Source organism: Pseudomonas sp. P135, from assembly GCF_020312125.1.
Lineage (GTDB): Bacteria > Pseudomonadota > Gammaproteobacteria > Pseudomonadales > Pseudomonadaceae > Aquipseudomonas > Aquipseudomonas fragariae.
Genome location: NZ_JAGPYR010000002.1, coordinates 170551 through 228221, shown reverse-complemented (window position 1 = coordinate 228221; position 57671 = coordinate 170551). Strand labels below are relative to the sequence as shown.

Genomic DNA, 57671 nt, shown 5'->3' with positions numbered 1-57671 from the left:
GAATTCGTCGCGGTCGGCGTCGGATTCTGCAGCGTATTCAAAAATGTCGATGAAACGCTGTTTGCTGCGGTGCTATCAACGGCCATAACGTTCGCCTTCTATCACTGACCGAGGGTCAGAACCTTCTGCATCATGGATTTAGCGGTGTTCATGATTTCTGCGTTGGTCTGGAAAGACCGGCTGGCAGAAATCATGTCGGCCATTTCTTCCACGACATTGACGTTGGGGTAGTAGACATACCCGTCCTTGTCAGCGGAAGGATGATTGGGCTCGTAACGTGCTTCCAGGTTCGAGCTGTCTTCGATGATGCCGTTGACCTGAACACCCTGCCCGGCTTCGCCCTGGTCCTGGAACAGCGAACCACCTGTGGACTGCTGACCCTGCATCACGGTGGCGAACACCGGGTGACGGGCGCGATAGGTCTGGTCCATGCTCGAAGACACGGTCTCGGCGTTGGCGATGTTACTGGCCGTGGTGTTCAGACGCGTGGTCTGGGCACTCATGGCGCTACCGGCAATGTTGAACACATTGGCTAGTGACATGAATTATTCTCCGCGAAGGGCTGCAACCAGCCCCTTGAACTTGCTGTTGAGCAATGTGAAGCTGGCCTGGAAGCCCATGGCGTTCTCGGTGTAGCTGGCCTGCTCGACCTGGGAATCAACGGTGTTCTGGTCCAGCGAAGGCTGCGACGGCGTGCGATACATCAGCGTCCCGTCGTCATTGCCCATGCCCTCGGCTTCGATATGGCGGCTGTTGGTCTTGTTCAGCGCGAAGTGACCGTTCTGGACCTTGTCGTTTTCGGCAGCCAGCACCGAAGAGAAGTCCAGATCGCGAGCCTTGAAATTCGGGGTGTCGGCGTTGGAGATGTTGTTGGCCAACACCTCTGCACGCTGAGCCCGGAAGTTCAGAGCCTTTTCATGTATGCCTAGCGCTTTATCGAAGCTGATGCTCATTTCGGGAAACCTTTGCCGGTTGACCTGATTCTGTTGTTACTGACAAAGCAATCGGCGTGCCATGTTGTAAAAGCCAATGTTTGCAGGGTCCGCAGGCAGCGGCGAGGCGGCAATGCCAGAAAAGCGGCAAGGCATTTCCGCTGCAGAGGGGTAAAGCGGCAAGGCGGGTGCCGTTTTTTTGCCAGTATCGACTTGCCGCGTGGCAATCGTGGCTCTTCATCATTGCCTCAACCGGACACCCAATAAAAAAGAGACCCGAAGGTCTCTTTGACGATTGATCAGAGGCCAAGCTGGCTCAACCCCGGGTGATCATCCGGTCTGCGTCCCAATGGCCAGTGGTATTTGCGCTCGGACTCGGCGATCGGCAAATCATTGATGCAGGCAAAGCGCCGTTGCATGAGGCCGTTTGCAGCGAATTCCCAGTTTTCGTTGCCATACGAACGGAACCAGTTGCCGGAGTCGTCATGCCATTCGTAGGCATAGCGCACGGCGATGCGGTTATCGGTGAATGCCCAGAGCTCCTTGATCAGCCGGTAGTCCAGTTCCTTACGCCACTTGCGTTCCAGAAAGGCCTGGGCCTCTGCGCGACCATTGACGAACTCGCTGCGGTTACGCCAGTAGGTGTCTTCGGTGTAGGCCAGTGCGACTTTCGCCGCATCGCGTGAATTCCAGCCATCCTCGGCGCCACGGACTTTCTGGACTGCAGTCTCCAGGGTGAAGGGTGGCAATGGCGGTCTTCCTTTATCACTCATCTCGGCGTCCTCAGAACGGTTTGTAGGGCAGGAATTTTCCATCGAGGGTGATCACAGCTCGCTCGCCCCCTTCCGGATCGTCGACTTTCTTGATGTCGAGCTTGAAATTGATTGCGCTGATGATGCCGTCGCCGAACTGCTCATGCACCAGTGCTTTCAGCGTTGTGCCGTAGACCTGAACCATTTCATGGAAGCGGTAGATGGTCGGGTCGCTGGAGACGTCTTCGACATTGCCGCGCAACGGGATGGTTTGCAGTTCGGCGACCGCGTCCCTGTCCAGTCCGAGACGCTCGGCGACCACCTCGGCCACCGCTTGCGGCAAAGGGTGCTGCCCGAGCAATGCAGCGGTGACATACACCACGCTCAACCCCGTACCTTCTGCAAGTCCCGCCCAGGTCAGGTTCTTCGCAGTCTTGGCCTGCAGCACACGTTCAGTCAGATGCTGGCGCGGCGCTCGGGAAATATTGCTGTGCGGCATAGGTAACCCTCCGGAATGAATTCACATCACTCACAGGATCGGCAACTATCACCATAAGATCCAAGACTGATTTATGATCATCGCCATAACCCTGACTTATGGTGATGCTGTGCTGTTACGCCATATACGTTATTTGCTGGCAGTCGCCGACCATGGCAATTTCACCCGGGCGGCCGAGGCCCTGCATGTCTCGCAACCGGCGTTGTCGCAACAGATCAGGCAGCTGGAAAGCAGTCTGGGTGTGCAACTGTTCGACCGCACCCGCCGCAGTGTCGTGCCGACCGATGCCGGCCGCGTGTATCTGGACCACGCGCGTCGCTGCCTGCTTGAGCTGGATGCCGGGAAGCGTGCGCTCAACGATGTCAGCGACCTGTCACGCGGACAATTGCGCCTCGGCGTCACGCCTACCTTCAGTGAATACCTGATAGCGCCGCTGATCGACCGCTTCAGCGCGCTGTATCCGGGAGTGGCAATCATCCTCACGGAGCTGCCTCTGGAGCAGATTACCGAGGCACTGATCAGTGACGCGCTCGATCTGGCCATCGGTTTTGCCGGCAGTCACGCTGTCGAGATAGACAGCCAGCCGCTGTTCGATGAACAACTGTGCCTGGTCATGGCCAAACCTGCCTCCGAGAAGCAGGCCGCGCTGACACTTGAGGACCTGCAAGCGCTTCGCTTCGCCTTGCTGGCCCCTGGATTTGCCACTCGCCAGCTGCTGGATGCCTGGTGCCAGATGCAGAACTTCAAGCCGATCATTGGCCTGGAAGCGAACTCGATTGCCATTTTGCTCAAGGTCGTCGCCCAGGGCCGCATGGCGACCATTCTTCCCGATGCCATCGTTCGCAAGCAGCCCGGGTTGTGCGAAGTCCAGACGATCCCTGCCCTGCCTGGGCGAACGGTTGCGCTGCTGCGGCGTAAAAACGGCTACCAGAGCGCCGCCGCCAAGGCTTTTGCAAAACTGGTGAGCGATATCAGAACGAAAATATGAACCCGATGGGCAGACAATCAGAGCTGTTTTCAGCCGCGCACAAAAAAAGAGACCCGAAAGTCTCTTTTTTCATGACAGGCCACTGACAGATCGTCACTTGGCCTTGTAGATGATCCCGGGGCTGCACTGAACCATCTGATAGTGATCCGGCAAACCATTGAGCGCTTCGGAAGCCCCGAGAAACAGGTAGCCGCCTGGCTTGAGCGTGCCGTGGATGCGCAGCAGGATGTCTTTCTTCACTTCGGCGGAGAAGTAGATCAATACGTTACGGCAGAAAACGATGTCGAACTTGCCCAGCGAGGCGTAGCTGTCGAGCAGGTTGAACGAGCGGAACTCCACACGACTCTTGATCGGCGCCTTGACCACCCAGCGGCCCGGACTTTTTACGTCAAAAAAGCGCTGCAGACGGTCCGGCGACAGGCCGCGACCGATGGCCAGGCTGTCGTACTCGCCGGTCTTGCAGTTATTGAGCATCAAGCCCGACAGATCGGTTGCGACGATCTGCACGCCCGATTTGAGCTGTCCCTGGTTGGCTCGCTCGAACTCATCGATGGACATCGACAGCGAATACGGTTCCTGACCCGACGAACAGGCGGCCGACCAGATGCGCAGACGCTGACCAGGACTGGCCTTGATCTGCTCGGGCAACACCTTGTTCTTCAACACTTCGAACGGATAGGTGTCGCGAAACCACAGGGTTTCGTTGGTGGTCATCGCATCGACCACCTGCTCGCGCAAACCACTGCGCGGCTGGGTCTGAATGCGCTGGACCAACTCGCCAAGCGACTTGATGCTTTGCTGCTCCATCAATTTGTTGAGGCGGCTGGACACCAGGTACTGCTTGTTTTCCCCAAGCAGAATGCCACAGGCTTTTTCCAGAAATACCCGGAACTGATCAAAATCCAAATTACCCGTAGACAAAGTGCCGCCTCTCAAATCATGTGAATCACCGGGGACGACGCCCCCGGCTGGTTATTCTGCTGCCTTGATCCGCGCAACGACCCTGGCCGCCAGATCATCAGGCCTGAATTTCGCGAGAAAATCATCCGCGCCGACTTTCTTGACCATCGCCTGGTTGAATACCCCTGACAGCGAGGTATGCAAAGTGATGTGCATCTTCTGCATGCGTGGATCATTGCGTATTGCTGCGGTAAGGGTATAGCCATCCATCTCCGGCATTTCAATGTCGGAGATCATCATCAGGAACTCTTCTTCAGGTTTTTTGCCTTCTGCAACCATCTTGAGCAGGTAATCCAGCGCCTGACGACCATCGTTGAGCGCTACGACTTCCACCCCGACGGTTTCCAGGCAGCGGCTCACCTGCTTACGGGCCACCGACGAGTCGTCGACCGTCAGCACACGCATGGAGACAGCCTTGTGCTGAACCTCGGCGTCAATGACACCGACCGAGATTTCTTCGGACACTGGCGCGACTTCGGCGAGAATTTTCTCGACGTCGATGATTTCCACCAGCTGGTTATCAACCCGGGTGACGGCGGTCAGGTAATGATCGCGCCCGGTGCCCTTGGGTGGTGGATGAATCTCTTCCCAGTTCATGTTGACGATGCGTTCGACAGAATGCACCAGAAAGCCCTGAACCTTGGTGTTGTACTCGGTAATGATGACGAAGGAATTAACCAGCGAAATCATCCCTGTGGAACCTGTCGCCATTGCCAGATCCATGATCGGGATCGTGCCGCCACGAATATTGGCCACGCCCCGAACGATCTTGCTCGATTTGGGCATGATGGTGAGTTTCGGGCATTGCAGTACTTCTTTTACCTTGAAGACGTTGATCCCATAGAGCTGCTTGCCGTCGAGACGGAACAAGAGCAGCTCCAGGCGATTCTGACCCACCAGCTGAGTTCGCTGGTTTACCGAATCCATTACACCTGCCATGCCGAACCCCCTTACAAAATGACCGCCGCCCAGACACCAGATCAACAAGCGGCACGGGCTTTGCTATTTATTACTTCATGAACGCAAAGACGACAATTTCTCGACACCTCGCATTAGAAACCCGCAGGCTTCTGTGCGCAATCGCCCTGCTGTGCCTTTCCAGCACGGTGACCCTCGCTCGTGCCGAGAATTTCACACTGCCTGAGCAGCTTATCGGCGTCACCCAAGGGTTTCTTGAGTTCACAGTAGAAGACTATTTGGCAACCAACCAGATTGACGGGCGTCATGAGATACAGGTCAAGCAGCTCGACCCGCGTTTAAGGATGGGTGCCTGCGACAAGGATTTGACAGCCACACTGGAAAGTCCGCGCCCGGTTGGCCGGGTTACCGTGCGGGTACGCTGCGAAGGTTCTTCGCCCTGGACAGTGTTTGTGCCCGCCCAGGTGTTGCTGTATCGCAACGTCGTGACCGTGATGCGCCCGCTCAAACGTGACGCGATCGTCACCGAAGAAGACGTTGCGATGCGCGAGCGGGATGTCAGCAGCCTGGGTCAGGGTTTCCTGGCATCGCTGGATCAGGCAGTCGGTCAGAAGGTTGTCCGACAGATGGTCATCGACCAGGTCATCACCCCGGTGGCGCTTGAGCAGCCACAAATGATTCACAAGGGCGATCAGGTGGTGATCATCGCCCGCAGCGGCTCGCTGGCGGTGCGCATGCCCGGCGAAGCAATGTCCGATGGAGGCTTCAACGAACAGATACGGGTGAAAAACCTCAATTCCCAGCGGGTGATCAAGGCAAGTGTCACCGGCCCAGGGCAGGTGGAAGTCGCTATGTAGTGCATTGATGGTGGCGCGAAGGGTGTGTTTTTTTTTAGACTGCGGGGAATGCCCGACGGCAAATGTCGTCTATTGGGAAGCTTTCTCACAATCAGCCTAAAGTTTGATGGGGGTTGGCCGAAAACAAGGCAAGCGTCCAAACACCCAGAGGTTTTTTCAATCATGGTCATAGATTTCAGTCGCCTTAACAACTCACAGTCTGTTGCCGGTGCTTCACGTACCAGCGCCAGTAAAGACACCGCCAAAACCGATGCTCCAGCCCCTGCCGTCACCGCAGGTGTCAAAAGCACCGGGGAAACTTTTTCCTTGAGCAGTGAGGCTCAACAGTTGCAGAAAATCACGGACAAGCTGACCGATCTGCCAACCGTCAACAGTGCTCGCGTTGCCGAGCTCAAACAGGCCATCGCCGACGGTAGTTACACAGTGGACAGCAACCGTGTCGCCAGCAAACTGTTGAATTTCGAAACCCAACGCTAAGCAAGGCTGGCGCTGGATATTCTGGACGCTTAAAAACCAGAGCATGCGATGCAAGACACTACTTTGCTGCAGATGATCACTGACGACATGGTTTCGGCCCGACAGCTTCTTGAGTTGTTGCAGGCCGAATCACTGATTCTTCACGGCCGCGACATGGGCGAGATGGAGCAGGTGCTGGCGCAGAAACAGGCGCTGGTCATTCTTCTCGACCAGCATGGTCGCAAACGTAGCCAGGTGCTTGCGGGCATGGGGCTGCCTGCCAATCGCAGTGGTCTCCAGCAACTGGCCAGCCAGTCGGATATCGGTGAGCAATTGCTGCTGGCCGCCGACGAACTGAATACGTTGATCAACGAATGCCAGACGCTCAACGAGCGCAATGGTAGTCTGATCCAGTTGCAACAGGTCAGTACCGCTCACCAGCTTCGCATCCTGAACGGTGGCGATACGCCTACACTCTATGACAGCCGCGGATCGACTGCGCTTAGAGCAAAACCACGCCCTCTGAGCCAGGCGTAACTTCCTGTATCAAGGTTTCGTGCATAGTGGCAGAATGCCTGCTGTTGCGTTGCCGTAGTATTTTGCCTGGAGATTCAAGAACGTGAATGGCTCAAGCGCGGACGATGCTCCGCAGCCCCCGAAGGTTCTCAATACACCTTTGGAAATTGCCGCTAACCTGCGGCTGCTACTCGAGAGTCATGATCCTCTGATCATTACCTTTCACGAGCGTCCCCAGCGCTTTCAGAGTTATCTGCTTGAAGTCGACCGTGACAACAACGTCATGGCCCTCGACGAAATGATCCCCCGCGATGGCGAACGCTTTCTGAGCAACGGCGAATCCTTCCGTGTCGAAGGCTTTCATGACGGCGTGCGGATTGCCTGGGAAAGTACTGCGCAGATGGACATCCTCAGCACCGACGGTCAACGCATGTACCGCGGCCCGATGCCTGAGGAAGTGGTTTATCACCAGCGCCGCAACGCCTTCCGGGCCGCGCTGAAGCTGGCGCAGCTGGTCGACGTCGAAATCGGCGGTGACCGTCTGAAATTCACGCTGGCCGGCAAGCTGCTGGATATTTCTGCCACCGGTTGCAAGTTGCGCTTCGAGGGCGACGTGTCCGATCGCATGCAATTGGGCCAGGTATACGAGCGTTTCGTTGCCAAGCTGCCTTTCGGCGCCATGACAGCACCTGTCGAGTTGCGCCACCTGCATTTCGAAGAACGATTCAACACCACCTTTGCCGGCGTGCGCTTCCACAACATGAGTGGGCTGGTGCAGCGTCAGGTCGAACGTTTCGTCTATCAGTTACAGCGCGAAGCACGGCGCTTCGACAAAGACGACGACTTCTGACGCTCACCTGAATCCCCCGGCGATTGCGGCATTGCTGCCGCAATCGTGCACTGCCCTACCCCTCAGGCCTTCCAGGTCTCGCTTTCACGCTCGCGTTCATGCTCATCGGCTTCGGTTGTTTCCGCACCTGCAGCCGGCTCGCTCTGCGCCAGAACCTCGCTTTCTGCCTCGGCCTCTGCTTCAGACACCACCTCGGGATCCGCCTCTGGCTCAGGCTCAACGGTTGCCTGCATCTGCTCCTGAACCACCTGCTCATCGACACGCGGGTCAAGTGCAACCACCAGTGGCGAACTGGACATACTGTCCGGCATCGCAACGTGGTGCAGCGGTGCGTTTTCGACCTGGTGCAGGTGAGTGACCGCCTTGGGCCTGATCAGCAGCACCAGAATCACACCCGCGCCACAGACGAACGCATAGAGCATGTGCCCGCCAAACAGCTTCATCACCACACCTGCGGCCAACGGACCGATACTGGCGCCAATGCCATAGGTCATGAGCAACATGGCCGTCAGCGACACCCGGCGCTCGGCCTCGACGTGGTCATTGGCGAAGGCCACTGCCAGTGGATAGAGGCAGAACTGCATCAGCGAAGCCAGAAACCCGACACCGAACAGCACCTCGACCGGCACGCTGGGAAACACCGCCAGCGGTAACGACGCCACCACCAGGGCGGCGGCAAAGATACGCATCAGTACGGAACGGTCATAGCGGTCGGACAGCAGGCCCAACGGCCACTGCACCAGAAACCCGGCCAGAATGCAGCAGCCCATGAACAGACCGACCTGCTCGGTGGACAGCCCCTGCTCGGCGGCGTAGACCGGCGCCAGGCCGTAGAACGAACCGATTATCAGACCGGCGCCCAGTACCGCCGTCAACGACTGCGGCACACGTTTCATGAAGAAGCGCGGCTCCAGTGGTGCCGGATGCAGAGGCGCCGGGTGAATCGCCCGGGTCATGGCGACGGGCACCAGGCACAGTGCGAAACACAGCGCTACCAGCATCAGCAGCTCAGGCCCCAGTTGCGGGTGCACCACCAGCACCAGCTGACCCAGTACCAGCCCCAGGTAGGATGCAATCATGTAGCCGCTGAAGACCATGCCGCGCTGTTTGGCGGCCGCCTGCTCGTTCAGCCAGCTCTCGATGACCATGTATTGGCACATCATGCCCAGACCGACGATCACCCTCAGCACCAGCCAGGCGGGCAACCAGCTGATCAGGCCATGCCCCAGCACCGCCGCACCGACAATGCCGGCACAGGTGGCGTAGGCGCGAATATGTCCGACACGGCCGATCAGGCGGTGACCGATCTTGCCGCCCAGCACCAGACCGAAATAGTTGGCGGCCATCAACGCACCGACCCACAGGCTGTCAACCTGATCGGCCGCCAGGCGCAGGGCCAGATAAGTGCTCAGCAGACCCGAGCCGATCAACATCATCAACGAGGCAAAATAAAGCGCTCGAAAGGACTTCCAGATTTGGCGCATCAACTTTCCAAAAATAGGGAGTCGCCCGACTGGGCGAGCCCGACACTGCGATTCTTAAACCTGAGCAGCCAGCACGCGCCGTTCCCAGGGGGTTATCTCGTCGAAAAAACTGGTCAGTTCCAGGGCCTTCGACGCAATGTAGCCTTCGATGAATTCATGACCAAACAGTTCCTTGGCCAACTGACTGCTTTTCAGACGCTCCAGAGCAGCGTGCAAGGTACACGGCAGTAACAATTCTTCCGGCACCTCCAGTTCGCCCTGCAGCGGCGGCGTCGGTTCCAGTCGCTGCTCGATGCCGTGCAACCCGGCCGCCAGACTTGCAGCGATGGCCAGATAGGGATTGGCGTCAGCGCCCGGCAGACGATTCTCCACCCTTCTGGCCGCCGCTGCACTCGACGGAATACGTAATCCGGCAGCGCGATTGTCGTAGGACCAGCAAGCGTTGTTGGGCGATGCATAAGGATGGCACAGGCGCTGGTAGGAATTCACATTGGGCGCGAACAGCGCGGTGAAGTCCGCCATGCAGGCTTGCTGGCCGGCAATGAAATGACCAAACGTGTCGCTCGGCTCACCCTGCGCATCACTGAATACATTCACTGCGCCCTCTGCTGCCACCACGCTCTGATGGATATGCATCGAACTGCCCGCCGTATGGGCGAGCGGTTTGGCCATGCACACCACGATGAGCCCGTGTTTGAGCGCAACCTCCTTGAGCAGGTGCTTGAACAGAAAAGTCTGATCGGCCAGCAGCAGCGGATCGCCATGCAGCAGGTTGATCTCGAACTGGCTGACACCCATCTCGTGCATCACCGTGTCACGCGGCAGCCCCAGCGCTGCCATGCAGGCATACACCTCGGCAAAAAAAGTCCGCAAGCCGTTGTTGGAGCTGACGCTGAATGCCGAGTGCCCCTGTTCGCGTCGCCCGTCCAGCCCGGTCGGCGGCTCGAATGGATAAAGCGGCTCGGGATTGGGCGCGAAGACAAAAAACTCGAGTTCGGTGGCCACCACTGGCACCAGGCCCCGCTCGGCATAACGGCCAATAACTGCCTTGAGCTGATTGCGGGTGGAGAGCATGCACGGCTGGCCATCGAGGTCCTGCGCATCACAGATGGCCAAGGCACGCGGCGAGGTGCTTCAGGGCAGCCGGTGGAGCTGCTGCGGATCACTGATCAGTGCCAGATCGCCGTCGTCACTGCCGTAAAAGCGCGCCGGCGGATACCCGCCCATGATGCATTGCAGCAACACGCCGCGCGCCAGCTGCAAACGGCGACCTTCGAGAAAACCTTCAGCCGTCATTACCTTGCCGCGCGGTACACCGTTCAAATCCGGGGTTACACACTCCACTTCATCAATGCCCATCAGCATTTCTTTCTGCGAATGGGGGTCATTGCCTGTCATGGGTCAGTCCTTTTAGTTGAGCAGCAGACGCCAAGCTTCAACCTTCAGACTGCAATCTTCAAGCACCGCGCTCCAGGCTGCCGGCCTGCCGCTAAGCGTGTCAGAGAACCGGGTTATGGAAAGGTGTCCCGGTCACTTCGATGAACTCCTTTCGGTAGTCTTCGTTTTCCGGGTCGACCACAAGGGCCTGGCGCAGGAATTCGACGCCTTCGGCCACATTGCCCAACTGACGACTCAGGGCGCCGGCGAGGTGCAGCCTGGTGGCATCGAAAAAATTGAATGACAGCATGATCTTGGTCAGCGTCAACGCGTTCTCGAGCTTGCCCGCCATCAACAACTGGTTGAACTGGGTATTGAAGTCGCCGAGATCCTGCCACTTTTCGGCAGACAACCCTTCGACTTTGCGGAGCACGACGGTGTGGCCGTTGCCCACTTTCGAATCGGTCTCTTCGACGCACTCGATGTACCAGCAACCCAGGCCTGACGAGTTAACGTAATTGACCGCGCGGAGCATGCTTTGCAGGGAAAAGACCTGATAGTGACCGCGCCATTCACCTTCCGTGACGGTGGTCATGTCGACCTTGTTTTCATAGTCCTCGATCATCTGCGTCAGCGTCGTCAAACGACGCGCCCGATCAGTCTTGGCTGCCGTGCGCTTGGGAAAGATGCAGAAGAATACCCCGCCGTTCTTCAGCACTCTGAAGGATTCGACGTAGGCAGAAAACAGATTGGGGACGTGCTCGATGACGTGCGAACTGATCAGATAGTCAACCGACGAGTCCGGCGTATGGATGCATTGAAAATCGCCCAGCATGTCGACCTTCGAAACGTCGCCCGACACTTTCATCTGCTCGACGAAGTACTGCTGATAGTCTTCCATGTCGCGGGGGTGCAGAAAATCGACACCGTTGCACGGCGCAACGTTGAGGCAATTGGCAAGGTTGAACGCGTTGTGAGCCGCTGCGCCCAACTCTATACCGTGCCCCTGGCAGTACTTTTTAGCTAACAGCATCACCCACCCACCGCTCATCGTGATATCGAATACAGCCTTTCAACGATTTCGGCGGTGTCCGCTAAAACTTTAACCAGCACCGCTCCAGGCCTTTGGCGTGCCAGCAATTGGCGCAAATATTGCAGTCCACCGCGTACATACATCGATTTACGTCAGCGCAGGCCTGAACCACCCGCCACGCTGCGACGCCAATCAACGAACAATCACGCTAACGCCCGAGAGAACAGAGGATCACCATGATCAATGGTCAAAAGGTTGGCTGCGGAATCGTCACCTACAACCGTCCTGCGCTGCTGAAAAAGCTTTACGATTCCCTGCCTGCCGAGATCATCGACTGCGTTGTCATCATCAATGACGGCGATGTATATCCGGAGTTTTCCGCGTATGACAGCGAGGTCTTCTTCAACAACGAAACCAACCTCGGCGTTGGAAAATCCAAGAACAGAGCCTTGTCGCGACTCATGAATGCCGGGTGCGAGCACCTGTTCCTGATCGAAGACGACATCTATATAAAAAGTCCGGAAGTATTCGAGCTTTATATTCTGACCTCGACGCTGACCGGCATTCAGCACCTCAACTACAGCCAGCATGGTCTGATGAACAAGACGCCGTCCGGCGAGGCCAACGCGGTGTACCGGATTGACTACGGCAATGGCATCAACCTGCCCTTGTACCGCCATTGCGTCGGTGCGTTTTCCTACTACTCCAGACGCAGTCTGGAAGCCGCCGGCCTGATGGACGAGACGTATCACAACGCCTTTGAACACGTCGATCACACACTGGCCATCATCAACCAGAACATGCACCCGCCTTTCTGGTTTTTTGCCGACATCGATAATTCGCAACTGTACCTGGGGGACGAGCCCTGGACGCTCGAAGGCTCAACGATTTCGTCCGACACCCTGCACCGCAAAAACGCCCTCGCGGCCATTGAACACTTCACGCTCAAGCACGGCTGCGAACCGGTCAGACATCCGTTGGCGTCTGATCAGGAACTGATGGACAGCCTGAACAGCATCAAACAGAACTTCGGATTGAATATCTAAACGCCGAACCAGCCCCGCAATCCTGACAAGGCGTTGCGGGGTACTCGTTGCAAGGCCGCTGCCTCAGGGCAGGGTCATACTGAACATCGCCCCGCCCAGCACCCCGCCGTTGGCGATTTCAATGCGTCCGCGCATGCCGTTGCGTACATGCAACTGGGCAATGTGTGCAGCGAAGTACAAGCCCAGGCCAGTACTGCCGCTGCCCTGGTTGATGCCCTGCACGTATTCGGTCTGGCGCTCGATCAGATACGCCGGGTAACCGGGGCCGTCGTCATTGATGGTGATCTTCAACTGCCCGCCTTCATCACCAACACTGACAACGATCTGCTCACGGGCGAAACCGATGGCGTTGACGATGATATTGCCCACCACCGAGCCGATCAGTTCGCGGTCGAAAAAGCCCAGGGGGCTTGCCACATCGATCGCATGACGGGCGGCAATGCCGCGGCTGCCCAGCACGTCCTGATGATGGGCCAGTTGCGCTTCGATGAAATCGTCCAGTTCGTGGTAATCCGGACGCAACGGCATCTGGTTGACACCCAGTTTATAGAGGCCGAGCAACTGCACGAGCATGCCATTGAGGTTGGCAAACTCATAGTCGATGACGCCGTGCTCCGGCGTGTCACGCTGCTGCACCGAAAGCTTCGCCTGCCATTGGCTGTGCGCCTGGGTCAGCGTCGCCAGCGAGTTCTTCATGTCGTGCACCGTGGAGGCGATCACCATGGAAAAGTCGAGGCCCTGCTCTGTCTCTTCATTCATGCGCTGAACGCCCTCTCCCTGAGTTTGTGGTAGCGCTCATAGCGTGGATCGCTTTCCGGGATCTTGCCCAGCATGGTCAGGCTGGCACGACACTCGTCAATTCCGGCCTGGCCTAGATCCTGTCCAGGGTGAAGCAGCGACTGCACCATGTTCAGCACGATACTGATGTTCTTCGGCTGCAAGCCAAGCGCACTGCGGAAAAATGCCTGTGCTTCGGTGAGGTTGCCGGCCTTGTAGCTGCGCACGCCTTGCAGGTTGAAATCGACAGCCGCCTTGCTGGCCCCCAGAATCGCCGGATCATCGGTCATGCTGGCAATGCTTTTCATCACCGCAGGATCGTCGCCATAGGCTCCCGCACAACTCTTCAAGACGCCGGCACCGGCCTCTTCCTGACCGAGCTGCTTCAGTTGCGCAGCCACCATCAGTGCGGCGTCGGCACTGAGCACCTGCTCCATGCCATCCAGTCTGGCCATTGCCTGCTCGGTGAGCTTGGCTGCGACTTCCGGGTCCGAATGCTGCAGGCTGGCCGCCTTCATCAGCCGGGTGCGCACTTGCAGACCTTGATCGTCGCCATGCTCCTTGGCAACGTCGACGAGGGCGTTGTTGATCTCGACGCGGGTGCGCGCATCAAGACCCTGATCGCCGCCCTTGCTGATCAACGCGTGAGCCAGCCCCAGATTGGTTTCCGGATCCTTGAAACGCGAATGCTGACCTTGGGAGACGGCCTGGCGATAGGCCTTGGAGGCACTTTCGAAGTCCTCGTTGCCCAGCGCTAGCTTGCCCAGCAGCTTCTGTCGACGCACCGCCAGCGGCGACAGGCGCACTGCGCTTTCCAGCACAGACTGCGCGCGTTTGCCATCGCCAAGCGCCACCAGCACATCAGCCAGGCCATCGAACAGCGCAGGCATGGTCGGAAACGCCTTGATCGCCTGCTCGTAGACAGCCTGTGCCTCGGCGGTCTTGCCGCGCTTGAGCAGCAGGCTGCCCAATGCACCGTAAGCCCACGGCGTGGCCCGATCAGCCAGAATGGTCTTGAGGAACGCTTCCAGGGGCTCGTTCTGCTTCAGATCACGCAAGGCATCGGCCTTGTAACGCAGGCACAACGGCGCATAACGCGGGTCCTGCTCGATCAGCTTGTCGCACGCGGCCAGCACCTCGGCCGGCTTGCGACGGTCGAGGGCCTGCAGAATCGGCTTGAGCAAGGTCTTGCGCTGCACCAGCTTTTCCAGCCGCTGGGCCAGCCCGGCGCGGTTGAACGGCTTGGTCAGGTAACCATCCGGCTCCCACTCAAGCGCACTCATGACCATCGCCTGACTGTTTTCGGCAGTGACCATGATGAATACGCTTTCGTAACTCAGCAGCCGCTCGATCATCAGGTCTTCCAGCACCTGCTGGCCGTTCTTGCGGCCATCACCCAGGTTGAAATCGTGCAGCACGAAGTCATAACGCTTTTGCGAGCACATGCGCAGAGCCTGCTCACCGGTATCGGCGGTGTCCACTTCCTTGACGCCCAGCTCACGCAGCATCGATCTCACTGAACTGCGAAAGTCAGAGAAATCATCAACGATAAGAAAGCTTTTTTGGTTGTACGCCAGCATCCGGATTCCTGCACAGGAGAGGGGTGAAAATATGAGACCCGTGGCCTGAAAACGATTCAGGCCCGACTCGGCAGCCCATTTTTCAGGACGCACATAATAACTGATGGCAAAGCGCCACAATACGACTTGCCGGTACCCTCCCCCTATGCGTCAAAGCGCGAGGGTGAGGGCAACACTCAGTTTTTCGACCATCCACGCAGAAACTGTAGAACGAACATCAACTTCGCACACGGACTCTGTGCCAGGCAGGCCTGAAGAGTGTGGGCCGGGTCGTGATTGCGGCAGGGGAAAGGCATTTTCGGAGAGGTTTGTCACACATCGGCTGTGCATTCGATACAACGCACAGCGTGGCGGAACGGCATGCCAGCGCGGCGCGCTGGCATGCGAGGTTGCACAGGTGGTTTACACCCAGCCGTCGTTCTTCTTGCGGCCCTTGGTCAGCGCCGGAAGGATCAGGCCGACCAGCAAGCCAGCACCGGCAATGCTGCCGCCGTAGACCATGTAACGCATCATCACCTGCTTGTTCTCGTCGCCAAGTCGCGCCTGAGTCGCACGCAACTCAGCCTGAGAGTCGGCCAGTTGATCGTTGAGGGTCTTGGTGCGCGCCTCCAGTTCGTCGACCAGCTTCTTGCGCGCGTCCAGCGTTTCCTGCATGCCTTGCACGCGGGTCTTCCAGGTGTTGTCGATGCCCGCCAGCTGCTCGGTCAGGTCGGCAACCTGCTGAGTCAGCTGCGGCACACGCTCGGCCTGGCCAGGGACTTCCTGCAAGTCGCTGCTGGGGATCCACACGGTGGAACCGCCTTCGCCACGCACCTGGCTGAACTTGCCCGAAGCGCTGAGCAGCTCGACCTTCTGCCCGGATTTCAGCGTCCCCACAATCCGATGATCATCGGTTGGTCCGCTGCGTACGTAGGTAGTGAGGCTGTCGCTGACCCAGCGATCGCTGCCGGCGGCCTGTGCGCTGCCAGGCATGACAACGGTCAATGCAGCGCCAACCAGGCCTGCGCCGAGCAAGCGACGCGAAACGGCGAACAGGCCAGGGGCTCGGGAAAGAAGTGCGGAAAAATGACGAGACATGGCGATAATTATCTTTATCTGAAATGAAAATAAAGCCTCGTTTAACGGGCCGGCTAAGGATGGGAGCGGCAAGTGATCAACGGTTTTGCAACTCCTGCCCGGACGGAATGTCTGCCTATCAGGCGCGTTGAAAAAGCACCTGATGATCCCTTTCATGCAGGCCGTCCAGAAAGTCCATCAGCTAACAGACTCCGTTAAAGGGGTCAGGTTCACTATTGCCCGTTGTCCGCGTCAAAATTCAGCCGCACGGTCATGCGAAGCAAGTGCCTGCTTTCAAAAGCATTCGCCTGCCGATTCAATCCTGCGATGACGCACAGGGGCTCAAATAAGGGACGTCGGCGGTCCGGCGTTTGCTTTCCCGGCCAAGTGCTGTAGAAAAGGCCCCACAGGGGTGAATCTTCTCGATATTCACCATCCTGATGCTCGACTGCATCGCTCTAATGGAAAATAGAATGATCCCAAGACAAGTGATTAACGCCACCGTAAGCCCGAAAGGCAGCCTTGAAACCCTGTCCCAACGTGAAGTGCAGCAGCTCAGCGCGGCCGGTTCAGGCAGCACCTATACCCTGTTTCGCCAGTGCGCCCTGGCCATTCTCAATACCGGCGCCCACGTCGATAACGCCAAGACCATTCTTGAAGCGTACGAGAGTTTTGAAGTCCGCATCCATCAACAGGACCGCGGGGTTCGCCTGGAGCTGCTCAACGCTCCGGCTGATGCATTCGTCGACGGCGAGATGATCGCCAGCACCCGCGAAATGCTGTTCAGCGCCTTGCGCGACATCGTCTATACCGAAAGCGAACTGGACAGCCAGCGCATCGACCTGAGTAATTCCCAGGGCATCACCGACTACGTGTTCCATCTGCTGCGCAATGCTCGTACCCTGCGTGCCGGTGTCGAGCCGAAGATGGTGGTGTGCTGGGGCGGCCATTCGATCAATACCGAAGAATACAAATACACCAAGAAAGTCGGCCATGAACTGGGCCTGCGCAGCCTGGATATCTGCACCGGCTGCGGCCCCGGCGTGATGAAAGGCCCGATGAAAGGCGCGACCATCGCGCACGCCAAGCAGCGCATCGTCGGCGGTCGCTACCTGGGCCTGACCGAGCCGGGCATCATCGCCGCCGAAGCGCCCAACCCGATCGTCAATGAGCTGGTGATCCTGCCGGACATCGAAAAGCGTCTCGAAGCCTTCGTGCGCGTCGGCCACGGCATCATCATCTTCCCCGGTGGCGCAGGCACTGCCGAAGAGTTCCTGTATCTGCTGGGCATTCTGATGCATCCGGACAACAAGGATGTGCCGTTCCCGGTGATCCTGACCGGCCCGAAAAACACCGAACCGTACCTGCAGCAGTTGCACGCGTTTGTCGGTGCCACGCTGGGTGAAGAGGCGCAGCGTCACTATCAGATCATCATCGACAACCCGGCAGACGTTGCCCGGCAGATGACCCAGGGCCTGAAGGAAGTGAAGCAGTTCCGCCGCGAGCGTAACGACGCGTTTCACTTCAACTGGCTGCTGAAGATCGAGGAAAGCTTCCAGCACCCTTTCGATCCAACCCACGAGAACATGTCGAAGCTGCATTTGAACCACGATGTGCCGACTCACGAACTGGCCGCCAACCTGCGCCGGGCGTTTTCCGGCATCGTCGCCGGCAACGTCAAGGACAAGGGCATTCGCCTGATCGAACAGCACGGTCCGTATCAGATCCACGGCGACCCATCGATCATGGGCCCGCTGGACAAACTGTTGCAGGCCTTCGTCGATCAGCACCGCATGAAGCTGCCAGGCGGCGCGGCGTACGTGCCGTGCTATCAGGTCGTAACCTGACCGCATAGCGACGTACGGCAAGCCGACGGGGTGCTCTTGAGCACCCCGTTTCTATTTTTGCTGGCGAAATGCCTTGGGGGACTGCCCGGTAGCGCGCTTGAAGAAGCGCGAAAAATACGCAGGCTCGGAAAACCCAAGGCTGTCTGAGACCTGATTGATGGTCAGGGTGGTGTAGATCAGGTTGCGCTTGGCCTCCAGCAACAAGCGCTCACTGATGATCTGCAAGGCCGACTGGTTGCACAGCCGCCGACACAGTGCATTCAAATGCGCGGCGCTGATACCCATCGCCTGAGCATGCTGGTCGATCGACCAGTGCTCGCGAAAACTCGCTTCCAGCTGATGCATGAACACTTGCAAATGCTCGCGGCCGCGATCCATCGCATGAGTTTCTTCGCCTGCATGTTCACTGCTGCGCCGACTGAGCCACACCGCCAGCACATTGACCAGCGAGTGCAGCATAAGATCGCGGCCCGCTCTGGGCTGCCGGTATTCATTGGCAATGGCATTGAACAGCGTGTCCACATAATCGCCATCCGCCCCGAGCGCATAGCAGCGTGCCGCGCTGAGGGCTGAGACGTCGAGCGCAGCCTCGAGTTGCTCCACCAAGGGTCTGGCCAGGCTGAGAATATGGCCCTGAATATCTCTGGAGAACCTGAAGGTGTGCACGCTCAGTGCGGGAACGACCTGCAACGAAGGCATCTCGACCTCGCTGACCCGTTCCTCGACCTTGAGCATCGCCTTGCCCGACTGCACGTAAAGCAGCTGGACCAGATCGCCATGCCGATGCGGCTTGATCTCCCATTCGTGAATCCTGCTGCGCTCGGGGATCGACTCGCAGTGGATCAGGTCCGGGGTCGGCCAGGCCGTGGTTTCCCCATAGAGCTTGAACACCGGTATCGCTGCTGTGGCAGGTCTGGCCATGTCGCCCTCTCTCGTCCGGACCCTCGGAAAGTCCAGATAATGCAGCGGATATTGCCTTCTTATCTCGACGGCATCCATTAAAAATGCAGGAGACAAAAACAAACACGTCCCGCTGACTAAACCTGGCAGGGATCAAAAGACAGGACTATCGCCATGAAGACCAAGGTTGCCATTATCGGTTCAGGCCCTTCCGGGCTGCTGCTAGGCCAACTGCTGCAGCGTGCCGGCATCGACAACGTCATCGTCGAGCGCAAGGACCCCGATTACATCCTTTCGCGCATCCGCGCCGGCGTGCTGGAACAAGGCATGACCGACCTGTTGCGTGAAGCGGGGGTCAGTGAACGCATGGACGCAGAGGGCATGATCCATGACGGTTTCGAGCTGGCGTTCGCCGGTCGCTGCGAGCGTATCGACCTCAAGAGTCTTGCCGATGGCAGGACGGTGATGGTCTACGGCCAGACCGAAGTCACCCGCGACCTGATGGCCGCGCGCGCCGCGACCGGAGCAATGACGATCTACAACGCTACGGACGTCAAAACGCACGAGCTCAAGAGCGATAGTCCGTACCTGACGTTCGTGAAAGACGGCGAGACCGTGCGCCTGGACTGCGATTACATTGCCGGCTGTGACGGCTTTCACGGGGTCTCACGGCAATCGATTCCCGCTGACGCCCTCAAGGTATTCGAACGCGTCTATCCGTTCGGCTGGCTCGGCGTACTGGCTGACACGCCGCCGGTCAACGAAGAGCTGGTCTACGCCAATCACCCGCGCGGCTTTGCCTTGTGCAGCATGCGCTCGGCCATTCGCACCCGCTATTACGTGCAGGTCAGTGCCGACGAGAAGGTCGAAGACTGGTCGGACGAGCGCTTCTGGGATGAACTCAAATCCCGTCTGCCCGAGCATCTGGCAGAGCGACTGGTCACCGGCCCGTCCATCGAGAAAAGCATCGCGCCGCTGCGCAGCTTTGTGGTTGAACCCATGCAGTACGGCCGCCTGTTCCTGCTCGGCGACGCCGCGCACATCGTCCCGCCGACCGGTGCCAAGGGCCTGAACCTGGCGGCCAGCGATGTCAGCACGCTGTACCGCATCCTGCTCAAGGTCTATCAGGAAGGCCGCACTGACCTGCTGGAAAAGTATTCACAGATCTGCCTGCGCCGAGTGTGGAAAGCCGAGCGCTTCTCCTGGTGGATGACGTCGGTGCTGCATAACTTCCCCGACACCGACGCCTTCAGCCAGCGCATCCAGCAGACCGAACTGGACTACTACGTCGGCTCGGAAGCCGGGCGCAGGACCATTGCCGAGAACTACGTGGGCTTGCCGTATGAGGCTGTCGAGTAGAGCGTCGGCCCCGGCGCTGTGATTGCGCTGCGTACTCACAAGCCATAACCTCCCCCGCGTACCTGCGTTGTGCAATCACACAACGCATGCCCCCTGCCGCCGTGCAAACCCCCAAAGCGTTTTCGTCACCGGCCACCTATGATCAAGCGTGCATCCAATAGCTATCGGGCTATATAAAAACAACAAGCACAGAGGAACACCCGCCATGACACCTGTTTCGACCCACGAGGTGGGCGACGCTGAAGGCAATCTTGTCTACCGTCGCATCACCCTGCGCCTTATCCCGTTTATCTTCATTTGTTACCTGTTCAATTACCTCGACCGCGTGAACGTCGGCTTTGCCAAGCTGCAGATGCTCGATGCCCTGAGTTTCAGCGAGACGGTCTATGGCCTGGGCGCCGGTATCTTCTTCATTGGCTACGTGCTGTGTGGCCTGCCCAGCAATCTGGCGCTGAACCGCTTCGGGCCGCGTCGCTGGATCGGTCTGATGATGATTACCTGGGGAATCTTCTCGACCTGCCTGATGTTCGTCACCACGCCGGTCGAGTTCTACGTGCTGCGCTTTCTGACCGGTATGGCAGAGGCCGGTTTCTTCCCAGGCATCGTGCTGTACCTCTCGCGCTGGTATCCGGATCAGCGTCGCGGGCGGATCATGGCACTGTTCATGTCGGCCATCCCGGTCTCCGGCCTGCTGGGCGGCCCGTTTTCCGGATGGATTCTCAATCATTTCGCTGCGGGCCAGGGCGGCATGGCCGGCTGGCAATGGATGTTCCTGATTCAGGGCGTGCCGACCGTGGCGCTGGGTGTGCTGGCCTTCGTTCTGCTGTGCGACAAGGTCGAGGATGCCCGCTGGCTGACGCCCGGACAGCGTCAGCGGGTCAAGACCGATATCACCAACGATGAACTGAGCCGTCCGGTGCACGGCAAAAGCTCGGTGGCTTCCGTGCTGAGCATGCCGTTCATATGGATCCTGGGCTTTATCTACTTCTGCATTCAAAGCGGCGTCTACGCGATCAATTTCTGGCTGCCGTCGATCATCAAGAACCTCGGTTTCAGCGATGCACTCGTGATCGGCTGGATCAGCGCCGTGCCGTACCTGATGGCAGGCGTGTTCATGCTGCTGGTCGGCCGCTCCGCCGACCTGCGCAATGAGCGCCGCTGGCATCTGGTGGTCCCGATGCTGATGGGCGCGACCGGCCTGATCATCGCCGCCAACTTCGCGACGCTGCCCATCGTTGCCATCATCGGGCTGACTATCGCGACCATGGGTGCGCTGACCAGCCTGCCGATGTTCTGGCCATTACCGACCGCCCTGCTGAGCGCCAGCGTTGCCGCAGGCGGGCTCGCGCTGATCAACTCGATTGGGCAGATGGCAGGCTTTCTCAGCCCTTACCTGGTGGGCTGGATCAAGGATCAGACCGGCTCGACTACCCTGGCGCTGTATTCACTGGCCGCGCTGACCATCGTCGGCAGTCTGGTGGCACTGCGGGTCAGTCGGTCGTCGGCAGTCAAGGTGGCAGGGACCGCCTGAGCGCCATTGCCGAAGACAGCTTGATCCTGCGCAGCTGGCGTGGAGCGGGATGCGCAGATTTTTGCGCACCCGATACCCGCATGAAACTGACCAAGGCTTGTATTTAAAGCGCTGCAACACACAGGTATGAGTCAGCGCATGTGCGCAGACGTTTGCGCACTATTTCATGCTTTTTTTGCTCGATTTCTTTGCTTTAAATCTCTATCTATTTGTTTTTTATGGATAAATAGACAGTAGGCATATATCTTGGAATGCACCTCTGCACACAACGCGCGATATCGCCCGTTTCTGCGCAGAGATTCCATGCATGACCGACAAATCCGGCACCCATACTCAACGACGTGCTGCAACGTTCGCCAAGACACCCGCCACGGCCACCAGCCTGTGCCCTTTCCGCGGCCCTGACGTTGCCATCGTGCCAGTGCGCTACGCGCTGGACCGCTCCCGCTACGATACCGCGCCCGAGAAGCTGAAACCGCTACTCGAGGGCAGCCGCTGGGCGGTTATGCCGAAACTGAAAACACGCAGCTATACCCTTCGCCAGCTGTATGACGGCTACGTGTATGTCTATGACGAAACGGCCGGCACCTTTCATGAGTACCTCTCGTCAGCCGCCAATGGTCATCTGAGCCGCATCATCTGGACAGACGCACAGATCGGCAGTGACCGGCGAAGCAGTGCCGACGATGGCAAACCCTTCCTGCTCTATCCGCGAAACAACCGGCTGCACATCGCCTTTTCCCCGCAGCAATGGACGTGGCGAATCTGCGAACACCTGCGCTCCAATCCGGCAAGCCGCGCTTCATGGATGAAAGCGCTGGATCTGAAACGCTACTGCATGACCATGGCCGAGCCGGATACCTTGCCGTTGAACCGTATCGCCGAGGCGGTGGCGGACATCGACAAGGAGTATGTGGTTGATGATGACCGCTTTGCAGACTCGGCGATTCCTGCTGCTCGCCCGCCTTCGGATAGCGATGAAGTTAAGGCACTGTTTTCGCCAATCGGCGCTGACGTTTTCTGGCAGGGCAGCGTTGAAGATCAGGACAGCTCTCTGCTCATCGCCCTCGAAGATCCGCTGGCCATTTTCAACGATCTGGGCATGCAACTGGCCGCCGATCAGGCCGCTTACCGCAACTGGCAAGCCGGGCACGAACACAAGATCCAGATCGCCCAGACCGTCACCGCGCTATGTGGCGCTGAAAGTGAACCGGAGAAACTGCCGGCATCGGTGCGCGGCAATGCGGCGCTCACCCATCAGTACCTGAGCGACGTCGAAGCCTATTTTGAACAATGCATGTTTGAACAAGAGCAGATCGGCAACAACACCGCTCCCGGAGGCGTGCTATTGCTACCGGATATTTTCAAGAGTCCGCAGATGCGCAGATCGCTTGAAATGCGATACGGCAGCGCGCCCTCCGACGATGCCCTGCAAGCCTGGAAAGATCGCCACAAATGGCGGCGCGAGGTCGACCTGAGCGGCGCGCGTCAGTACCTTCAGCAGCACCTGCCGACCGGCGACACACTGCTGAAACAGGTGCGTGACACGCAAAGCGATTTCCAGCAATGGACGACCCATCTGGGTACGGAACCCCTCAAGCTGTTTGTCGACACCGCACACCCTGAAAGCCTGCTTTATCTGCAAACGGTCATGCTCAATCTGCAGATCATCTACGCTCAGGACAACGCCGCCAGCGCCTGGCTTGCCGAGCAGGAAGCCAACGACAGCAGCCTGTTTGGCACGTTGCGCTACGGCTTCTCACCGGCGCTCAAGCACGCGCTGCACCAGGAGGCCAACGCGCTGCTGAACGGCCTCGGCGACATCACCAACCTGGCCACCCGCATCGGTGAACTCAACGGCACGCTCAATCACCAGGGCTTTGCCGACAAGCCGTGGATGAAGGCGCTGAAACAACCCGTTCAGGACACCTTCAAAGCCCTCGGCCAACTGGCCAGCGATGCTGGCAAGGCAACGTTCGAAAGTATCCTGCTGGCCTGGGTGCCCATCGACAGCCGCCTGGCAGTGGGCAAGCAGCAGAACATCGTTGCACTGATTCGCACGCTGTTGATCGGCCAGATCCTGCTCGGTTCGACGGCGCGTATCGCGATCGATCACAACATGCTCGCGAAGCTGAAAACCTGGATCAGTGAGTGGCAGGTACTCAACAAACAGATCAGCGATACCCGCCGCAGCTGGCTCTACCCAACCGCTTACAACCCCCGCAAAAGCATCGCCAGCCACCTGCGCGCCCTCGAGCAAAAGCTTCGCCTGCACGAACTGAGCATGCCGGCCCTGCTCGACTTTCAGAACAACCAATACGCCAAGCAGTTGCAGGACGAGATTCGCCTGCACGTCCAGTCCGGCAAAGCCATCACCAAAGAATGGCTGAGCAGCGCCAGGCGCTGGCTCGATGGACTGGGAGGCATTGCCGGCTCGATCACCTGGGGCGTGATCATGCTCAACTTCATCAACACCGCTTTCACCTATCGCGACCTTACTCGGGATGGAGACTTCAGTACCAAGGACATCGGTAAGGTGACGTATGGGTTGGGATATAGCTTTAACCTGTTGATGGCGGTATTTGTTGAAGCGCCGTGGGCGGTTATCAGGGATGCGAAGCCCCTCTCTATTGGCGGCTATAACATAGGCATTCTTGATAAGTCGGCGGCTTACTGGAAAGCACGGGGTAATGCGGTTTGGGGGGATGCTATACGTGGGTTTAGAGGTTCGATGGTGGCGATGGGGGCGTTTGGGATAGCGGCGGCGGCGCTGGAAGCAATCGACATCAGCAACGACCGGAGCAAGCTGAAAACTTCGGCAGAGAAAAACGCGACTGTGATAAAGGGGCTCGCTGTGGCTGCAATGGGGCTAGCCTCGTTCGCTCAATTGCTAACAGGTATATCGCTTGCTAGCAGACTAACTACTGTAGTTATGAGTCCGTGGTTCAGTTTGGCACTACTCATAGCAGGAACGATTTACCTCTTCGCGACAATGGTATTAAATTACTTCAAACAAGATAGCGTTGGCTGGTGGCTACGTAAATGCTGTTGGTCACGGATTCCAGAGCACCGACACGCAAATACCGCCCAAGAGCAAAATAATGAGATACGTAGCTTATTGCAAATACAACTAAGCCCACAAATTTATGTAAAAAGCACCGTACATTACGAAGACCGATATCTTGGCAAAGGTGATTACATCAGTGTTGCTGTACAGAATGGTGCCGGCATACAGGTTCGTCTACCGGGTACACTGCGCGGGTCATCTGTATCTGTTAACGTCATTAGCAGCAAGCGACCGTGGGGCGTGCTACCTGTAGAAAAAATAGACCGCTCAGTCCAAGCAGATTTTCTGGACCGAGGACAATTCAGGAACGTCAAACAGTTCGGGACGCTTACCAACAAGCCTGCAGGCAAAGCTTATGAAGACTTTACTTACCCTCTGATGCCACCTCAAAACGAGGATGTCATTTGGGAAACTTGGGTGCCGCTTGATAAGGACGCCAGCTATCTGGAGTTGCAAATACATTACCCACCGCACCTGACAAATTCCGGCCAGAGCGATACGGGCTATTCATTTCAGCTAGAACTTGACACTAAAGGCAGTACATCTTTCGATGGCCTAACTGAAGCTGAACTTGAAGTGAAATCTTCTAGCCGAGCCGGTGTTCTAATGCTTGAAATTGCGAATTAAAGACATGAATACACCTCAAAAATTGCCGCACTCAAAATCCGTTTTCAGAGAAGACGAATGCATCGCAGAGCCACCTTTAACACTCTTGCCTCGCTTGATAGGCAACGACGTCCTGAACTGGTCAATCAAAGCAATCGCGCATCCCCCAAGAGAAATTATGCGAATGCAATTATTTTTGGGGCTGGGTCACGTAGCTATGCTCTTGTTCAATGTTTGGGTATGGTGGGAGTTATTCACTCAGGAGCCACACTGGGCGGCTGTGTTCACTTCAGTCATCGCCGCGAATTATGCCTACTATGTTGGTTTGATGGTCCGCCAAAAAACCATCTACAACTACACCCTGAAAACCGACGGCGCCACGGTCGAGTACTACCTCCACTATCCCGACTTCGCCTCGAGCTTCTTCAAGGGCATCGCCATTTTCGTCATGCTGGTATTCGGATTCGTCGTCGTCCTGACCGGATCGTTGCTCTTTCTGGTCGGCCCGGTAGCGATGGCCTTCATCGCTGCCATCAAACTGCTGAACTGGGAAAACCCTGTCCACCATCGACAAACCGCCCCTTGGGCACTGCACGAATTCGTCACGGTCGATCACAAACGCCTGATGGTCATTATCCATTGCGACGATATCACCACCGGCTTCGCCGCGCGCTTTCCCAGCAAGACGTTGATGGACAAGTACCTCGCCTTCCTGCGCGAGGTACTTCCAGCGAACGTTGAATACATCGAAAGGACTACCAACTGGCATCAGGGCTGATGCAACTCAGGCTTGAGTTGAAACTCACTGCAAGCCTGAGCAAGCGATCAAACCGCCATTGGCACCGTGAAGCGGAACTCGCTGCCCTCGCCCACCTGGCTTTGCGCAGCCAGTTCGCCGCCGTGGGCCTTGATGATGCCCTGGGAGATGTACAGGCCCAGGCCGGTGCCGGTCGGGTTGCCTTCCTTGACGGTCCAGTAGCGCTCGAAGATGTGTGGCAACTGCTCGGGAGGGATGCCCTCGCCGGAGTCCCGTACGGTGAATACGATTTCAGTGCCGTTGGACATTGCCGCCACACCGATCGTACCCATTTTCGGGGTGAACTTGATGGCGTTGCCGATCAGGTTGGACAGCACCTGGAAAAGACGCTCCGGGTCGGCCTGCACCTTGAGGTCAGGCTCGGCGTTGAAGGAGATCTCGATGGATTTGTCCATCGCCAGCGGGGCCAGCAAGGTATAGGCCTCCTCGAATATCTGGCTGACTTCCAGTGGCTGCGGCGTAATCGTGTAGCGGCCCGCTTCGATTTTCGAGGTGTCGAGCAGGTCTTCGAGTAACACATTCATGCGGCTGGCCGCTTGCTGCATGGTATCGATTGCCGTGGAAATACGTCGCGACGTATGCGGCCCATCGGAGCTGAACGACTTCTGCATCATCCCGCAGAGCATGGAAATGACCGTCATCGGGTTACGCAAGTCATGGGACACGACCGCTACCAGCTCGTCACGCGCGCGAACAGCCTGTTGCTCCCTGCGCACCTGACGGGCGAGGTCATTTTCCAGGGCGGAGCGGCGCAGGTCATTGGCGGCGAACACATCGCCGTAGCTCCACTTCGTAGCGATCCCGGTCATCTCGACCTTCCAGATCTCAAACGAGGTACGCGGCCGAAGACGCATGCCGCCCGCCGAGCTTTCCATGTTCAATGGCTTTTTAGGATCACCGCTCCACTGAACCGTTTCCTTGACCTCGGGACGAAACCAGATAACGCCATTGTCGACCGGCTTTGGCAGGCTCATCGCCAATACGCCGCTGGCGACTGGCTGATAAGCCTCGGCAGGCGCATAGACACTGGATAGATGATGACTGGCATACACTGGTTCGCCACCAGCGATCATCCAGGCATGCAATGCACGTATGTCGGACGGCTCAGGGCAGATGCCGAAACAATGCGTTTGCCGGTCTTCGATGATGGCGACGCCGGTCGCGCCGACCAGATCCATCAACAACTGGGGTTGCTGCGCCAGGCCATCGAAGACGTTTTCTTCGGACCCGGCCATGGCCAGATTCAATTGCTCGAGCGCCCTGACCTTCGCCTCTCGCTGACGGCTTATTTCCAGCGCTTCCATGGCGCTGATCTGCAGCGACAGCACCTGGCCTATCGCCTGGCAGGCACTGCGCAACTCGTGAGACACGTACAGCGGCGTGCGGTTGCCGCAACTGATCAATCCCCACAACTTGCCGCCCTGAATCAGCGACACACTCATGGACGACAGCACGCCCATGTTCTTCATGTACTGGCAGTGGATCGGTGAAACACTGCGCAACGTCGAAAAACTCAGGTCAAGCTGCTGCTGAGTGTCCGGGCGCAGTTGAGGCACCAGGGGCACCGGGATGTAATCGGCATCGGGAATAATGCGCAGCCAGTTGCGGCGATACAGTTCGCGCGCCTGCTCGGGAATGTCCGATGCCGGGAAAAACAGACCGTTGAAAAGCTCCATGGACGGCGCCGACGCTTCGGCGATCACCTGGCCATGGCCCTCCTCTTCGAAACGGTAGATCAGCACCCGGTCGTAACCAGTCATTTTCTGGATCTCGCGGACACTGACTTCATACAGGGTCCGCAGATCACTCGCAGCGTGCAGTTGACGCAACATGCGCCCCATGTTGCCGGTGCGCTCGGAATAACTCACCGACTGCGCATCCTTGCCCTGAATTTCGAGTTCCAGCACCAGAACGCCCTGATGGCGGTGTAACAAGGCTTCGAACTCGATGCCGTTGATCGACATCAGCAGGCGTTGCGCGTCGATGAACGAATCATGGGCACTGGCGCTTCTGATCACCTCGGCCCAGCCAGCGCCCAGCACACAGTCCAGCCCCTTGCCGAGCAACTGCTCGGGCACATGACCCAGCACAGTCTGCACGTTGGCGCTGACTTGCAGGATCGTCAGCTCGGGCTCTGCAAGGGTAAACAGCAGGCCATGGGGTTGAATGGCGCCGGGAAACTGAATGGGCTCATCCGCACAATTGGCCAGAAGGACTTCAAAGGCGTCTTTGTCGAGTTGGCTCATAACAGTACCTTTTGACCCTCGAGCCAGTGCTCGAAACATGCAAATGTGGAGTGCGCTGCAAACGCGGCAGCATCATTAAAAGCAACTTCCCGCGACACTTCATCCAGATGGTTCAGAAACGCCTTCCAGCGAGGTCCGGTGCGGGCACCATACACATCGAGAAAGGCCGTTCCACTTTGCCCATCCAGACCCAGACGCTTGTTTATTTCGCGTCGCAACACCTGCCCGCCCAATGTCGCCCCTTCCAGTACATACATCACACCCAGGCAGGCGCCGGGAGAATCAATGGCGGGCAACTGTTGGCAGCGGGGCAATTGCCCGATGTCGTGATCGGACATCCCCAGCGCACGAAGATCCTCGACCAGCACAGGTGTTTTGACCCTCTCGGCCGGGACAAGCTCCGCAGGTACCAAGGCACTGCCGTGCAATACCGCTTCAAGCGGTGCATAAAAGCCGTAATAGGCCTGAAGCAGGCGGAGGTAAAGAGCGTGATCGAGAGCGGATGAAAAAAACGGCATGCGTTTTTCAAGCCTGACGTGCAACTGACTGGTTTCAGCACGCAGTGCATCAAGCAGTTTCGGCGGGGTAACACGTGGAAAACTTGCCGGCATCCAGGAAGGCTCTTGAGTGTGCAATGGGCAGAAAACGCATCCGAGCGAAAACAGGCCGCCAAAATACAGATTCAGAGCAAAATCTGACAGGTTTTTCCTGCGTTTGCGATGAAATACCACAATCCATAAAGAAAAACAGTCAGCGAAATAAGACGACGGTTTGCCACCGCCCGAAAATCCGCTATCGACCAAATAACGATAGTTGAAAACCGAACCCTATACGCGCCAGGTGCGCGAGCGGTTCACAGAGGCAAGCACTTTAACATCATCCAATAACGATGCCATCCTCACGCAAGCCCCTGACTCGACCAGCGGCTTGCGTGACAACGCTGAAAAGGCCAGCTCGCGTGGTCATCGCACGTTCTGATACAGCATCATTCGCGAGGTTTCATGCAGACCGCGGGTCAGGTCGCGCAGCCGCTCGAACTCTTGCGGATTCTGTTCGGCAACGTTATCCAGCGGCGTGGGGGAAGACAGGTCGTGGAGCGTTGGCGAACTGCCGTCGTGTTCCATTTGCAGCAGGTAGTTGCGCGTGACACCGCCGATCAGCGGGAACGTACCTTCGCGCAGTACCAGCGGCACTACGCGTTCACCTTCAGGAGCCGCCTGCTGAATGTCGCGGCCCATGGTGCCGCTGGTGAAGTCCATTCCGGCCATCCCCGCCAGTGTCGGCAGCAGGTCGGCAAGGCCGACCGCTTCGTCGACGACCCGAGTGCCCAGCAGGCCAGGGGCGTGAATCAACAGCGGAACGTTGTTGCTCTCCAGGCCCAATTGCTCGAACGCTGGCGCCATGTGCGGGATCTGGCTGATGCGCGTGTTGTGATCGCCAAACAGCACGAAGATGGTGTTTTCGTAGTAACCGCCCGCCTTGGCCAGCTCCATCAACCGCCCGATATTGAAATCCAGCAGGCGCACCGCGTTGTACTGCTCCACGCTGCGCGAACCGGCGGCCTGGACCTGCTCCACGGTCTTGTCGCTGACCTGAAAACCGTCGTTGTCTTTGGGAATGGTAAACGGCCGGTGATTGCCCGCAGTCTGCACGTAGGCAAAGAACGGTTTGTCGGCTGGCAACGCACGCAGGATCCGGTCACTCTCCTTGAACAGGTCCAGGTCGGAAATCCCCCACACATCCACCTGCGGTGACTTCCAGTCGCGCTCGTCATACAGCCGTACGTCGTCGATACTGCGACGGATCAGGGCGTTCATATTGGCCCAGCCGGAATTGCCGCCAATCATGTACAGCTTCTCGTACCCTTTGAAGTCGTTGATGATGGTGTTTTGCCGGGTGAGCAGCGGATGACGTGTAGCCGTTTCCTGCCGGGTCACGTCGGGTACCCCGGTGATGCTCGCCCAGACCGTTTTCGCAGTGCCGGTAACCGGCACGTAAAAGTGCTTGAAGAACCAGCTTTGGGTGGCCAGATGGTCCAGGTTCGGCGTCGGGTTCAGCGGGTTGCCGTAGGCGCCGACGGCACTGGTGCCCAGCGATTCGAGCATGACGAACATGACATTCGGCGGCCGCTCGCCCGGCAGCCGGTAAGGCTGCACGGGCTGATGACGCTTGAAACTCAACCCCTGCACGTCTGGCTGGCGGACGCCCAGATAACGCGCGACTTTTTCATAATGCTTGCGCACCTGAGGCTCATCGAAGTTCGACTGCGAGACCTTGAGCGTGTCGTACAGAAACAGCGCCGGATTAAGCCCCAGCGCCGCCACCTGACTGTTGCCGGAGAAGAACGCATCGCTCCAGCGCAGCGGTACCGGGTTTTCCAGATTGAGATTCTCCACCCGGCCCAACAGGCCGAGGAAGGTTGCACAGATCATCAGTGCCGAACCCCAGACCGCGGACCAGCGTTTGATCGGTCTGGCCTCACGGTCCAGGGTGACACGCTCAAGCCTGATCAATACCCAGCCGAGCACTGCGACCGTGAGCAGCCAACCGACAGTGATCCACACCACTGGATAGGTCTGCCAGAGCATGTCCCGGGAAATCTGCGCATCCTCCAGATAGCGCAGCACACTGGCGTTGAGCCTGACGCCGAGATAGGCGTAATGACCGAAATCGACGATGTAGATCATCGTCAGAATCGCCAGCGTCACGATCAGATAACCTCGCGCCAGCCAGCGCAAGGCACGCACGCTGATCAGGTTCCAGCCCGGCAACCAGAGCAGCACCGCGACTGGCAGCAGTATCAGCAGCGCCAGGCGCAAGTCGAAACGCAAACCGATGCCCAGCGTCTGGGCGACCTCGCCATGCGTGAACAGCGTGCCCGGTTCGATGCCGGAAAACCCGTAGAAGAACACGCCCCTCAGCAACGCCGACAGCAGGAACACCACCATGACCGCGCCCAGCCAATAATGCAGGCGTCGCGATTGCAACCAACTCATCGTCATTCCTCTAGACATTGCCGACAGACAGAGCGGCCGGACGGCGCGTCTGCATTGCCCGGCGATAAACAAAACGGATAGCCAGAATCAGCAAGGCCCCACAACAGTAAAGGCCAAGCAGCGGATCAATCAGGTAATCCCAATAATTTTCCGATGGCTTGATGCGAAAAGTGAAGGCCAGCGTCGCCGCGCTGAGCATCACGGCGGCCAGCGCATTGCGCATAAAGACCAGCCCCAGCGCGATGACAGCGACAATCATGATCATCGGCCGCGGGTTGTAGCCCCAGCGGTACGGATCGAAATAGGTCAGGCCCAGCGTGGCCGGGTACAGGGTCAGTGCCAGCGCAGCGAACACCACCAGCATCACCCCGCGTCTGGGCGCTGCCAGCGGCTGGAGCACACCGAGTCGCTGCAGGGTCAGCCAGCCTAGGAGCACCAGGCTGCTGATGGCCAGGTCATCGGTCAGGCTACGGGCATAGGACGCCATCGACAGCCCGTCGATTGAGATCACACTCAATAGCGAGGCGGCGGCCAGCAAGCCGCAGCGCCACCATAACGATGCGGTCAAGGGTGCCAACAGCACAAACAGGGTCCAGGCAAACGCCAGATGAGCCAATCCCAAAGCGATCATAAAAGTTGCTCCGCCAGCCAGGCCTCGTTGAAGCTGACATGCTTGATGAAGGTGTTATTCCATGAGTAGACCAGGTGATACAGGCCGTCCGGACTGCGGATGAAGTACGGGTATTCGTATTCGAAATCGCAGCCCTGAGGCGAGCAGACGCGTTGGTCCAGATTGCTCAGAAACGCCTCTTCCATCGGTTGACGCAGGGCACCACTGGAGCTGCGGAAGCCCTCGCCGATCACCTCCTTGTACGCCTCAAGGGTAAACGGCGTGCCCAGCGGATCGGGCGACTTGTCGAAATCCATCAATGGCCGCCAGACGTTCATCTCCTCGTCAGTCCCGTACAGACTGAGTTTGAAGCGCCCCTCGCGCAAGTCATTGAGCGCCACCAGCAGGCCCTTGCCCGGCACACCGACCGCAGCCAGCGAAGAATTGGGGTTGCTCGGGGTCAACGGATACGGCTCGCTCCAGCTCTGCCCGCCGTCTTCGGTGCGGCTGGCCAGCACCCGGTGGAACGTCTCGCCGGCATAGCGCAGCAAGGCCACGGCACGCTGCCCATCCAAAGGCACGACGGTGGGCTGCAGGGAATTGTTGCCACGGCTGAGGCGAAACTTGTCGATGACCTCACCGTCGGCGCTCAGGTACAGGTATTCGGCAAACTTGCCGAGAAACTCGTGGTAGACCGGCAGGCCGATCGAACCGTCGGCATGAAACACCGGCGCACCGCGTACCAGCGTACTGATGTTCAGAAACGGTGTTGTCACCAGTTGCCACGGCGGCGACCAGCTGGCGCCCATGTCGCTGGAGACCATGGCGTTGACCGTGCTGCCCGCCCAGCCGCCGACCGAGACTGAAACGTAGAACAGCCACAGGCGATTGTCCGGAGCCAGGGCGATCACCGGATTGCCCAGTTTGCGGATGTATTTGCCGGTGCCCGCCTGGGTGGACTCGCGGGTTGCCAGCACCTGCTCGCCGCCCCACTCGCCACTGGCCGCATCGAAGCGCGAGGTGCGTATTTCGACGTCCCCCGCTCCTTCGCGAGAGCCGGCGAACCATACCGACATCAGGTCGCCGCCGGGCAACGCCGTCACGGCTGAAGAATGCACGAAATCGTCCAGGTCGGAAGACGCGAAGCGCGACATATAGGACGCCTTGGGCGCCACGCTCTCAGCGCCAACTGGCGCCGGGCTGACCGCAAAGGGCGCAATACGGTGCTGTGGATGGCTGAGCCACGCACTGAGAAAAATCGCCACAACAATCAGGCCTGCGCTCCATGCAGCCACGTTTCGGGAAATAACACGCATCGGGAGGCATCACTGTAAAGAGGAACAAAGGTGTGGTTTCAGCGATGGCGATCTTCGGGCAACGGACGTCGCTTGCCTGTCAGCATCGACAAGGGCAGGTTGTCACGTACCTGAACGCTTTCGAAGATGGCGGCGGCCATGTGCAGCACCACCAGGGCACACAATGTGTTGGCGAGAATTTCATGGATGTCCTGCGGCCAGTCGGCGCCCCACAAGGCATCGACCTCTTCCATCAGAAAACCGGTCAGGCCCATGCCGAAGATCAGCACCATCATGAGTACCATGACCAGCGCGCCGAGCGGGGAATGGCCGAGCCGATGCATCGGCCGCCGCTCGATCAGCGAGCGGATGTGCGTACGCAGGCGCGCCGGATGTGGCCAGAAATCACTCCAGCATGCGCTGCGTGGCCCGATGAATCCCCACACCACTCGCACCGCCAGCCAGGCAACCGCGTAATAGCCCAGCCAGATATGCCAGTCGCCACCGGCTTCATTGAAGAAATAATTGGCAACAAAAACACCCGCGATCGAGACATGAAACAGCCTGACCAGCGGGTCCCACAGGCGCAGGGAACCACGGTTCATTACTTGATCTCGGTCTTAACCGCTTTACCCGTCACCGGATCGTGATAGATCTCGACCTTGCGCTTGTCCTTGTCGAAGCCATAGATTTCGTAGCAGTTGCCATCGGTCACTTTGAACTTGCTGATCTCGTAACCCTGAGCCTTGAGCTGCTCCTGGAATTTGGCCTGATCCTGCCATTGGGACTTGTCAGCCGTGGTGCATTGCGGGCCGGCAAGTGCCAGCGGGCTGGCCAGACACAGGGAAATCAGCAGGACTTTACGCATGACAGAGACTCGCAAGCAGTTAAGGAGCGCCTACTGTGCGAAACGAATCTTAGGAAAAGCTTAATACGTAACAGCTCGTAACATCTTCCCGGACACACGGCACTTCGCGCTGCTGCCTGCTGACGGCATCATGGCGCCCTTCTCCCCACACTCACCGGTCAAACCCTATGCGCCTGCTTCTCGTCGAGGATGATCGAGCCATTGGTCAGGGCATCCGCGTGGCCCTGAATACCGAGGGCTATACCCTCGACTGGCTGGAGGACGGACTGAGCGCGCTGCACGCTTTGCGCAGCGAGCCATTCGACCTGTTGCTGCTCGACCTCGGCCTGCCGCGCCTGGATGGCCTGGACCTGCTGCGCCAGTTGCGCGCCGAAGCACTCACCCTGCCGGTGCTGATCCTGACCGCGCGCGACGGGACTGCCGACCGTATTGCCGGTCTGGATGCCGGCGCGGACGATTACCTGATCAAGCCATTCGACGTCGATGAACTGAAAGCCCGGGTCCGCGCCCTGCTCAGGCGCAGCCAGGGCCGTGCGCAACCGCTGCTGGAACATGCCGGCATCAGCCTCGACCCGGCGTCGCAACAGGTCAGTTTCCAGGGCAGCGAAGTACCGATGACGCCCATGGAATACCAGTTGCTGCATCAACTGATGATCCGCCCCGGCAAGGTGGTCACCCGCGAGCGCTTGTCCAACACCCTGTACGGTTGGCAGGACAAGGTCGAAAGCAACACGCTGGAGGTACTGATTCACAACCTGCGCAAGAAACTGTCCACCGAGCTGATCCGCACCGTGCGCGGCGTCGGTTACCTGCTGGAGCTCAAGGCATGACCTCGGTACGCGCGCGCATTCTGGTCCCGGTGCTGATGCTGTTGCTGCTCGGCGACCTGACCATCAGCCTGCTCGCCCTGCGCGACAGCCATCACGAAATCGAAGAAGTCTACGACGCACAGCTGGCCCAAAGCGCGCGCCTGCTGCAAGGCGTGCTGCATCAGCGCGCAGCGGGTGAACAGGACCTCGACAAGCTGTATCAGGCGTTCGATCAGGCCATGAGCCGGGTCGGCACCAGTGGCGTGGCCCATCCCTACGAAACCCGGCTGACCTTTCAGGTCTGGCGAACCTCGGGCGAGCTGCTGGTGCGCTCGGCCGAAGCGCCGCTGCTCAGCGCACCTCCGGCAACCGAAGGCTCCCATGATCTGGTCGAGAACGGCCACGAGTGGTGCGGCTTTCTCCTCGCCGATCCACAGCAAGGTTTTCTCATTTGGGTGGGTGAGCGCGATGACGTGCGCCAGGACCTGATTCAGCGCATTGTCAGTCACACGCTGTGGCCGACGCTGATCGGTGTGCCGCTGCTGGTGGTGGCGATCTGGCTGGCCATCGGCTGGGGCCTGCGCCCGCTGCAAGCGATGGCCAGAGTCATCCGCAAGCGCGATGCCGAAAGCCTCGAACCGCTTGCTGTAACGCCCCTGCCCAAAGAGCTGGAGCCCATGCAGTACGCGCTCAACCGCCTGCTGACCCAGATCGAGAGTGTGCTGGAACGCGAGCGACGCTTCATCGCTGACGCGGCGCACGAACTGCGCACACCACTGACCATCCTGCGCATCCACGCGCAGAACGCGCGCCAGGCCGAAACCCCGGAGCAACGCCTGGAAGCACTGGATTTCCTTGTGCATGGCGTCGACCGCGCCGCCCGCCTGGCCAGTCAGTTATTGACCATGGCACGCCTGGAACCGCGCCTTGAAGTCAGCCAGTTACAGACCTTCGAGCTGAACACGCTGGTACGCGAGGAAATGGCCGAACTCACGCCGCTGGCCCTGGAGAAGCGCGTCGATCTGGTGTTCGAGGAAGGCGAGGATTGCGTGATCCGCAGCGACCCGGCAGCCATCACCATTGCCCTGCAGAACCTGCTGACCAATGCGCTGAATTTCGCCCCGACCGCCAGCGAGATACGCGTCGCTCTGCACACACAGGAAGATGGCAGCGCGCACCTTTCAGTCGAAGACGCAGGGCCGGGTATCGACGAACAACAGAAGGCGCGCCTCTTCGAACGCTTTTACAGTCAGGGTCACAGCAATGGCGCAGGGCTAGGGCTGGCGATCGTCGACATGATCGTGCGCAAACTGGAAAGCAGCCTGCACCTGCGCAACTCGGCGCAGGGCGGACTGTGTGCAGAGCTGCGCATCAAGAGCAGGACGAGCTGAACCCGCTCGGTTCAAAGCACCACGCGCAGGCATTGCCCGGCGTGATACAGGGTGAAACCCGTGTCGTAGGCGAGGCTGCGCAGCGAACTGCCCGAGACCTTTTTGCCGCTTGAAAAACTCATCGGCAACGCGGTCGCATCGTTGCTCAGCAGGTAATCGGCAAAGCACTTGCCCACCAGTGTCCCGGTGGTCACCCCCCGACCATTGAAACCGGTCGCCGCCAGCAAGCCTGGCGCGGGTTCGAAAAGGCGCAACAAGTGGTCCGGCGTAAAGCCGATGCGCCCGGTCCAGGTGCTCTGCCACTCGACCCGGCCCAGTTGCGGGAAGTAATGCTGCTGGACGCGATCCGCCCACTGACGAATGAACCACAGCGGATAATTGCCGGCGTTACCCAGGCTGCCCAGCAGCAGGCGCCCGTGAGCGTCGCGACGAATGTTGCTGAGCACCGTGCGCGTATCCCACGAACCCTGACCGCCAGGCAGAATCTGCGCCTGCTCGGCACCGCTGAGCGGCTGCGAAGCGACCTGATAGTAGTACCCCGCGAAGATGTGATCCTTGATATCGGTCCACTCGCCTTCGGTGTAGGCATTGGACGCGATGATCACTTTCTCGGCACGTACACTGCCCGCGGCAGTAGAGACCTTCCAGCCATCAGCGGTGCGTTGCAAGCCGTTGACAGGAGAATCGCCGAACACTTGCCCACCCTGCGCCACCACGTTGAGCGCCATGCCCGAGACATAGGCCATCGGGTTCACCGTGCCGGCGCGGTGATCGAGCAAGGCACCGCTGACCTTGTCGGTGCCACAAGCTTCTTCGCAGGGTTTGCCGGTCAGCAATTCGACGTTGGCACCGCGCCGTTGCCACTGTTCGGCACGGCTGCGCAGGTCAGCCAGACCCTTGGCGTTATGCGCCATGTGCAGGTTGCCGGTGCGCGTGTCCTGGCAATCGATGCGGTACTGGTCGATGGTCGCGAACACCAGAGCCGGCGCCGCGCCCAATGCGCTATTCAGTCGGCTGGCCTCGACGCTGCCCAGTACCTTGTCCAGTTGATCGGGCGCCACCCAGGTCCCGGCATTCACCAGACCGACGTTGCGTCCGGAACCGCCATGGCCGACCTGGTGCGCTTCGACCACGCACACCGACTTGCCGCCTTCCAGCAAGCGCAACGCCGCCGACAGACCGGTGAACCCGGCGCCAATGATGCACACGTCGGCGCTCCGCTCACCGCTCAGGGCCGGGCTGACCGGACGTTGCGGAGTCAATTGTTCCCACAGACAGCCTTGAGCAAACTGCACCATCGAAAAACTCCAGCAATGTCGGTAATAAGTGCCCGGTTCACATCAGTCGAAAACAATGCCCTGAGCCAGCGGCAACTCGCGGGAGTAGTTGACGGTGTTGGTCTGCCGGCGCATGTAGGCGCGCCACGAATCGGAGCCGGACTCGCGACCGCCACCGGTTTCCTTCTCGCCGCCAAATGCCCCGCCGATTTCGGCACCGCTGGTGCCGATATTGACGTTGGCAATCCCGCAATCGCTGCCCGCGGCACTCTGGAAAGCCTCGGCCTCACGCAGATCAGTGGTGAAAATGCACGACGACAGGCCCTGCGGTACTTCGTTGTTCAGGCGCAGGGCCTCTTCGAAGTCGTCGTAGGCCAGCACGTAGAGAATCGGCGCGAAGGTTTCGTGACGCACCACTTCACTCTGGCCAGGCATTTCGGCAATGGCCGGCGTGACGTAGTAGCCGTTCGGGTATTTGTCCTGCAACTGACGCTCGCCACCGAACACCTGCCCGCCTTCGTCGCGGGCCTTGGTCAGCGCGTTCTGCATGGCCGAAAACGCTTGCTGGTCGATCAGCGGACCGATCAGATTGCCTTCGCGCGGATCACCGACGCGCACCTTGGCGTAGGCGGCCTTGACGCGGGCGACCACTTCGTCCTTGATCGAACGGTGCACAATCAGGCGGCGCAACGTGGTGCAACGCTGACCGGCGGTGCCTACCGCGCTGAACAGAATGCCACGCACGGCCAGGTCCAGATCCGCGCTCGGGGCCAGAATCATCGCGTTGTTGCCACCCAGCTCCAGAATGCTGCGCCCGAAACGCGCGGCGACACGCGGACCGACTTCACGGCCCATGCGGGTGCTGCCGGTGGCGCTGATCAGTGGCACGCGCGGGTCATCGACCAGCGCTTCACCGGCGTCACGATCACCGATGACCAATTGCGCCAGCGCTGCGGGGGCATCACCGAAAATCTTCAGCGCCTTGTCAAACAGTGCCTGACAGGCCAGTGCCGTCAGCGGAGTCTTTTCCGAAGGCTTCCAGATCACCGGGTTGCCACAGACCAGCGCCAGCGTGGTGTTCCAGGCCCAGACTGCGACCGGGAAGTTGAACGCGCTGATCACGCCGACCACACCCAGCGGGTGCCAGGTTTCGCGCATGTGATGACCGGGACGCTCGGAGGCAATGGTCAGACCGTACAGCTGACGCGACAGACCGACGGCGAAGTCGCAGATGTCGATCATTTCCTGCACTTCACCCAGACCTTCCTGAGTGATCTTGCCAGCCTCGACCGACACCAGTTCGCCCAGATCAGCCTTATGCTCACGCAGTACTTCACCAAAGATCCGCACCAGCTCGCCACGCCGTGGGGCCGGTACTGTGCGCCACTTCAGAAACGCGCTGTGGGCGCTGTCGATACGCGCTACGACCTGTGCCTTGCCTTCAAGCGTGACCGAGGCAATCCGGCTGCCATCAATCGGGGTGTAAACCGGATAGTCCCCTTGGGTGTGGGCACTGTTCGCCACGCCCAGACGTGCTAGTAACTCGGCAACCATGTTGATTCTCCTGTCATGAAACCACGGTGGAAATCATCGATGAGCTCAGTATCAAGCCACTCGGGGCTGACCTACAAACGACGTTTTTGAAAAACATGATTCCTTTTAGGAATGAACTTTTGATCATTAGCAGCCAGAAAGGCCACTACATTGGGAATTATTGGAATGACCCGGTGATTTTATTTCGTTTGCGAGCGCTGCCCGATGTTTGTTTGGATAAGGCCATCATGATCACCCGGAGCCGGGGCCAGACCGATGAGCGAACACATCAGCGAATCCATTTCGTTTGTCCACAACATGACGCTGTCCCACGGCCGCAACGCTGAAGTCTGGGACACCGCCGGCAAGCGCTACATCGACTTTGTCGGCGGCATCGGGGTGCTCAATCTGGGGCATTGCAACCCGCAAGTGGTCACGGCCATTCAGGACCAGGCGGCAAAACTGACCCACTATTGCTTCAACGCCACGCCTCACGACCCGTACATCCGCTTCATGCAGCAGCTCACGCAGTTCGTACCGGTCAGTTATCCCCTCAGCGGCATGCTCACCAACAGCGGTGCCGAAGCAGCCGAAAATGCCCTGAAGATCGTACGCGGCGCCACAGGGCGCACGGCGGTCATCGCCTTCGACGGTGGCTTTCATGGCCGCACGCTGGCGACCCTCAACCTCAACGGCAAGGTGGCACCCTATAAACAGAAAGTCGGCGTGCTGCCCGGCCCGGTCTTTCACGTTCCGTTCCCCAGCAAGGACAACGGCGTGTCCACCGAGCAGGCGCTCAAGGCCATGGACCGGCTGTTCAGCGTCGAGATCGACGTCAACGACGTGGGCTGCATCATCTTCGAGCCGGTGCAGGGCGAAGGCGGTTTTCTGGCCATGCAGCCGGACTTTGCCCAGGCATTGCGAGCGTTCTGCAATAAACACGGCATCGTACTGATCGCCGATGAGATCCAGTCCGGCTTCGGCCGTACCGGGCAGCGTTTTGCGTTCAGCCGTCTGGGCATCGAACCGGATCTGATTCTGCTGGGCAAAAGCATTGCGGGCGGCATCCCGCTGGGCGCGGTGGTGGGTCGCAAGCCGTTGCTGGACAACCTGCCCAAGGGCGGCCTGGGCGGCACCTATTCCGGCAACCCGATTGGCTGCGCAGCGGGCCTCGCGTCACTGGCGCAGATGACCGATGCCAACCTTTCCAGTTGGGGCGAGCAGCAGGAGCGCGCCATCGTTTCACGCTATGAAGCCTGGCGGGCGAGCAAACTGTCGCCGTATCTGGGCAGGCTGACCGGGGTCGGCTGCATGCGCGGTATCGAACTGATCACGCCGGAGGGCGAGCCCGGCACCCGACCGCTCGCCGAACTGCTGAGCTCAGCGAGGAACGCCGGGCTGCTGCTGATGCCCAGTGGCAAATCGCGGCACATTATCCGCCTGCTGATCCCGCTGACCATCGAACCCGACGTGCTGCACGAAGGGCTGGATATTTTCGAGCGCTGCCTGGCAGCGCTGGCTTGAACCCGTACGGAGAAAACACCCTGATGAGCACAGCACGCTTTGCCGACCCGGACCAGATCCGCGCGGGCTTTTCTCGCGCCATGTCGCAGATGTACAAGCACGAAGTGCCGCTGTACGGCACGCTGATGGCGCTGGTGAGTGAAGTCAACGAACAGGTCATGAGCCATGACAGCAGTGTGCTGGACAGCCTGCGCCAGACCGGTGAAATCCAGCGCCTGGACATGGAACGGCACGGTGCGATCCGCGTCGGCACGGCACAGGAACTGGCCACCCTCGCCCGCCTGTTCGCGGTCATGGGCATGCAGCCGGTGGGTTACTACGACCTGAGCGCGGCCGGCGTGCCGGTTCACTCCACCGCCTTTCGCGCCGTGCATGAGCAGGCGCTGCAGGTCAGTCCGTTTCGGGTGTTCACCTCGTTGCTGCGTCTGGAACTGATCGAAAGCGACAGCCTGCGTGAGTTCGCCAGTCAGGTGCTGGGCAAACGCAGTATCTTCACGCCCGGCGCCCTGGCGTTGATCGAGAAGCATGAAGCAGACGGCGGCTTGAGCGAAGCCGATGCGGCCGAGTTCATTCAGCAGGCGCTGGAAACCTTTCGCTGGCACAACACGGCGACCGTTTCGCTGGACGACTATCAGAAGCTGAACACTCAGCATCGCCTGATCGCTGATGTGGTGGCGTTTCGCGGCCCGCACATCAACCACCTGACGCCTCGCACGCTGGACATCGATGCGGTTCAGGCCGGCATGCCCGGCAAGGGCATCACCCCCAAAGCGGTGGTTGAAGGGCCGCCACGTCGCCAGTGCCCGATTCTGCTGCGCCAGACCAGCTTCAAGGCGCTGGAAGAACCGATTGCCTTCATCGGCCAAGGTGGCAGTCGGTCGGGCAGCCACTCGGCACGCTTCGGCGAGATCGAACAGCGTGGCGCCGCACTGACGCCCAAAGGCCGCGAGCTGTATGACCGGCTGCTGAACGAAGCTCGCGACGCGCTGGGCGAGTTCCCCAATGAGGCCAATGCCGTGCGCTATGCCGGGCTGCTGGAAGAGACGTTCAAGGCGTTCCCGGACAGCCACGCTGAAATGCGCAGGCAGGGTCTGGCCTACTTCCGCTATTTCCCGACCGAATCAGGCATCGCAGTGCGCGCATCAGGCAGTCTGGAGCAGCTTGTCGAAGCCGGTCATGTGCGCTTCGAACCACTGGTGTACGAAGACTTTTTGCCGGTCAGTGCGGCGGGTATCTTCCAGTCCAACCTGGGCGATAACGCACAGGCGCATTACGCGACGAATTCGAATCAGCAGGATTTCGAGCGGGCGCTGGGACGCGGGACGCTTAACGAACTGGACCTGTATGCCGATACCCAGCGGCGCTCCCTGGAGGAATGCGCCAAGGCGCTGGAGCTGAGCAGTCCCGCCTGCTAATTAGTGAGAGCGAGCTTGCTCGCGAAGACGATGTTTCAGGCGATGCATTTTGGCGCCCATACCGACTTTTTCGCGAACAAGTTCGCTCCTACGGCCTTCGGCCAGAATCAAACGCGCACTTGTGTATAACGATGAGCGCTCTGCGTCACATTCCCGGTTCGCTCCCCCTTGGGCAAAAGGCCGTTTTGATTCTGCCCAACGGGCGTAGGAGCGGACTTGTCCGCGAAGGGGCCGCAAGCCTTCCCGAGAATGTATCGCCTGAAACATCGTCTTCGCGAACGAGTTCGCTCCTACGGCCTTCGGCCAGAATCAAAAGCGCACTTGTGCATAATGATGAGCGCTCTGCGTCACATTCCCGGTTCGCTACCCCTTGTCCAGAAGGCCGTCTTGGTTCTGCCCAACGGGCGTAGGAGCGGACTTGTCCGCGAAGGGGCCGCAAGCCTTCCCGAGAATGTATCGCCTGAAACATCGTCTTCGCGAACAAGTTCGCTCCTACGGCCTTCGGCCAGAATCAAACGCGCATTTGTGTATAACGATGAGCGCTCTGCGTCACATTCCCGGTTCGCTACCCCTTGGGCAAAAGGCCGTTTTGATTCTGCCCAACGGGCGTAGGAGCGGACTTGTCCGCGAAGGGGCCGCAAGCCTTCCCGAAAATATATCGCCTGAAAAATCGTCTTCGCGAACAAGTTCGCTCCTACGGCCTTCGGCCAGAATTAAAAGCGCACTTGCGCATAATGATGAGCGCGCTGCGTCACATTCCCGGTTCGCTACCCCTTGTCCAGAAGGCCGTCTTGATTCTGCCCAACGGGCGTAGGAGCGGACTTGTCCGCGAAGGGGCCGCAAGCCTTCCCGAGAATGTATCGCCTGAAACATCGTCTTCGCGAACGAGTTCGCTCCTACGGCCTTCGGCCAGAATCAAAAGCGGACTTGTGCATAACGATGAGCGCTCTGCGTCACATTCCCGGTTCGCTCCCCCTTGGGCAAAAGGCCGTTTTGATTCTGCCCAACGGGCGTAGGAGCGGACTTGTCCGCGAAGGGGCCGCAAGCCTTCCCGAGAATGTATCGCCTGAAACATCGTCTTCGCGAACGAGTTCGCTCCTACGGCCTCCGGCCAGAATCAAAAGCGGACTTGTGCATAATGATGAGCGCTCTGCGTCACATTCCGGAGCGTTCTGTGTTCTGTTTAAAGCAACGATAAATAAAATTCGCAATATTGGTGTGCAACCTCGCGCTATGCATACTGCGATGGCGTGTGGACAGCAAAGTGCCGTATTCAAAGGCTCATCCCTTCAAATAGCGCACCCTGTGATCCCCTTGCGAAGGCTCGAAGCAGCCTGGGTCTGGATCACATTCAGACCTCATAAAAATACCTGGCCGGATAACGGTCTCCATGACTTCATGGACTTTCCAACGCTGCCCTGGCGCTTCACCGCGCCGACCTGAAAAACAGAATAACGATTGATAAGGCCTGAAAAAGGTCATTCAGCAGGCAAGGGGATCATCATGCAAAACTCACACGCTGCAGTGTCGGGTGACAATCAGGCCGTTTCATCGACGGTGAAACTGTATGTCTGGGCCGCCATTATCCTCACCATTGCTGAAATGATCGGTGCAGTCAGTATTCCGCTGGGCCCCGGCAAGGTGGTGCTGTTGCCGATGGTCTGGGCGCTGCTGCTGGGCGCGATGATCGGCCTTGCCAGCCGTCGTATGCCGGGCACCATTGGCATCGACCACGGCACGCAATTGCGCTCGGCCTCCATCCTGCAACCTGCCCTGCTGCTGTTCATCGCCAAGCTCGGTCTGGTGGTCGGTGGCTCGCTGCCGGTGGTGTTCGCTTCCGGGTGGGCGCTGATGTTTCAGGAGTTCGGCCACTTCGTCGGTACCGTGATGCTCGGTCTGCCGGTGGCGTTGATGCTCGGTATCAAGCGCGAAGCCATTGGTGCGACCTTCTCGGTCGGCCGTGAGCCGAGCCTGGCAATCATCGGCGAACGCTATGGCATGGACTCACCGGAAGGTCGCGGCGTATTGGCCGAATACCTGACGGGCACCCTGTTCGGCGCGCTGTTCATTGCGATTGTCGCCGGGTTTATCGCCAGCCTGGGGATCTTCCATCCCAACTCGCTGGCGATGGGCTCAGGCATCGGCTCGGGCAGCATGATGGCCGCCGCTGCCGGGGCGATTGCCGCGCAACAGATACCGGAAGTCGCCAAGGAAGTCATGACCCTGGCGGCAGCCTCGAACCTGATCACCACCACCATCGGCACCTACTTCACCCTGTTCATCTCCCTGCCCCTGGCGGTCTGGGGCTATCGTGTGCTCGAGCCGCTGATCGGCCGTACCACCAAAGCCTCCATGAGCGAGGAAGGCCTGCGCCACAGCGACGTGTCGCTGGAGGTGCCGGAACTGGGCTGGTCGGGCAAGATCAGTGCCTGGCTGGCGGCGGGGGCACTGGCGCTGATTGCCAACTATGTCGGCTACAAGACGCTGTCGGCCGATGCCTTCACCGGCATGGGCATCATGATTTTCTGTGCCTTCGTGGGTGAGGTGCTGTGCAACCTGCTGCGCCGCAAGATCCCGGCGGTGTGCATGGTGTCGCTGGTAGCGATGTTCCTGACGTCGCCGGCCTGCCCCTGGGCCGCCGAGATTGCGCGGATCACCGGCTCGATCAACCTGCTGGCGGTCATCACCCCGATGCTGACCTTCGCCGGCCTGTCGATTGCCAAGGACCTCCCGGCCTTCCGCCGCCTGGGCTGGCGGATTGTGCTGGTGTCGTTCCTCGCCAACTTCGGTACGTTCATCGGCGCAGTATTGATCGCCGAGCTGTTCCATTGATCCGCACCGCCTGATTCGGCGCGAGTCAGCCCTGCGCCTCGTTCACCAGCCAGTCATGCACTGCGCGACGTGACGGGGTGCTGAGCGCCCCTTCACGATAGGCCAGCACGTATTTCTTTCTGGCCTTGATCGGATGACCGAACGGCACGATCAACAAGCCCTGCTCCAGCTCATCGGTGATCAGCGCCTTGCGCGCAATAGCCACACCCATGCCCATGCGCGCGGCGTCGATGGTCAGGTGATTACGGTTGAACGTATGGCCGCGACGCACGTCGATGCCATCGGCACCGATGGCCGTCAGGTAGAACTCCCACTCCGCATACTCATAGCTGCCGCGCCAGGCAGTGATGTCGTGCAACAACGGAAAGTGCACCAGCTGACTGGGCGTATCCAGCGGCGGCTTGCCCACCAGCAGGTCTGGCGAGCAGACTGCGAACAGCTCCTCTTCCAGCAAGGGCGTAGTCGACAATCCCGGATAGCTGCCGTCGTTCAGGTCGATGGCCAGATCGAAATCGTCATCACGCAACGAGCCGCTGCTGTCCTCGGCAATGATCCGCAACTGGATGTCCGGAAACGCCGCCTGCAAGCGTGGCAGGCGCGGCATCAGCCATTTGCTCAGGAATGATGGGATGCAACGCAGCTTGAACACCCCGCCGATACGCCCGGAATACAGCAGGCGCAGTTCTTCGCTGATACGGCTCTGCACTTCGTTGGCGACCACCGCCAGACGCTGACCTTCAGCGGTCAGCTCAAGCCCGCGCCCGACCCGGTGAAACAGCGCAAAGCCCAGGCGCTCTTCGAGCTGGCGCATCTGCTGGCTGATCGCGCCGGGGGTGACGTGCAATTCTTCCGCGCAGCGGGTGAAGGACAGGTGACGGGCCGCGCAGGCGAACACCTGTAGCCAGGCGTGCATCTGTGCGTTGAAGATTCTGCTCATTGAAGAGTTCCGCTAAAGCGTTGCATAGCAACAATCGTTTGTCGTTTCGACAGCCGAAGCCAAAGATGAGTAACAGAAAAAGGGGAATACCAAATTCCCGTGCATCATCTCACCTGAAGGACCTTCGTGATGGCTATCAGCGTCTTCGACATGTTCAAAATCGGCATCGGGCCGTCCAGTTCCCACACCGTCGGGCCAATGCGCGCCGGTGCGCTGTTCGTGACCGAGCTGCGCAACCACAACCGGTTGCACAGCGTAGAACGGATCGAGGTGCGATTGTACGGTTCTCTATCGGCCACGGGCATTGGTCACGGCAGCGATCGCGCAACGGTCATGGGCCTGATGGGCGAATGGCCGGACCAGATCGACCCCAGCCAGGTCAACCAGCGCATCGACACGCTGCGTGCCGATAACCAGCTGATGCTGGCGGGCGAACAGGCCATCACCTTCGTCTGGGAGCGGGACATGTGCCTGCTCGATGAAAGCCTCCCCTACCATCCCAACGGCATGACCCTGTGTGCCTACGGCAAGAACGGCGAACTTCACGAGCAGACCTACTATTCGGTGGGCGGCGGCTTTGTGATCGACGCCGAACAGGCCGCCAGCGGCGTGCTGGACAACGACACAACCGTCCTGCCCTATGATTTTTTCAGTGGCGCGCAGTTGCTCAAGCTGTGCAAGACCCACGGCATGAGCATTTCCGAGCTGATGATGGCCAATGAAAAGGTCTGGCGCAGCGAGGAGGAAATCCGCGAGAAAATCATGGTGATCTGGGCCGCGATGCGCGCTTGCGTCGACAAGGGCCTGGTGGAAACCGGCATCCTGCCCGGTGGCCTGAACGTGCGGCGGCGTGCCTACCGCCTGCATCAGAACCTGCAGAACCTGGATAACCCCAACGTAATCGGCTCGACCCTGAGCGCCATGGAATGGGTCAACCTGTTCGCCCTCGCAGTCAACGAAGAAAACGCCGCAGGCGGGCGCATGGTGACCGCGCCCACCAACGGCGCAGCTGGCATCGTGCCCGCCGTGCTGCATTACTTCATGAAATTCAAACCCACGGCCAATGACGATGACGTGGTGCGCTTTTTCCTGAGCGCCGCCGCGGTCGGCATTCTGTGCAAGAAAAACGCCTCGATTTCCGGTGCCGAGGTCGGTTGTCAGGGCGAGGTAGGATCGGCCTGCGCAATGGCCGCCGCCGGTCTGGCGGAGATCCTCGGCGCGACGCCCGAGCAGGTAGAGAACGCTGCCGAGATTGGCCTGGAGCATAATCTGGGGCTGACCTGCGACCCGGTCGGCGGGCTGGTGCAGATCCCCTGCATCGAACGCAATGCGATTGCTGCCGTAAAGGCCATCAATGCCGCCCAGATGGCCCTGCGCGGCGACGGCGAGCACCACATCTCGCTGGACCACGCCATCCGCACCATGCGTGACACCGGCGCCGACATGCACGACAAATACAAGGAAACCTCACGCGGCGGCCTGGCGGTCAACCTGATCGAGTGCTGACAGACATCCACCGGCGTCGCGACGTATTCGAGAGCGTCCGGGACGGTACATCCCCTGCGGATGTACCGTCCTTTTCGCGAACCGCGTCGCTCCTATGACCTACGGCCAGCATCAAAGGCAGCCGCAAGCGCGAGAGCCATTCAAGCCACCGGCAAACACTGCTCCACCAGCGAGGTCCAGACCGCAACGCCGGGCTCAATCACCTGGTCGTTGAAGTCGTAGTAAGGGTTGTGCAACGCCGCTGACGGCTTCTCGCCGTCGACGCCCATCCAGATGTAAGCACCGGGACAGGCATGCAGCATGAAGGCGAAGTCTTCAGAGGCCATCGACGGGTTGCAGCCCCACTGCACGTTGGCCTCGCCGACTGCGGCGACTGCTGCACGACGGATCGTGGCAGCCGCTTCGACGTGGTTTTCGGTCACCGGGTAGCCGACGTTGTAAACCAGCTCGCCGCGCACGCCGAAGGCCGTCGGCAAACGCTCGACGAACTCGCCGATCAGTTGCTGAACCTTTTCGCGCACAGGGGTTTGCAGGCAGCGCACGGTGCCACGCAACGTGGCGGTTTCCGGGATCACGTTGATCGCCTCGCCGGCATTGAACTGAGTGATGCTGACCACCGCCGAATCGAGCGGCGACAGGCGCCGGGAGACAATGGTTTGCAGCCCCAGCACCAGCTCGGCCGCGGCCACGATCGGATCATTGCCCTTGTCCGGCATGGCCGCATGGCTGCCTTTGCCGGTCAGGGTGATTTCAAAGGTGTCGAGCGACGCCATCATCGGCCCCGGATTGATCACCACCTTGCCCGCAGGCACACCCGGCCAGTTGTGCAGGCCGTAGATGGCTTCCATCGGAAAGCGTTCGAACAGTCCGTCTTCGATCATTCGCTGTGCGCCGCCGAGGTTCTCTTCGGCAGGCTGGAAGACGAAATGCACCGTGCCGCGAAAGCGCCGAGTCTCGGCCAGATGCCTCGCGGTGGCCAGCAGGATCGCGGTGTGGCCATCATGGCCGCAGGCGTGCATGCAGCCCTTGTGGGTCGACTTGTGAACGCTGTCGCCCAGCTCCTGAATCGGCAAGGCATCCATGTCGGCACGCAGGCCGATGGTCGGACCGTCGCCGTTACGCAGGGTGCCAACCACGCCAGTGCCGCCCAGCCCACGGTGAATCTCGATGCCGAAACCGCTCAGCAACTCAGCCACCTTGTCGGAGGTTTTCAGCTCCTGAAACCCCAGTTCCGGCGCGGCATGGAGGGTGCGGCGCCACACGGTTGCTTCGTCAATCAACGTCTTTGAAATGGACATGTGCTTACTCCAGACTCGCGCCGTAGCCAAAGCTGGCGGCTGGCTTGGCGGCGGTTTCGACCCAGACGCTTTTCACTTCACTGTACTCGCGCAGGGCATCCAGACCGGAAGACCGGCCATAACCACTCTCACCATAGCCGCCGAACGGCGAACTGACGTGAATAGTCTTGTAACCGTTGACCCAGAAGGTCCCGGCCCGCACTTGTCTGGCAACGCGGTGAGCGCGGCCGACATCGCGGGTCCAGACACCACCGGCCAGGCCGAAACGGCTGTCGTTGGCGATGCGGATCGCGTCCTCTTCGTCTTTGAATGGAATCGCCACCACCACCGGGCCGAAGATTTCTTCCTGCGCGCAGTACAGCGCGTTGGTGCCTGCCAGGACGGTCGGATTGATGTAGTAACCGGGTTTTTCCGGGATCGGATCAGCGTGCTCGCCCACCAGCTTCGCGCCGTCTTTGAGCGCCTGCTCGACCATGTTTTTCACGTGGTTGTATTGCTTGGCGTTGTTGATCGGGCCGATCTGGGTTTCCGGATCGCTCGGGTCACCAACCTTGAACTGCGTCGCAGCCACCGCCAGGGCATTGGTGAACTTCTCGAAGATCGATTCCTGCACCAGCAGCCGCGAACCGGACACACAACTCTGCCCGGCACCGGAAAAGATCGCGGCCTGGGCACCGCGCAAGGCGACTTCCAGGTCGGCGTCGTCGAACACGATGTTGGCCGACTTGCCGCCCAGCTCCAGCACCGCAGGAATGCAACGCTGCGCCGCTGCCACGGCGATATGCCGGCCAGTGGCTGGCGAGCCGACGAACACCACCTTGCGAATGTCAGCCTTGGCGATGAACGCCTGGCCGATGGAATGACCGAAACCGGCAATCACGTTGACCAGCCCTTTCGGCACGCCGGCCCGCTCGATCAGCACGCCGACCATCAGCGAGCTGAGCGGGGTCAGCTCCGACGGTTTGAGAATGACCGCGTTGCCCGCTGCAATCGCTGGGGCGATCTGCCAGCCACAGGTGAAGATCGGCGCATTCCAGGGCGTAATCTGCAACACCGTGCCCAACGGTTCGTAGGTCACATAGTTCAGGTGCGTGGTCGGCACCGGGATGATCTCGCCGTGCAGCTTGTCCGCCCAGCCGGCGTAATATTCGAACATCTCGGCCACTTTCAGGACTTCGACGCGGGCGTCACGGATCGGCTTGTTGGCGGTCAGGGATTCGATCTGCGCGAGGTTTTCCAGCTCGTCACGAATCAGATTGCCCACCTGATACATGGCGCGGCCACGTGCCTGAGCGGTCAGTGCCCACCATTGTTGTTGCGCAGCTTTTGCGGCCTTGTCGGCCACTTCAACCAACGACTCGTCGGCGTCAGGGAAACTCAGCAGCAGGCTGTCGTCATGGGCATTGCGCACTTCGACGGGCGCGCCGTGGCCTTCGATGAACTGGCCGCCGACGTAACTGGCGATGACACTGCGATCGCCCCAGTAAGGACGCATCAGTTCGAGGATTCTTGCAGTGCTCATCGCTTATTCTCCATGACCGTAAAGTTTGCCATCGGTGCGTTGCACGATGGCGCAGAAGTCTTCGTTGTCCGCCAGGGTTTCACTGCTGGCCTGCCACAACTGCGCGACGACGCGCGACAGCGGCAGGTCCATGTCCAGGCTGTCCGCCAGATCGCTGGCCAGGCCGACGTCCTTGCGCATCAGGCCCATGGTGAAACCGGAGTCATAGGCCTTGTTGAGTACCCAGGTCGGGAACATCACTTGCGTGGCCCCGCTGCGTCCGGAACCGGCATTCAGACCCTGCAGAAGTTTTTCCGGATCGACCCCTGCACGCGCGGCCATCGCCACGGCTTCGGCAGTGCTGATCAGGTGACAGGCGGCGAGCATGTTGTTGGCGATCTTGGCGACGTTGCCAGCGCCACATTGCCCGACGTGTACGCGTGTCCCGCTCATGCCTTCCAGGACCGGCATGGCGCGCGCCAGGTCAGCGTCCTCGGCACCGATCACCATCGACATGCTGCCGGTGGCAGCGCCTTTCGGGCCGCCAGACACCGGCGCGTCGATGAAGGCGATGCCGTTCTTCGCCAGTTCGGCGGCGACCTTACGGCTCATTTCCGGCGTCGACGTCGTGGTATCGACGACGATAAGGCCCTTGCGACCCACCTCGTTGATGCCACCCGCGCCGAGGCACACCGACTCCACGTGCTCGGCCTTGGGCAGCGAGAGGATCAGAATGTCCACGCCTTGAATCAGTTGCGTGCGGTCGGCAACCGGCTTGACGCCCTTGCTTTCGGCCTGGGCCAGCGCGGCCTGCGACAGGTCGAAGCCGCTGACATCAAAGCCCTTGCCGGCCAGCGTGGCCGCCATGCCGCCGCCCATGTTGCCCAGTCCGATCACACCTGCTTTCAAAGTCATGTCTGCATCCCGATCAAAGATTTTGTACGAATTAGAGGATGACGCTGCGGGCCCATGCGGCCGGCAATGTGCTGGTGATTCGAGTATGGACAGCGCTCTCCCCTCTCAGCAATAATCCAAAAATCGAATTTATGTTGCCTTTAGCGCAACACTGGAAGCCCATGAGCCTCGTTCAAGATCGACGCATCCTGTACTTTTTCGAAGCCGTACGATTGGGCAGCGTCCGGGCTGCCGCCGACTTCCTCAACGTTGCGCCTTCGGCGGTCAGCCGCCAGATCGCGCAACTGGAACAGGAGCTGGGTTCCCCCCTGCTGGAGCGCCATCGACGCGGCGTCAAGCCGACCGAGGCGGGCGACAAGGTGCTGGCCTATTACCGCCAGCGACTGACGCAGCAGGAGGTCCTGCTGGATTCGATTCAGGCGCTGAAAGGCTTGCACAGCGGCTCGGTGACGCTGGTCTCCGGGGAGGGTTTTCTGGAAAGTCTCGCGCAGCCGCTGGCCCGGTTTTCTGAGCTGTACCCCAGGATCGAACTGATCGTGAACGTCTGCGGCAGCAACGAAGTGATTCGCCAGGTGGTCGAGGATGAAGCGCACATCGGTCTGGTCTTCAACCCGGCTGCCGACCCGAAAATCCGTTCGCATGCGCATCAGCGTCAACCGGTCTGTGTGATCACTGCGCCTGATCATCCGCTGACCGACGAACCAAGCCCGATACAGCTGCGGGCACTTGAGGACTACCGTGTCGCCCTGCCTGCGGTGTCTTACGGTATCCGCCAGATTCTGCTGCAAGCCGAGCACCAGCTGGGCATCACCGTGCAGCCGACGCTGACCTGCAGCACCTTCGCGATGCTCAAGCACTTCGCCATGCAAGGGGGCGTCACGCTGCTGCCGACCTTTGTCGTGGAGGAAGAGATAAAAGCCGGCACATTGCGTGCCCTGCCCTTGCAGCATGAGGTGTTCAGCAGCCCGCAAACCCACCTGATCAGCCGCCTGGGCCGTCAGCTCAGCGTTGGTGCCAACCGCCTGATGGGCATGCTGTTGCAGGATATGACAGCGTTCCGCAACTGACCTACCGTTAGTCCGCGCGTCAAGCAATCGCGCTGAACCAACAAAAAGCTCATGGTTCATCTTCAGTAACGGAGCGGAATTCCTGCTGCCACTGAGGATTGATCATGAGAGCTTTGACTTACCACGGCGCGAACAGTGTAAAAGTCGATACAGTGCCGGACCCTGTGATCGAGCAAGCGGATGACATCATTCTGCGCGTAACGGCGACCGCTATCTGCGGTTCCGACCTGCACTTGTATCGCGGCAAAATCCCTACGGTTGAACACGGCGACATCTTCGGTCACGAGTTCATGGGCGTCGTGGAAGAGACCGGCTCGGCCGTCACGGCTGTAGCCAAAGGCGATCGCGTGGTGATCCCGTTCGTCATCGCCTGCGGCAGCTGCTTTTTCTGCAACCTCGACCAGTTCGCGGCCTGCGAAACCACCAATACCGGACGTGGCGCGATCCTCAACAAAAAGTCGATCCCACCAGGGGCGGCGCTGTTCGGCTTCAGCCATCTGTATGGCGGCGTTCCGGGCGGCCAGGCTGAATACGTGCGAGTGCCCAAGGCCAACGTTGGTCCGTTCAAGGTGCCAGGCACGCTGGCTGACGAGAAGGTTCTGTTCCTCTCCGATATTCTCCCCACCGCCTGGCAGGCTGTACTCAACGCCGGGATTGGCCAGGGTTCGACGGTTGCCATTTACGGCGCTGGCCCGGTGGGTCTGATGAGCGCAGCGTGCGCAAAAATGCTCGGTGCGGAAAAGATCTTCATGGTCGATCACCATCCGTATCGTCTGGCCTATGCGCAGAAAACTTACGGCGTGATCCCGATCAATTTTGATGAAGACGATGATCCGGCTGACACGATCATTCGCCAGACCGCCGGCATGCGCGGCGTGGATGGCGTAATCGACGCGGTGGGTTTCGAGGCCAAAGGCAGCACCACGGAAACCATCCTTGCCACGCTGAAGCTGGAAGGCAGCAGCGGCAAGGCATTGCGTCAGTGCATCGCAGCAGTACGACGCGGCGGCGTGGTCAGTGTGCCGGGGGTATATGCCGGGTTCATCCATGGCTTCATGTTCGGCGATGCGTTCGACAAGGGCCTGACCTTCAAAATGGGCCAGACCCACGTGCATCGCTTCATGCCTGAATTGCTGGAACACATCGAGGCCGGCCGCCTGGAACCCGAAGCCATTATCACGCACCGGATGTCACTGGAAGATGCCGCAAAGGGCTACAAGCTGTTCGACAAGAAGGAAGAGGATTGCCGCAAGGTCATCCTGACGCCTGGCAACAACACCATTGTGGTGCCGGACGACACGACTGAAGCCCTGGTCGGGGGTGGCGTGCCGGCTATGTAAGGTACGGGTTCGCCTTTGATTCTGGCCTAAGGCCGCAGGAGCGAACGTGTTCGGGAACGGTATTGCAGACGATGTATGTTCATCGTTCATGCCACCCCTTTCGCGAACAAGTTCGCTCCTACGCCCTGCGGGCAGAAGCTTGAAAACGGTGTTTCAGACGATGTATGTTCATCGTTCATGCCGCCCCTTTCGCGAACACGTTCGCTCCTACGCCCTCCGGGCAGAAGCCTGAAAACGGTGTTTCAGACGATGTATGTTCATCGTTCATGCCACCCCTTTCGCGAACACGTTCGCTCCTACGCCCTGCGGGCAGAAGCTTGAAAACGGTGTTTCAGACGATGTATGTTCATCGTTCGTGCCGCCCCTTTCGCGAACACGTTCGCTCATACGCCCTGCGGGCAGAGGTCTGAGAACAGTATTTCAGACGATGTATGTTCATCGTTCATACAGCCCCCTTCGCGAACAAGTTCGCTCCTACGCCCTGCGGGCAGAGGCCTGAAAACGGTGTTTCAGACGATGTATGTTCATCGTTCATGCCGCCCCCTTCGCGAACAAGTTCGCTCCTGCGCCCTGCGGGCAGAAGCTTGAAAATGTCACTACCACGCAGAGCGCTCATCGTTATGCGCACGTTCGCTTTTGACTCTGGCCGTAGGCCGTAGGAGCGAACTTGTTCGCGAACGGTATTGCAGACGATGTATGTTCATCGTTCATGCCGCCCCTTTCGCGAACAAGTTCGCTCCTGCGCCCTGCGGGCAAACGCCATCACCGGCTCAGGTAGGCAAACCGGCCTTTGAACGGTTTGCTGATGGGGTCGGCCAGGTCGCCGTGTTTGCTGGTGGTCAGGCCCAGATCCACCAGCGATTCGGCCAGTTTCACTGCCGCTGCCACGCCGTCGATGACCGGCAGGCCTATCGCTTCGCTCAGTTGCCTGCCCAGATCCGCCATCCCGCCGCAACCCAGCACAATGGCTCCCGCCCCTTCGTCGTCACGGGCGCGACGGGCCTGTTCGGCCATGCATTCGATGAGCTCCGGCCCGCTTTCCTCCAGCGCCAGCACCGGCAGATCGATACAGCGCACCGATGTGCATAACTCACTGAAGCCATAACGCTGCAGCAAGTGCTCGGCGATGATCCGCGTGCGGGTCAGCGTCGTGACCACGGCGAAACGGGTAGAAATCAGGCTGGCCATATGAAAGGCCGCTTCGGCGATGCCGATCACCGGGGCACTAGCGTACTCGCGTGCCGCCAGCAGCCCGGGGTCGCCGAAACAGGCGATGATGTGCGCGTCGACCTGTTGCTCGCGGCCCTTGCGCACTTCTTCCAGCACGCCCAGCGTTGCTATCGCCTCATCGAAATGGCCTTCGATGGACACCGGGCCATCCGCAGGACTGCAGGCGATGATCTGTGTGCCTGGGCGCGCCACGGCTTGCGCGGCCAGACCGATCTTGTGGGTCATGGCTTCGCTGGTATTGGGGTTGATCACTTGAATACGCACCAGAACTCCTTCAGCGCCGTTTGAAAATGCTATGAAAATCCACTGTCTCGCTGAGCGGCGCATCCACATTCAGGCTGGCGCGGATGCGGCGCAAATGCTCGGCCATCCATTCGCGCGCCTGTTCGCCCTGCCCGCTTTCGAGCAAGGCCAGCAAGTCGACATGCTGGCCACAATCACACCCGACACTGCGTCGCGAACCGTACACCGCAACAATCAACGAGGATCGCGTGGTGAGCTGCGCGACCTGTTCGGTCAACACCTGATTGCCCGCCAGCGCGCTCAACTGCACATGAAAGCGCGCCGAAAGTTGAATCGCTTCGCTGTGGCGCCCCGCGTGTTGCGCCTCATGCTCCTGATCGCAAAGCGCACGCAGTGCATCCAGACGCCGGCCGCCGACTCGCGTGGCGATCTCGGCCATCAGCGCGGGCTCGATCAGTTGCCTGGCACCCAATACATCCTGTGCTTCCTGAGCCGACGGTTGCGCGACCTCCGCGCCGCGCTTGGGGCGCAGGGTCACCAGCCGTTCCAGCGCCAGACGCTGCAAGACCTTGCGAATGCCGGTGCGGCTGATCTCGAACACTTCGGCCAGTGCGTCCTCGGGCAAGCGCGTTCCCGGAGCGAGCCGGTGTTCGACGATGGCTTCCAGAACATGCTGGTAAATCTGTTCATCACGGCCCTTTTCAGCGGCAGAAGGCGTGAGAAACAACGGGGCACTGTCAGGTCGGATCATGGCTTCACATCACATTGGCATTACAGATCGTATACAAGAATAGTGCCTGATACGGAACATGATGAGTAGCGCGATTTGAATAACTGGCCAGAGAGCCACTCAACTGAAAACGAATAAATCGCACCGTAAATGAGCAAAAGCGCCCTGTTTACGTGCACTTCAAATCACTGCTCGGACTTGCCCGTTTTACCCGCCTGTCTCAGTAAAAACGCCCTAAAACAAGACTCGCAGCCATTCCCTACCAACGAGAAATCGTATGGCACATGTTTTGCGTACACGATCGTATACAAAAAAATCATCGATCGTACTCCGATCCCGTCACGACACACCGAGGGAGTCACGCAATGACAGATCAACGCCCGGCCGGGTACAGCCCGCGCCTGCACAACCACGATCTGGGGCCGGTGCCGCAGAAGTGGACCTGGTACAACATTCTGGCGTTCTGGATGAGCGATGTGCACAGCGTCGGCGGCTACGTTTTTGCCGCCAGTCTGTTCGCCCTGGGCCTGGCCAGTTGGCAGGTGCTGATCGCCCTGCTGGTGGGGATCTGCATCATTCAGGTGATTGCCAACCTGGTCGCCAAACCCAGTCAGCAAGCCGCCGTGCCCTACCCGGTCATCTGCCGCCTGGCTTTCGGCGTGTTCGGTGCCAACATTCCCGCCATCATTCGCGGGCTGATCGCGGTGGCGTGGTACGGCATTCAAACCTACCTGGCGTCCAGCGCACTGGTGATCGTGGTGCTGCGCTTCTTCCCGGAACTGGCCGTCTATCAAAGCGTGACATTTCTCGGACTGTCCTGGCTCGGCTGGTTCGGCTTTCTGGCGTTGTGGGTGGTGCAAGCCGCGGTGTTCTGGACGGGTATGGAGTCGATCAGGCGCTTCATCGACTGGGCCGGCCCTGCCGTTTATGCGGTGATGTTCGCTCTGGCAGGCTGGATTGTCTGGCGCGCCGGCTGGGACAACATCAGTTTTACTCTGGCTGAAAAGGAGTTGTCCGGCTGGGCAGCGTTCGGCCAGGTGGTCATGGCCATTGCGCTGGTGGTCTCGTATTTCTCCGGGCCGACGCTGAACTTCGGTGATTTCAGCCGCTATTGCCGCAGCATGGCCGACGTGCGCCGCGGCAATTTCTGGGGCTTACCGGTGAATTTTCTGGCGTTTTCACTGGTAACAGTGGTGATCGTCTCGGGCACGTTGCCGATTTTCGGTGAGATGATCCACGACCCGATTGCGACCGTCGCGCGCATCGACAACACCACGGCCGTGCTGCTCGGCGCCTTCACCTTCGTCACCGCCACGGTAGGCATCAATATCGTCGCCAACTTCGTTTCCCCCGCCTTCGACTTCGCCAACGTGGCGCCCAGCCGCATCAGCTGGCGGGCAGGCGGCATGATCGCAGCGGTAGCGTCGATCTTCATTACGCCCTGGAACCTGTTCAACAACCCTGAAGTGATTCACTACACCCTCGACGTGCTGGCGGCCTGTATCGGCCCACTGTTCGGCATCCTGCTGGTGGATTACTACCTGATCAAGAAGCAGCAGATCGATGTGGATGCCCTGTTCGATGACACGCCAAGCGGTCGCTACTGGTACACCAACGGCGTGAACTGGATCGCGGTCAAGGCATTGCTGCTCACCGCACTGGTCGGTCTGTGCTTCACCTTTGTCGAGTGGTTCAAGCCGATTGCCAACTTCGCCTGGTTTACCGGCTGCATCCTGGGCGGCGCAGTGTTTTACGCGTTGACCCGCTGGTCGCCCGTACAGGCTGCCAACCTTCCTGCGCCTGTCGGCCAGCATTGAGACGTCGCAAGACGCCAATACCTGAATGAAACCAGCGCTTTCAGAGGATTCGCCAAGCCCGGCATGACCTGAAAGCGCCGCCC

The 57671-nt window shown here is 59.5% G+C and carries 48 protein-coding genes and 1 pseudogene (1 of these 49 running past the window's edge); 20 read left to right on the top strand and 29 right to left on the bottom strand.

Features of this window, described 5'->3' with window-relative positions:
- From flgD to cynS, 5 genes are all read right to left on the bottom strand, one after another.
- Positions 1–86 carry the start of a flagellar hook assembly protein FlgD gene (flgD, locus tag KBY08_RS03545; protein WP_003404333.1) on the bottom strand. The gene continues 604 nt to the left of window position 1, outside the view, so 86 of the gene's 690 nt are visible here — the first part of the coding sequence; its start codon is at positions 84–86; the stop codon falls past the left edge of the window.
- Between the two features lie 15 nt (positions 87–101).
- Positions 102–542, bottom strand: coding sequence for a flagellar basal body rod protein FlgC (flgC, locus tag KBY08_RS03540; RefSeq protein ID WP_002554316.1), 441 nt, complete (start codon positions 540–542; stop codon positions 102–104).
- A gap of 3 nt (positions 543–545) precedes the next feature.
- On the bottom strand, positions 546–953 hold the full coding sequence (gene flgB / locus KBY08_RS03535) for a flagellar basal body rod protein FlgB (RefSeq protein ID WP_003370068.1): 408 nt from the start codon (positions 951–953) through the stop codon (positions 546–548).
- A 278-nt stretch (positions 954–1231) separates the two neighbouring features.
- The gene (locus KBY08_RS03530; RefSeq protein ID WP_024639343.1) at positions 1232–1705 is read right to left on the bottom strand and encodes a DUF1348 family protein; all 474 of its coding nucleotides are present in this window, start codon (positions 1703–1705) and stop codon (positions 1232–1234) included.
- A gap of 10 nt (positions 1706–1715) precedes the next feature.
- Positions 1716–2183, bottom strand: a complete 468-nt coding sequence (cynS, locus tag KBY08_RS03525; protein WP_003404332.1) for a cyanase — start codon at positions 2181–2183, stop codon at positions 1716–1718.
- A gap of 73 nt (positions 2184–2256) precedes the next feature.
- On the opposite strand from cynS, the gene cynR reads away from it, so the two are divergent.
- The gene (gene cynR / locus KBY08_RS03520) at positions 2257–3171 is read left to right on the top strand and encodes a transcriptional regulator CynR (protein ID WP_024651368.1); all 915 of its coding nucleotides are present in this window, start codon (positions 2257–2259) and stop codon (positions 3169–3171) included.
- Positions 3172–3264: 93 nt separating this feature from the next.
- Here cynR and cheR read toward each other — a convergent pair whose 3' ends face one another.
- Positions 3265–4092, bottom strand: coding sequence for a protein-glutamate O-methyltransferase CheR (cheR, locus tag KBY08_RS03515; protein WP_003347319.1), 828 nt, complete (start codon positions 4090–4092; stop codon positions 3265–3267).
- Between the two features lie 51 nt (positions 4093–4143).
- Positions 4144–5070, bottom strand: coding sequence for a chemotaxis protein CheV (locus KBY08_RS03510; protein ID WP_024639341.1), 927 nt, complete (start codon positions 5068–5070; stop codon positions 4144–4146).
- 77 nt (positions 5071–5147) lie between these two features.
- Here KBY08_RS03510 and flgA point away from each other — a divergent pair, with 77 nt between their 5' ends.
- From flgA to KBY08_RS03490, 4 genes are all read left to right on the top strand, one after another.
- The gene (gene flgA, locus KBY08_RS03505; RefSeq protein ID WP_011268462.1) at positions 5148–5906 is read left to right on the top strand and encodes a flagellar basal body P-ring formation chaperone FlgA; all 759 of its coding nucleotides are present in this window, start codon (positions 5148–5150) and stop codon (positions 5904–5906) included.
- Between the two features lie 162 nt (positions 5907–6068).
- Complete coding sequence (flgM, locus tag KBY08_RS03500) at positions 6069–6383, top strand: flagellar biosynthesis anti-sigma factor FlgM (protein ID WP_003404324.1); 315 nt, start codon at positions 6069–6071, stop codon at positions 6381–6383.
- Between the two features lie 48 nt (positions 6384–6431).
- Complete coding sequence (locus KBY08_RS03495) at positions 6432–6899, top strand: flagella synthesis protein FlgN (RefSeq protein WP_003404322.1); 468 nt, start codon at positions 6432–6434, stop codon at positions 6897–6899.
- Between the two features lie 82 nt (positions 6900–6981).
- Positions 6982–7728 (top strand): flagellar brake protein, encoded by a 747-nt coding sequence (locus KBY08_RS03490; protein WP_003404320.1) that lies wholly within the window; start codon positions 6982–6984, stop codon positions 7726–7728.
- Positions 7729–7790: 62 nt separating this feature from the next.
- Here KBY08_RS03490 and KBY08_RS03485 read toward each other — a convergent pair whose 3' ends face one another.
- From KBY08_RS03485 to KBY08_RS03475, 3 genes and pseudogenes are all read right to left on the bottom strand, one after another.
- Complete coding sequence (locus KBY08_RS03485) at positions 7791–9212, bottom strand: MFS transporter (protein ID WP_011268463.1); 1422 nt, start codon at positions 9210–9212, stop codon at positions 7791–7793.
- A gap of 54 nt (positions 9213–9266) precedes the next feature.
- Positions 9267–10508 (bottom strand): annotated as a pseudogene (locus tag KBY08_RS03480) (glutamine synthetase family protein).
- Positions 10509–10710: 202 nt separating this feature from the next.
- Positions 10711–11622, bottom strand: a complete 912-nt coding sequence (locus KBY08_RS03475; RefSeq protein ID WP_011268465.1) for a methyltransferase domain-containing protein — start codon at positions 11620–11622, stop codon at positions 10711–10713.
- Positions 11623–11858: 236 nt separating this feature from the next.
- On the opposite strand from KBY08_RS03475, the gene KBY08_RS03470 reads away from it, so the two are divergent.
- Positions 11859–12668 (top strand): glycosyltransferase family 2 protein, encoded by an 810-nt coding sequence (locus KBY08_RS03470; protein ID WP_096135974.1) that lies wholly within the window; start codon positions 11859–11861, stop codon positions 12666–12668.
- Between the two features lie 63 nt (positions 12669–12731).
- Here KBY08_RS03470 and KBY08_RS03465 read toward each other — a convergent pair whose 3' ends face one another.
- From KBY08_RS03465 to KBY08_RS03455, 3 genes are all read right to left on the bottom strand, one after another.
- A complete protein-coding gene (locus KBY08_RS03465) occupies positions 12732–13427 on the bottom strand; it encodes a sensor histidine kinase (protein WP_003404311.1) in 696 nt (231 codons plus the stop codon).
- On the bottom strand, positions 13424–15025 hold the full coding sequence (locus KBY08_RS03460; RefSeq protein WP_111522239.1) for a tetratricopeptide repeat-containing response regulator: 1602 nt from the start codon (positions 15023–15025) through the stop codon (positions 13424–13426). Before KBY08_RS03460 ends, KBY08_RS03465 begins: the two co-directional genes overlap by 4 nt.
- 402 nt (positions 15026–15427) lie before the next feature.
- Complete coding sequence (locus KBY08_RS03455) at positions 15428–16102, bottom strand: TIGR04211 family SH3 domain-containing protein (RefSeq protein WP_003316760.1); 675 nt, start codon at positions 16100–16102, stop codon at positions 15428–15430.
- Positions 16103–16554: 452 nt separating this feature from the next.
- Here KBY08_RS03455 and ppnN point away from each other — a divergent pair, with 452 nt between their 5' ends.
- Complete coding sequence (ppnN, locus tag KBY08_RS03450; RefSeq protein ID WP_024659436.1) at positions 16555–17928, top strand: nucleotide 5'-monophosphate nucleosidase PpnN; 1374 nt, start codon at positions 16555–16557, stop codon at positions 17926–17928.
- A 51-nt stretch (positions 17929–17979) separates the two neighbouring features.
- Here ppnN and KBY08_RS03445 read toward each other — a convergent pair whose 3' ends face one another.
- Positions 17980–18849, bottom strand: coding sequence for a helix-turn-helix domain-containing protein (locus KBY08_RS03445; RefSeq protein WP_024659437.1), 870 nt, complete (start codon positions 18847–18849; stop codon positions 17980–17982).
- A 153-nt stretch (positions 18850–19002) separates the two neighbouring features.
- Between KBY08_RS03445 and pobA the strand changes: the two genes are divergently transcribed.
- The 4 genes from pobA (at position 19003) to KBY08_RS03425 (ending at position 26169) form a co-directional block, all read left to right on the top strand.
- Positions 19003–20187: a 4-hydroxybenzoate 3-monooxygenase gene (gene pobA / locus KBY08_RS03440; protein ID WP_024659438.1), complete on the top strand. Its 1185-nt coding sequence runs from the start codon at positions 19003–19005 to the stop codon at positions 20185–20187.
- Between the two features lie 205 nt (positions 20188–20392).
- Complete coding sequence (locus tag KBY08_RS03435; RefSeq protein ID WP_024659439.1) at positions 20393–21718, top strand: MFS transporter; 1326 nt, start codon at positions 20393–20395, stop codon at positions 21716–21718.
- Positions 21719–22025: 307 nt separating this feature from the next.
- On the top strand, positions 22026–25412 hold the full coding sequence (locus KBY08_RS03430) for a T6SS effector BTH_I2691 family protein (protein WP_159372287.1): 3387 nt from the start codon (positions 22026–22028) through the stop codon (positions 25410–25412).
- A 157-nt stretch (positions 25413–25569) separates the two neighbouring features.
- The gene (locus tag KBY08_RS03425) at positions 25570–26169 is read left to right on the top strand and encodes a permease (RefSeq protein ID WP_177410947.1); all 600 of its coding nucleotides are present in this window, start codon (positions 25570–25572) and stop codon (positions 26167–26169) included.
- 47 nt (positions 26170–26216) lie between these two features.
- On the opposite strand, the gene KBY08_RS03420 is transcribed toward KBY08_RS03425, so the two are convergent.
- From KBY08_RS03420 to KBY08_RS03390, 7 genes are all read right to left on the bottom strand, one after another.
- Entirely contained in the window at positions 26217–28454 is a 2238-nt protein-coding gene (locus KBY08_RS03420) for an ATP-binding protein (RefSeq protein ID WP_024661226.1), read from the bottom strand.
- Positions 28451–29065 (bottom strand): biliverdin-producing heme oxygenase, encoded by a 615-nt coding sequence (locus KBY08_RS03415; protein ID WP_011268476.1) that lies wholly within the window; start codon positions 29063–29065, stop codon positions 28451–28453. Before KBY08_RS03415 ends, KBY08_RS03420 begins: the two co-directional genes overlap by 4 nt.
- Positions 29066–29416: 351 nt before the next feature.
- Positions 29417–31450 carry an LTA synthase family protein gene (locus tag KBY08_RS03410; RefSeq protein ID WP_011268477.1) on the bottom strand — a complete coding sequence of 678 codons (2034 nt, stop codon included), beginning with the start codon at positions 31448–31450 and terminating at the stop codon, positions 29417–29419.
- A 10-nt stretch (positions 31451–31460) separates the two neighbouring features.
- On the bottom strand, positions 31461–32081 hold the full coding sequence (locus tag KBY08_RS03405) for a hypothetical protein (protein WP_024641199.1): 621 nt from the start codon (positions 32079–32081) through the stop codon (positions 31461–31463).
- Positions 32078–33376, bottom strand: coding sequence for a sialidase family protein (locus KBY08_RS03400; protein ID WP_011268479.1), 1299 nt, complete (start codon positions 33374–33376; stop codon positions 32078–32080). Before KBY08_RS03400 ends, KBY08_RS03405 begins: the two co-directional genes overlap by 4 nt.
- Before the next feature lie 38 nt (positions 33377–33414).
- On the bottom strand, positions 33415–33960 hold the full coding sequence (locus tag KBY08_RS03395) for a cytochrome b/b6 domain-containing protein (protein WP_024661225.1): 546 nt from the start codon (positions 33958–33960) through the stop codon (positions 33415–33417).
- Positions 33960–34223, bottom strand: a complete 264-nt coding sequence (locus tag KBY08_RS03390; RefSeq protein WP_003406383.1) for a PepSY domain-containing protein — start codon at positions 34221–34223, stop codon at positions 33960–33962. The genes KBY08_RS03395 and KBY08_RS03390 overlap by 1 nt, the downstream gene beginning before the upstream one ends.
- A gap of 167 nt (positions 34224–34390) precedes the next feature.
- Here KBY08_RS03390 and KBY08_RS03385 point away from each other — a divergent pair, with 167 nt between their 5' ends.
- Both KBY08_RS03385 and KBY08_RS03380 read left to right on the top strand, forming a co-directional pair.
- Entirely contained in the window at positions 34391–35053 is a 663-nt protein-coding gene (locus tag KBY08_RS03385) for a response regulator (RefSeq protein ID WP_003406384.1), read from the top strand.
- Positions 35050–36423: a sensor histidine kinase gene (locus tag KBY08_RS03380; protein ID WP_003406386.1), complete on the top strand. Its 1374-nt coding sequence runs from the start codon at positions 35050–35052 to the stop codon at positions 36421–36423. The genes KBY08_RS03385 and KBY08_RS03380 overlap by 4 nt, the downstream gene beginning before the upstream one ends.
- Positions 36424–36434: 11 nt before the next feature.
- Here KBY08_RS03380 and KBY08_RS03375 read toward each other — a convergent pair whose 3' ends face one another.
- Together KBY08_RS03375 and KBY08_RS03370 are read right to left on the bottom strand one after the other, a co-directional pair.
- Entirely contained in the window at positions 36435–37721 is a 1287-nt protein-coding gene (locus KBY08_RS03375; RefSeq protein ID WP_024652802.1) for an NAD(P)/FAD-dependent oxidoreductase, read from the bottom strand.
- A gap of 42 nt (positions 37722–37763) precedes the next feature.
- Positions 37764–39254, bottom strand: a complete 1491-nt coding sequence (locus KBY08_RS03370; RefSeq protein WP_003406390.1) for an aldehyde dehydrogenase family protein — start codon at positions 39252–39254, stop codon at positions 37764–37766.
- A gap of 255 nt (positions 39255–39509) precedes the next feature.
- On the opposite strand from KBY08_RS03370, the gene KBY08_RS03365 reads away from it, so the two are divergent.
- The 3 genes from KBY08_RS03365 to KBY08_RS03355 all read left to right on the top strand — a co-directional run bounded on the left by KBY08_RS03365 (position 39510) and on the right by KBY08_RS03355 (position 45004).
- Positions 39510–40757 carry an aspartate aminotransferase family protein gene (locus KBY08_RS03365; protein ID WP_024641195.1) on the top strand — a complete coding sequence of 416 codons (1248 nt, stop codon included), beginning with the start codon at positions 39510–39512 and terminating at the stop codon, positions 40755–40757.
- A 23-nt stretch (positions 40758–40780) separates the two neighbouring features.
- Positions 40781–42172 (top strand): VOC family protein, encoded by a 1392-nt coding sequence (locus tag KBY08_RS03360; RefSeq protein WP_024661223.1) that lies wholly within the window; start codon positions 40781–40783, stop codon positions 42170–42172.
- 1503 nt (positions 42173–43675) lie between these two features.
- Positions 43676–45004 carry a DUF3100 domain-containing protein gene (locus KBY08_RS03355; protein ID WP_225651079.1) on the top strand — a complete coding sequence of 443 codons (1329 nt, stop codon included), beginning with the start codon at positions 43676–43678 and terminating at the stop codon, positions 45002–45004.
- Positions 45005–45029: 25 nt separating this feature from the next.
- On the opposite strand, the gene KBY08_RS03350 is transcribed toward KBY08_RS03355, so the two are convergent.
- The gene (locus KBY08_RS03350; protein WP_003406407.1) at positions 45030–45941 is read right to left on the bottom strand and encodes a LysR substrate-binding domain-containing protein; all 912 of its coding nucleotides are present in this window, start codon (positions 45939–45941) and stop codon (positions 45030–45032) included.
- 129 nt (positions 45942–46070) lie between these two features.
- On the opposite strand from KBY08_RS03350, the gene KBY08_RS03345 reads away from it, so the two are divergent.
- Complete coding sequence (locus tag KBY08_RS03345; RefSeq protein ID WP_024650715.1) at positions 46071–47447, top strand: L-serine ammonia-lyase; 1377 nt, start codon at positions 46071–46073, stop codon at positions 47445–47447.
- 140 nt (positions 47448–47587) lie between these two features.
- On the opposite strand, the gene KBY08_RS03340 is transcribed toward KBY08_RS03345, so the two are convergent.
- From KBY08_RS03340 to KBY08_RS03330, 3 genes are read right to left on the bottom strand one after another with little or no spacing between them, the layout of a single operon-like run.
- The gene (locus KBY08_RS03340; RefSeq protein ID WP_011268489.1) at positions 47588–48745 is read right to left on the bottom strand and encodes a M20 aminoacylase family protein; all 1158 of its coding nucleotides are present in this window, start codon (positions 48743–48745) and stop codon (positions 47588–47590) included.
- 4 nt (positions 48746–48749) lie between these two features.
- Positions 48750–50267: an aldehyde dehydrogenase family protein gene (locus KBY08_RS03335; RefSeq protein ID WP_032657008.1), complete on the bottom strand. Its 1518-nt coding sequence runs from the start codon at positions 50265–50267 to the stop codon at positions 48750–48752.
- Between the two features lie 3 nt (positions 50268–50270).
- Positions 50271–51161 (bottom strand): NAD(P)-dependent oxidoreductase, encoded by an 891-nt coding sequence (locus KBY08_RS03330; RefSeq protein WP_003406412.1) that lies wholly within the window; start codon positions 51159–51161, stop codon positions 50271–50273.
- 161 nt (positions 51162–51322) lie between these two features.
- Between KBY08_RS03330 and KBY08_RS03325 the strand changes: the two genes are divergently transcribed.
- Complete coding sequence (locus KBY08_RS03325) at positions 51323–52228, top strand: LysR family transcriptional regulator (protein WP_024650718.1); 906 nt, start codon at positions 51323–51325, stop codon at positions 52226–52228.
- Positions 52229–52332: 104 nt separating this feature from the next.
- The gene (locus KBY08_RS03320) at positions 52333–53568 is read left to right on the top strand and encodes a zinc-dependent alcohol dehydrogenase (RefSeq protein ID WP_011268492.1); all 1236 of its coding nucleotides are present in this window, start codon (positions 52333–52335) and stop codon (positions 53566–53568) included.
- A 762-nt stretch (positions 53569–54330) separates the two neighbouring features.
- Here KBY08_RS03320 and KBY08_RS03315 read toward each other — a convergent pair.
- Together KBY08_RS03315 and KBY08_RS03310 are read right to left on the bottom strand one after the other, a co-directional pair.
- A complete protein-coding gene (locus KBY08_RS03315) occupies positions 54331–55062 on the bottom strand; it encodes an aspartate/glutamate racemase family protein (RefSeq protein ID WP_032657013.1) in 732 nt (243 codons plus the stop codon).
- A 10-nt stretch (positions 55063–55072) separates the two neighbouring features.
- Positions 55073–55792, bottom strand: a complete 720-nt coding sequence (locus KBY08_RS03310; protein WP_003406418.1) for a GntR family transcriptional regulator — start codon at positions 55790–55792, stop codon at positions 55073–55075.
- Positions 55793–56136: 344 nt separating this feature from the next.
- Here KBY08_RS03310 and KBY08_RS03305 point away from each other — a divergent pair, with 344 nt between their 5' ends.
- Positions 56137–57588, top strand: a complete 1452-nt coding sequence (locus KBY08_RS03305) for an NCS1 family nucleobase:cation symporter-1 (RefSeq protein ID WP_011268495.1) — start codon at positions 56137–56139, stop codon at positions 57586–57588.
- The last annotated feature ends 83 nt before the right edge of the window (positions 57589–57671 follow it).

Bases quoted from the DNA above. Each gene is read 5' to 3' on its own strand.
- KBY08_RS03530 (WP_024639343.1), bottom strand. From the start codon at position 1,705: ATGAGTGATAAAGGAAGACCGCCATTGCCACCCTTCACCCTGGAGACT.
- KBY08_RS03345 (WP_024650715.1), top strand. From the start codon at position 46,071: ATGGCTATCAGCGTCTTCGACATGTTCAAAATCGGCATCGGGCCGTCC.
- KBY08_RS03435 (WP_024659439.1), top strand. From the start codon at position 20,393: ATGACACCTGTTTCGACCCACGAGGTGGGCGACGCTGAAGGCAATCTT.
- flgB (WP_003370068.1), bottom strand. From the start codon at position 953: ATGAGCATCAGCTTCGATAAAGCGCTAGGCATACATGAAAAGGCTCTG.
- KBY08_RS03485 (WP_011268463.1), bottom strand. From the start codon at position 9,212: ATGCGCCAAATCTGGAAGTCCTTTCGAGCGCTTTATTTTGCCTCGTTG.
- KBY08_RS03405 (WP_024641199.1), bottom strand. From the start codon at position 32,081: ATGATCGCTTTGGGATTGGCTCATCTGGCGTTTGCCTGGACCCTGTTT.
- KBY08_RS03380 (WP_003406386.1), top strand. From the start codon at position 35,050: ATGACCTCGGTACGCGCGCGCATTCTGGTCCCGGTGCTGATGCTGTTG.
- KBY08_RS03400 (WP_011268479.1), bottom strand. From the start codon at position 33,376: ATGCGTGTTATTTCCCGAAACGTGGCTGCATGGAGCGCAGGCCTGATT.
- KBY08_RS03365 (WP_024641195.1), top strand. From the start codon at position 39,510: ATGAGCGAACACATCAGCGAATCCATTTCGTTTGTCCACAACATGACG.
- KBY08_RS03460 (WP_111522239.1), bottom strand. From the start codon at position 15,025: ATGCTGGCGTACAACCAAAAAAGCTTTCTTATCGTTGATGATTTCTCT.
- cynR (WP_024651368.1), top strand. From the start codon at position 2,257: ATGATCATCGCCATAACCCTGACTTATGGTGATGCTGTGCTGTTACGC.
- KBY08_RS03510 (WP_024639341.1), bottom strand. From the start codon at position 5,070: ATGGCAGGTGTAATGGATTCGGTAAACCAGCGAACTCAGCTGGTGGGT.
- KBY08_RS03465 (WP_003404311.1), bottom strand. From the start codon at position 13,427: ATGAATGAAGAGACAGAGCAGGGCCTCGACTTTTCCATGGTGATCGCC.
- KBY08_RS03410 (WP_011268477.1), bottom strand. From the start codon at position 31,450: ATGAGTTGGTTGCAATCGCGACGCCTGCATTATTGGCTGGGCGCGGTC.
- KBY08_RS03395 (WP_024661225.1), bottom strand. From the start codon at position 33,960: ATGAACCGTGGTTCCCTGCGCCTGTGGGACCCGCTGGTCAGGCTGTTT.
- KBY08_RS03430 (WP_159372287.1), top strand. From the start codon at position 22,026: ATGACCGACAAATCCGGCACCCATACTCAACGACGTGCTGCAACGTTC.
- KBY08_RS03475 (WP_011268465.1), bottom strand. From the start codon at position 11,622: ATGCTGTTAGCTAAAAAGTACTGCCAGGGGCACGGTATAGAGTTGGGC.
- KBY08_RS03445 (WP_024659437.1), bottom strand. From the start codon at position 18,849: ATGGCCAGACCTGCCACAGCAGCGATACCGGTGTTCAAGCTCTATGGG.
- KBY08_RS03340 (WP_011268489.1), bottom strand. From the start codon at position 48,745: ATGTCCATTTCAAAGACGTTGATTGACGAAGCAACCGTGTGGCGCCGC.
- flgA (WP_011268462.1), top strand. From the start codon at position 5,148: ATGAACGCAAAGACGACAATTTCTCGACACCTCGCATTAGAAACCCGC.
- KBY08_RS03385 (WP_003406384.1), top strand. From the start codon at position 34,391: ATGCGCCTGCTTCTCGTCGAGGATGATCGAGCCATTGGTCAGGGCATC.
- KBY08_RS03370 (WP_003406390.1), bottom strand. From the start codon at position 39,254: ATGGTTGCCGAGTTACTAGCACGTCTGGGCGTGGCGAACAGTGCCCAC.
- KBY08_RS03330 (WP_003406412.1), bottom strand. From the start codon at position 51,161: ATGACTTTGAAAGCAGGTGTGATCGGACTGGGCAACATGGGCGGCGGC.
- KBY08_RS03415 (WP_011268476.1), bottom strand. From the start codon at position 29,065: ATGCCGGCAAGTTTTCCACGTGTTACCCCGCCGAAACTGCTTGATGCA.
- flgM (WP_003404324.1), top strand. From the start codon at position 6,069: ATGGTCATAGATTTCAGTCGCCTTAACAACTCACAGTCTGTTGCCGGT.
- KBY08_RS03375 (WP_024652802.1), bottom strand. From the start codon at position 37,721: ATGGTGCAGTTTGCTCAAGGCTGTCTGTGGGAACAATTGACTCCGCAA.
- KBY08_RS03310 (WP_003406418.1), bottom strand. From the start codon at position 55,792: ATGATCCGACCTGACAGTGCCCCGTTGTTTCTCACGCCTTCTGCCGCT.
- KBY08_RS03470 (WP_096135974.1), top strand. From the start codon at position 11,859: ATGATCAATGGTCAAAAGGTTGGCTGCGGAATCGTCACCTACAACCGT.
- KBY08_RS03420 (WP_024661226.1), bottom strand. From the start codon at position 28,454: ATGAGCCAACTCGACAAAGACGCCTTTGAAGTCCTTCTGGCCAATTGT.
- KBY08_RS03350 (WP_003406407.1), bottom strand. From the start codon at position 45,941: ATGAGCAGAATCTTCAACGCACAGATGCACGCCTGGCTACAGGTGTTC.
- KBY08_RS03425 (WP_177410947.1), top strand. From the start codon at position 25,570: ATGCGAATGCAATTATTTTTGGGGCTGGGTCACGTAGCTATGCTCTTG.
- KBY08_RS03305 (WP_011268495.1), top strand. From the start codon at position 56,137: ATGACAGATCAACGCCCGGCCGGGTACAGCCCGCGCCTGCACAACCAC.
- ppnN (WP_024659436.1), top strand. From the start codon at position 16,555: ATGATCCCAAGACAAGTGATTAACGCCACCGTAAGCCCGAAAGGCAGC.
- KBY08_RS03355 (WP_225651079.1), top strand. From the start codon at position 43,676: ATGCAAAACTCACACGCTGCAGTGTCGGGTGACAATCAGGCCGTTTCA.
- flgC (WP_002554316.1), bottom strand. From the start codon at position 542: ATGTCACTAGCCAATGTGTTCAACATTGCCGGTAGCGCCATGAGTGCC.
- pobA (WP_024659438.1), top strand. From the start codon at position 19,003: ATGAAGACCAAGGTTGCCATTATCGGTTCAGGCCCTTCCGGGCTGCTG.
- KBY08_RS03495 (WP_003404322.1), top strand. From the start codon at position 6,432: ATGCAAGACACTACTTTGCTGCAGATGATCACTGACGACATGGTTTCG.
- KBY08_RS03390 (WP_003406383.1), bottom strand. From the start codon at position 34,223: ATGCGTAAAGTCCTGCTGATTTCCCTGTGTCTGGCCAGCCCGCTGGCA.
- KBY08_RS03320 (WP_011268492.1), top strand. From the start codon at position 52,333: ATGAGAGCTTTGACTTACCACGGCGCGAACAGTGTAAAAGTCGATACA.
- KBY08_RS03360 (WP_024661223.1), top strand. From the start codon at position 40,781: ATGAGCACAGCACGCTTTGCCGACCCGGACCAGATCCGCGCGGGCTTT.
- KBY08_RS03335 (WP_032657008.1), bottom strand. From the start codon at position 50,267: ATGAGCACTGCAAGAATCCTCGAACTGATGCGTCCTTACTGGGGCGAT.
- KBY08_RS03455 (WP_003316760.1), bottom strand. From the start codon at position 16,102: ATGTCTCGTCATTTTTCCGCACTTCTTTCCCGAGCCCCTGGCCTGTTC.
- KBY08_RS03325 (WP_024650718.1), top strand. From the start codon at position 51,323: ATGAGCCTCGTTCAAGATCGACGCATCCTGTACTTTTTCGAAGCCGTA.
- cynS (WP_003404332.1), bottom strand. From the start codon at position 2,183: ATGCCGCACAGCAATATTTCCCGAGCGCCGCGCCAGCATCTGACTGAA.